Source organism: Fundicoccus sp. Sow4_H7, from assembly GCF_052115865.1.
Classification (GTDB): domain Bacteria; phylum Bacillota; class Bacilli; order Lactobacillales; family Aerococcaceae; genus Fundicoccus_A.
Map to the genome: position 1 here is coordinate 1 of NZ_JBQKME010000013.1, position 57,671 is coordinate 57,671.

Annotated in this window: 53 protein-coding genes, 2 tRNA genes and 1 riboswitch (1 of these 56 running past the window's edge); of the genes, 39 read left to right on the forward strand and 16 right to left on the reverse strand. The window is 37.1% G+C overall.

Going from position 1 to position 57,671, the window contains the following annotated elements; all coding sequences use genetic code 11:
* Positions 1-37: 37 nt before the first annotated feature.
* Positions 38-110, forward strand: a tRNA-Asn gene (locus ACTQ54_RS10635).
* 20 nt (positions 111-130) lie between these two features.
* Positions 131-203, forward strand: a tRNA-Thr gene (locus ACTQ54_RS10640).
* Positions 204-443: 240 nt separating this feature from the next.
* Here ACTQ54_RS10640 and ACTQ54_RS10645 read toward each other — a convergent pair.
* Together ACTQ54_RS10645 and ACTQ54_RS10650 are read right to left on the reverse strand one after the other, a co-directional pair.
* On the reverse strand, positions 444-722 hold the full coding sequence (locus tag ACTQ54_RS10645; protein ID WP_441756717.1) for a type II toxin-antitoxin system HicB family antitoxin: 279 nt from the start codon (positions 720-722) through the stop codon (positions 444-446).
* Between the two features lie 37 nt (positions 723-759).
* A complete protein-coding gene (locus tag ACTQ54_RS10650; protein ID WP_441756832.1) occupies positions 760-879 on the reverse strand; it encodes a type II toxin-antitoxin system HicA family toxin in 120 nt (39 codons plus the stop codon).
* Positions 880-1,147: 268 nt separating this feature from the next.
* Between ACTQ54_RS10650 and ACTQ54_RS10655 the strand changes: the two genes are divergently transcribed.
* Positions 1,148-2,194, forward strand: coding sequence for an LLM class flavin-dependent oxidoreductase (locus ACTQ54_RS10655; protein ID WP_441756719.1), 1,047 nt, complete (start codon positions 1,148-1,150; stop codon positions 2,192-2,194).
* Position 2,195: 1 nt separating this feature from the next.
* Positions 2,196-2,876, forward strand: a complete 681-nt coding sequence (locus tag ACTQ54_RS10660; RefSeq protein ID WP_441756721.1) for an NADPH-dependent F420 reductase — start codon at positions 2,196-2,198, stop codon at positions 2,874-2,876.
* 49 nt (positions 2,877-2,925) lie between these two features.
* On the opposite strand, the gene ACTQ54_RS10665 is transcribed toward ACTQ54_RS10660, so the two are convergent.
* From ACTQ54_RS10665 to ACTQ54_RS10695, 7 genes are all read right to left on the reverse strand, one after another.
* The gene (locus ACTQ54_RS10665; RefSeq protein ID WP_441756723.1) at positions 2,926-3,603 is read right to left on the reverse strand and encodes a deoxynucleoside kinase; all 678 of its coding nucleotides are present in this window, start codon (positions 3,601-3,603) and stop codon (positions 2,926-2,928) included.
* Positions 3,604-3,799: 196 nt separating this feature from the next.
* Positions 3,800-4,615: a metallophosphoesterase gene (locus tag ACTQ54_RS10670; RefSeq protein WP_441756724.1), complete on the reverse strand. Its 816-nt coding sequence runs from the start codon at positions 4,613-4,615 to the stop codon at positions 3,800-3,802.
* Between the two features lie 28 nt (positions 4,616-4,643).
* Positions 4,644-5,444, reverse strand: a complete 801-nt coding sequence (locus ACTQ54_RS10675; protein ID WP_441756726.1) for an ATP-binding cassette domain-containing protein — start codon at positions 5,442-5,444, stop codon at positions 4,644-4,646.
* Positions 5,444-6,376, reverse strand: a complete 933-nt coding sequence (locus ACTQ54_RS10680; RefSeq protein ID WP_441756728.1) for an ABC transporter ATP-binding protein — start codon at positions 6,374-6,376, stop codon at positions 5,444-5,446. Before ACTQ54_RS10680 ends, ACTQ54_RS10675 begins: the two co-directional genes overlap by 1 nt.
* Positions 6,377-7,192, reverse strand: coding sequence for an ABC transporter permease (locus tag ACTQ54_RS10685; protein ID WP_441756730.1), 816 nt, complete (start codon positions 7,190-7,192; stop codon positions 6,377-6,379).
* A gap of 1 nt (position 7,193) precedes the next feature.
* A complete protein-coding gene (locus ACTQ54_RS10690; RefSeq protein ID WP_441756732.1) occupies positions 7,194-8,141 on the reverse strand; it encodes an ABC transporter permease in 948 nt (315 codons plus the stop codon).
* 41 nt (positions 8,142-8,182) lie between these two features.
* Positions 8,183-9,688: an ABC transporter substrate-binding protein gene (locus tag ACTQ54_RS10695; protein ID WP_441756734.1), complete on the reverse strand. Its 1,506-nt coding sequence runs from the start codon at positions 9,686-9,688 to the stop codon at positions 8,183-8,185.
* A gap of 347 nt (positions 9,689-10,035) precedes the next feature.
* Here ACTQ54_RS10695 and ACTQ54_RS10700 point away from each other — a divergent pair, with 347 nt between their 5' ends.
* Positions 10,036-11,355: an HdeD family acid-resistance protein gene (locus ACTQ54_RS10700; RefSeq protein ID WP_441756736.1), complete on the forward strand. Its 1,320-nt coding sequence runs from the start codon at positions 10,036-10,038 to the stop codon at positions 11,353-11,355.
* 166 nt (positions 11,356-11,521) lie between these two features.
* Here the strand turns inward: ACTQ54_RS10700 and ACTQ54_RS10705 are convergent, their stop codons facing one another.
* Positions 11,522-13,303, reverse strand: a complete 1,782-nt coding sequence (locus ACTQ54_RS10705) for an ABC transporter ATP-binding protein (protein ID WP_441756738.1) — start codon at positions 13,301-13,303, stop codon at positions 11,522-11,524.
* On the reverse strand, positions 13,304-15,040 hold the full coding sequence (locus ACTQ54_RS10710; protein WP_441756740.1) for an ABC transporter ATP-binding protein: 1,737 nt from the start codon (positions 15,038-15,040) through the stop codon (positions 13,304-13,306).
* Positions 15,041-15,254: 214 nt separating this feature from the next.
* Here ACTQ54_RS10710 and ACTQ54_RS10715 point away from each other — a divergent pair, with 214 nt between their 5' ends.
* The 8 genes from ACTQ54_RS10715 to ACTQ54_RS10750 all read left to right on the forward strand — a co-directional run bounded on the left by ACTQ54_RS10715 (position 15,255) and on the right by ACTQ54_RS10750 (position 21,814).
* A complete protein-coding gene (locus ACTQ54_RS10715; protein ID WP_441756742.1) occupies positions 15,255-16,091 on the forward strand; it encodes an AraC family transcriptional regulator in 837 nt (278 codons plus the stop codon).
* A 33-nt stretch (positions 16,092-16,124) separates the two neighbouring features.
* The gene (locus ACTQ54_RS10720; protein WP_441756744.1) at positions 16,125-16,865 is read left to right on the forward strand and encodes an NAD-dependent epimerase/dehydratase family protein; all 741 of its coding nucleotides are present in this window, start codon (positions 16,125-16,127) and stop codon (positions 16,863-16,865) included.
* Positions 16,866-17,109: 244 nt separating this feature from the next.
* The gene (locus ACTQ54_RS10725) at positions 17,110-17,865 is read left to right on the forward strand and encodes an NAD-dependent epimerase/dehydratase family protein (protein ID WP_441756746.1); all 756 of its coding nucleotides are present in this window, start codon (positions 17,110-17,112) and stop codon (positions 17,863-17,865) included.
* A gap of 18 nt (positions 17,866-17,883) precedes the next feature.
* Positions 17,884-18,807: a 1-phosphofructokinase family hexose kinase gene (locus ACTQ54_RS10730; RefSeq protein WP_441756748.1), complete on the forward strand. Its 924-nt coding sequence runs from the start codon at positions 17,884-17,886 to the stop codon at positions 18,805-18,807.
* 54 nt (positions 18,808-18,861) lie between these two features.
* A riboswitch (TPP riboswitch) is annotated at positions 18,862-18,963 on the forward strand.
* Positions 18,964-19,045: 82 nt separating this feature from the next.
* Positions 19,046-19,339, forward strand: a complete 294-nt coding sequence (locus ACTQ54_RS10735) for a thiamine-binding protein (protein WP_441756750.1) — start codon at positions 19,046-19,048, stop codon at positions 19,337-19,339.
* Positions 19,314-20,099, forward strand: a complete 786-nt coding sequence (locus ACTQ54_RS10740) for an ABC transporter permease (protein ID WP_441756751.1) — start codon at positions 19,314-19,316, stop codon at positions 20,097-20,099. The genes ACTQ54_RS10735 and ACTQ54_RS10740 overlap by 26 nt, the downstream gene beginning before the upstream one ends.
* A 1-nt stretch (position 20,100) precedes the next feature.
* The gene (locus tag ACTQ54_RS10745; protein WP_441756753.1) at positions 20,101-21,090 is read left to right on the forward strand and encodes an ABC transporter substrate-binding protein; all 990 of its coding nucleotides are present in this window, start codon (positions 20,101-20,103) and stop codon (positions 21,088-21,090) included.
* Between the two features lies 1 nt (position 21,091).
* Complete coding sequence (locus ACTQ54_RS10750; RefSeq protein ID WP_441756755.1) at positions 21,092-21,814, forward strand: ABC transporter ATP-binding protein; 723 nt, start codon at positions 21,092-21,094, stop codon at positions 21,812-21,814.
* Here ACTQ54_RS10750 and ACTQ54_RS10755 read toward each other — a convergent pair.
* Both ACTQ54_RS10755 and ACTQ54_RS10760 read right to left on the reverse strand, forming a co-directional pair.
* Positions 21,804-22,340, reverse strand: coding sequence for a biotin transporter BioY (locus ACTQ54_RS10755; RefSeq protein ID WP_441756757.1), 537 nt, complete (start codon positions 22,338-22,340; stop codon positions 21,804-21,806). The genes ACTQ54_RS10750 and ACTQ54_RS10755 overlap by 11 nt on opposite strands.
* The gene (locus ACTQ54_RS10760) at positions 22,330-23,340 is read right to left on the reverse strand and encodes a biotin--[acetyl-CoA-carboxylase] ligase (RefSeq protein WP_441756759.1); all 1,011 of its coding nucleotides are present in this window, start codon (positions 23,338-23,340) and stop codon (positions 22,330-22,332) included. Before ACTQ54_RS10760 ends, ACTQ54_RS10755 begins: the two co-directional genes overlap by 11 nt.
* 102 nt (positions 23,341-23,442) lie before the next feature.
* On the opposite strand from ACTQ54_RS10760, the gene ACTQ54_RS10765 reads away from it, so the two are divergent.
* Positions 23,443-24,948, forward strand: a complete 1,506-nt coding sequence (locus ACTQ54_RS10765) for an amidase (protein WP_441756761.1) — start codon at positions 23,443-23,445, stop codon at positions 24,946-24,948.
* Positions 24,949-25,034: 86 nt separating this feature from the next.
* On the opposite strand, the gene ACTQ54_RS10770 is transcribed toward ACTQ54_RS10765, so the two are convergent.
* The gene (locus ACTQ54_RS10770; RefSeq protein ID WP_441756763.1) at positions 25,035-26,141 is read right to left on the reverse strand and encodes a M24 family metallopeptidase; all 1,107 of its coding nucleotides are present in this window, start codon (positions 26,139-26,141) and stop codon (positions 25,035-25,037) included.
* Between the two features lie 165 nt (positions 26,142-26,306).
* On the opposite strand from ACTQ54_RS10770, the gene ACTQ54_RS10775 reads away from it, so the two are divergent.
* From ACTQ54_RS10775 to ACTQ54_RS10800, 6 genes are all read left to right on the forward strand, one after another.
* Positions 26,307-26,915 carry a TVP38/TMEM64 family protein gene (locus ACTQ54_RS10775; RefSeq protein WP_441756765.1) on the forward strand — a complete coding sequence of 203 codons (609 nt, stop codon included), beginning with the start codon at positions 26,307-26,309 and terminating at the stop codon, positions 26,913-26,915.
* Between the two features lie 12 nt (positions 26,916-26,927).
* Complete coding sequence (gene yidD / locus ACTQ54_RS10780; protein ID WP_441756766.1) at positions 26,928-27,173, forward strand: membrane protein insertion efficiency factor YidD; 246 nt, start codon at positions 26,928-26,930, stop codon at positions 27,171-27,173.
* Positions 27,174-27,241: 68 nt separating this feature from the next.
* Entirely contained in the window at positions 27,242-28,093 is an 852-nt protein-coding gene (gene cdaA, locus ACTQ54_RS10785; protein ID WP_441756768.1) for a diadenylate cyclase CdaA, read from the forward strand.
* Positions 28,090-29,208: a CdaR family protein gene (locus tag ACTQ54_RS10790; protein ID WP_441756769.1), complete on the forward strand. Its 1,119-nt coding sequence runs from the start codon at positions 28,090-28,092 to the stop codon at positions 29,206-29,208. Before cdaA ends, ACTQ54_RS10790 begins: the two co-directional genes overlap by 4 nt.
* Before the next feature lie 38 nt (positions 29,209-29,246).
* Positions 29,247-30,605 carry a phosphoglucosamine mutase gene (gene glmM / locus ACTQ54_RS10795; protein ID WP_441756771.1) on the forward strand — a complete coding sequence of 453 codons (1,359 nt, stop codon included), beginning with the start codon at positions 29,247-29,249 and terminating at the stop codon, positions 30,603-30,605.
* 85 nt (positions 30,606-30,690) lie between these two features.
* A complete protein-coding gene (locus ACTQ54_RS10800) occupies positions 30,691-31,587 on the forward strand; it encodes a methyltransferase domain-containing protein (RefSeq protein WP_441756773.1) in 897 nt (298 codons plus the stop codon).
* A 31-nt stretch (positions 31,588-31,618) separates the two neighbouring features.
* Here the strand turns inward: ACTQ54_RS10800 and ACTQ54_RS10805 are convergent, their stop codons facing one another.
* On the reverse strand, positions 31,619-32,437 hold the full coding sequence (locus ACTQ54_RS10805) for an AraC family transcriptional regulator (RefSeq protein WP_441756775.1): 819 nt from the start codon (positions 32,435-32,437) through the stop codon (positions 31,619-31,621).
* A gap of 336 nt (positions 32,438-32,773) precedes the next feature.
* On the opposite strand from ACTQ54_RS10805, the gene ACTQ54_RS10810 reads away from it, so the two are divergent.
* The 7 genes from ACTQ54_RS10810 to ACTQ54_RS10840 all read left to right on the forward strand — a co-directional run bounded on the left by ACTQ54_RS10810 (position 32,774) and on the right by ACTQ54_RS10840 (position 43,042).
* Positions 32,774-33,958 (forward strand): iron-containing alcohol dehydrogenase, encoded by a 1,185-nt coding sequence (locus tag ACTQ54_RS10810; RefSeq protein WP_441756777.1) that lies wholly within the window; start codon positions 32,774-32,776, stop codon positions 33,956-33,958.
* A gap of 124 nt (positions 33,959-34,082) precedes the next feature.
* Complete coding sequence (locus tag ACTQ54_RS10815) at positions 34,083-34,754, forward strand: hypothetical protein (protein ID WP_441756779.1); 672 nt, start codon at positions 34,083-34,085, stop codon at positions 34,752-34,754.
* 131 nt (positions 34,755-34,885) lie between these two features.
* Complete coding sequence (locus tag ACTQ54_RS10820; protein WP_441756781.1) at positions 34,886-36,634, forward strand: HAD family hydrolase; 1,749 nt, start codon at positions 34,886-34,888, stop codon at positions 36,632-36,634.
* Positions 36,635-36,780: 146 nt separating this feature from the next.
* Positions 36,781-37,161 (forward strand): ArsR/SmtB family transcription factor, encoded by a 381-nt coding sequence (locus ACTQ54_RS10825; RefSeq protein WP_441756783.1) that lies wholly within the window; start codon positions 36,781-36,783, stop codon positions 37,159-37,161.
* 229 nt (positions 37,162-37,390) lie between these two features.
* A complete protein-coding gene (gene tkt / locus ACTQ54_RS10830; protein ID WP_441756784.1) occupies positions 37,391-39,394 on the forward strand; it encodes a transketolase in 2,004 nt (667 codons plus the stop codon).
* Between the two features lie 142 nt (positions 39,395-39,536).
* On the forward strand, positions 39,537-41,102 hold the full coding sequence (gene cls, locus ACTQ54_RS10835; protein WP_441756786.1) for a cardiolipin synthase: 1,566 nt from the start codon (positions 39,537-39,539) through the stop codon (positions 41,100-41,102).
* Between the two features lie 644 nt (positions 41,103-41,746).
* Entirely contained in the window at positions 41,747-43,042 is a 1,296-nt protein-coding gene (locus ACTQ54_RS10840; protein WP_441756788.1) for an RNA polymerase factor sigma-54, read from the forward strand.
* Between the two features lie 65 nt (positions 43,043-43,107).
* Here ACTQ54_RS10840 and ACTQ54_RS10845 read toward each other — a convergent pair whose 3' ends face one another.
* Positions 43,108-43,848: a hypothetical protein gene (locus ACTQ54_RS10845; RefSeq protein WP_441756790.1), complete on the reverse strand. Its 741-nt coding sequence runs from the start codon at positions 43,846-43,848 to the stop codon at positions 43,108-43,110.
* Positions 43,849-44,039: 191 nt separating this feature from the next.
* Between ACTQ54_RS10845 and ACTQ54_RS10850 the strand changes: the two genes are divergently transcribed.
* The 12 genes from ACTQ54_RS10850 to ACTQ54_RS10905 all read left to right on the forward strand — a co-directional run.
* Positions 44,040-44,507 carry a MarR family transcriptional regulator gene (locus tag ACTQ54_RS10850; RefSeq protein ID WP_441756792.1) on the forward strand — a complete coding sequence of 156 codons (468 nt, stop codon included), beginning with the start codon at positions 44,040-44,042 and terminating at the stop codon, positions 44,505-44,507.
* The gene (locus ACTQ54_RS10855; protein WP_441756794.1) at positions 44,504-46,690 is read left to right on the forward strand and encodes an ABC transporter ATP-binding protein; all 2,187 of its coding nucleotides are present in this window, start codon (positions 44,504-44,506) and stop codon (positions 46,688-46,690) included. Before ACTQ54_RS10850 ends, ACTQ54_RS10855 begins: the two co-directional genes overlap by 4 nt.
* Positions 46,691-46,814: 124 nt before the next feature.
* Positions 46,815-48,569, forward strand: coding sequence for an ABC transporter ATP-binding protein (locus tag ACTQ54_RS10860; RefSeq protein WP_441756834.1), 1,755 nt, complete (start codon positions 46,815-46,817; stop codon positions 48,567-48,569).
* Positions 48,570-48,708: 139 nt separating this feature from the next.
* Positions 48,709-49,362, forward strand: coding sequence for a SanA/YdcF family protein (locus tag ACTQ54_RS10865; protein WP_441756796.1), 654 nt, complete (start codon positions 48,709-48,711; stop codon positions 49,360-49,362).
* 430 nt (positions 49,363-49,792) lie between these two features.
* Positions 49,793-50,782, forward strand: coding sequence for an ABC transporter substrate binding protein (locus tag ACTQ54_RS10870; RefSeq protein ID WP_441756798.1), 990 nt, complete (start codon positions 49,793-49,795; stop codon positions 50,780-50,782).
* A 12-nt stretch (positions 50,783-50,794) separates the two neighbouring features.
* Entirely contained in the window at positions 50,795-51,760 is a 966-nt protein-coding gene (locus ACTQ54_RS10875; RefSeq protein WP_441756800.1) for an ABC transporter substrate-binding protein, read from the forward strand.
* 34 nt (positions 51,761-51,794) lie between these two features.
* Positions 51,795-52,706, forward strand: a complete 912-nt coding sequence (locus ACTQ54_RS10880; RefSeq protein ID WP_441756802.1) for an ABC transporter permease — start codon at positions 51,795-51,797, stop codon at positions 52,704-52,706.
* A gap of 1 nt (position 52,707) precedes the next feature.
* Positions 52,708-53,505 (forward strand): ABC transporter ATP-binding protein, encoded by a 798-nt coding sequence (locus ACTQ54_RS10885; protein ID WP_441756804.1) that lies wholly within the window; start codon positions 52,708-52,710, stop codon positions 53,503-53,505.
* Between the two features lie 210 nt (positions 53,506-53,715).
* Entirely contained in the window at positions 53,716-54,408 is a 693-nt protein-coding gene (locus ACTQ54_RS10890) for a zinc metallopeptidase (protein WP_441756805.1), read from the forward strand.
* A 19-nt stretch (positions 54,409-54,427) separates the two neighbouring features.
* Positions 54,428-55,627 (forward strand): YcjF family protein, encoded by a 1,200-nt coding sequence (locus tag ACTQ54_RS10895; protein WP_441756807.1) that lies wholly within the window; start codon positions 54,428-54,430, stop codon positions 55,625-55,627.
* A gap of 784 nt (positions 55,628-56,411) precedes the next feature.
* Positions 56,412-57,335, forward strand: a complete 924-nt coding sequence (locus ACTQ54_RS10900; protein ID WP_441756809.1) for a metal ABC transporter solute-binding protein, Zn/Mn family — start codon at positions 56,412-56,414, stop codon at positions 57,333-57,335.
* 65 nt (positions 57,336-57,400) lie between these two features.
* Positions 57,401-57,671 carry the 5' portion of a metal ABC transporter ATP-binding protein gene (locus ACTQ54_RS10905; protein ID WP_441756836.1) on the forward strand. 422 nt of this gene lie beyond the right edge of the window, so the window shows 271 of its 693 coding nt (coding positions 1-271); its start codon is at positions 57,401-57,403; the stop codon falls past the right edge of the window.

The following is a 57,671-nucleotide window of genomic DNA, read 5'->3' on the forward strand; positions in this document are numbered from 1 at the left end:
AGAGTAGGTCATTGCCACGCCGTGTGTTTCATGTTATTCCGCAATAGCTCAGCTGGCAGAGCGCATGACTGTTAATCATGATGTCGTAGGTTCGAGCCCTACTTGCGGAGTTTTTTTTATTTACAGGAATGCCGTTTTAGCTCAGTAGGTAGAGCGCTTCCATGGTAAGGAAGAGGTCGTCGGTTCGATTCCGACAAATGGCTTAATCAAATACCGAGATAAATGGCTATATATCAGCGTTTGTAGCATCTTATGAAGATGTTGCAGACGCTTTTTATTTTGGCTCTAAAATAAATAAGGTTGATGAAACACTTCTCGTCATCAACCTCATTTATTATAAAATCTTTTTTATTCTCCAATTTTTTCAATTAAAGATTCTTGTAATACTTTAGAGTAATTGATGTTTATCGCTAATGCTTGTTCATTTAACCAAACTGGTATAGTTAAAGTCTTTTTACAGATTTTGTTCGTTTAGTTAAATCAACTTCAGTTTCGATAAGAATGGGTGATGCATCAGAATAATCAAGATCTGAAATTTGACGAGCACTAGGTACTCTTTCACCATTTTCAAGTAAATCTAGAATATATCCTTCAATAGCTTCACGAGAATTAATTAATAACTCCTCTAACGTATCTGCTTGAGTAGAACATCCAGGTAAATCAGGGAATTCAATCCAATATCCATCTTCTTCATGTAACAATCCTGGAAAAATATATAACATAATGAGACCTCCTTTTATTTGCAGAAAGAGGAGAGGCTTATTCCAGCTCCGTTCTCTTTAGAATGGCATTTAACAGTCCAACTTTTATTTCTTTGCCTTGAACAGGAATAACTTCACGTTGATTGCCTTTTTTCAAAATATGATGACTGCTATTGATTCTTGATAATTCTCAACCGTTTTTAAGTAACAGTTTAGGTAAATCCTTATCTTTCGTGCCATCCCCCTTTCTGCAAGTAAATCACAGTACGTATATACGTGCAATTTGAAAAGTTGGCTAAAATTTGAATGATACTTATTAAAAATTTACCATAACAAAATTTAGTCTCGAAATCGAAATATTTATCTTGCTTTATATTCAAGTAAGGTTTAGAATGAAAAGTGGAGAAAACAAACGACATAGATAACAAAAAGGAAGTGGACATTTTATGACAGAAAAACAAGATGTTTTATTTGGATTAAATACATTTGGCGATATCGCAACAGATAACAACGGCAAGTTACTTACAGATGCTGAATCTATTCGATTAGTGGTAGATGAAGCAGTTTTAGCAGACAAATTAGGTATTGATGTGATTGGGATTGGTGAACACCACCGTGAAGAATATGCGATTTCATCCCCTGAAACTGTCTTAGCAGGTATCGCAACCAGAACAGAACAAATTACTTTAGCGACTGCTGTTACGGTATTAAGTTCAGATGATCCCGTTCGTGTTTACCAACGATTTGCAACCGTTGATGCTTTATCTAATGGGCGCGCACAAGTCATGCTAGGTCGTGGTTCGTTTACAGAATCCTTCCCTTTATTTGGTTATGATTTACAAAACTACGAAGAATTGTTCGATGAAAAAATAGAAATGTTTTCAAAAATCTTAGAAGAAAAACCATTAGAATGGCAAGGGCAATTCACGCAATCCCTCTACAAAGAAAATATCTATCCTAAAACAGAAAGTGGAAGATTAGATACCTGGGTAGGTGTAGGTGGATCACCGGAATCCATTGTCCGTACTGCACACTATGGCTTTAAATTAATGCTTGCGATTATCGGTGGCGATCCGATTCGCTTTAGATCTTATATTGATTTATATAAACGTGTTGCAGAACAATTAGGCAAACCAATTTATCCAGTTGGTATGCACTCACACGGATTAATTGCGGATACTGATGGGGAAGCGATTGATTTAGCTTGGAAACACATCAAGACTTCATTTGATAAGATTGGTCGTTCGCGTGGTTGGACACCAATGACGAAACAACAATTTGAACATGAAGTTGAAACAGGATCTTATTATGTCGGATCAGCAGAAACAGTCGCAAAGAAAATTGCATCTACTATTGACCGCTTAGGTGTTGCACGTTTTGACTTAGTTTACGGAGCAGGCCAACAAAGTGCCGATGTGCGTCGTAAAATCATCGAATTATATGGACAAGAAGTGATTCCACAAGTAAAAGAAATCTTATCAAAGGGGAAATAAAATGACGAAATTAGGCATTTTAGGTGCAGGTAAAGTTGGAATTGTCTTGGCTCAACTAGCTGTCAAAGCTGGTTACGATGTCATCATTTCTGGTTCAGGCCCAGCTTCAAAAATTGCGCTAACCGTTGAAGTCCTAGCCCCCGGTGCAATTGCCTCTGATTCAAAGACTGTTGCCCAAGAAGCAGATATTATTATCCTAGCCCTTCCTTTAAGTAAATATCCCAGCATTGATCCCAGCACACTTAAAGGTAAAATCGTGATTGATGCGATGAACTATTGGTGGGAAGTTGATGGAGTTCGTGAAGATTTCTCAAATCCCCTACAAGCTACCAGTGAAATCATTCAAGAATATCTTAAAGGCAGTATCGTTGTAAAAGCCTTTAATCATATGGGTTACCATGATATTTATGATGAAAGTCGTATCGATCAAGACGAAGATAGAAAAGCCATTGCCGTAGCTGGAGATAACAAAGAAGCTGTGGATATCGCGATGGACATTGTCACCAAATTTGGCTTTGATGCTTTATTTATTGGTAGCCTGGCAGACAGTATTAAACTAGAACCAGGCAGTAATGCATTCGGTGCGAATGTCACCAAGGATGAACTTCAATATATTATGGATCACTTCCATGAAAGTGAACTCGGCCAAAAAGTTCTCGAAGCCCATCAAGCAAATAAATAACTTAAAACCCCGTAACAATTCCATTAATCGAAATCGTTACGGGGTTATTTTATTTACTTTGACTCGCTATTTGTTCAATACGCAAATCAGCCAATTTAGCTTTTACCATCTCAATGACTGATTCGGCATCTTCAGGATTATTCACCACATCATAGCGATCAATATCAATGGTCAAGACTTGTGAAGCTGAATAATAATTTTCTACCCAGTCATCGTAGCTAAACCATAAAGTATAGTAGTAATTCATTAATTTAGGATCTTGCTCAAAATCACGACCACGCATTCCAATACGATGGATGATGGTCTCGAAAGATCCGGTCAAATAAACCATTAAATCAGGGCTCTTTTTAGGTAATTCATCCAGTTCTTCCATCATATTATTGAGTAATTTTTCATAAATATGGAACTCAGTATCCGAAATATTCCCTAAATCATTATTCACCTTACAAAAATACCAGTCTTCGTAAATCGAGCGGTCAAGAACATTATCTTGATTAATTAGCGCATCCTTAATGTTTGAAAAACGACTACTTAAAAATTCTAATTGCAACAGAAATGGATAACGTTTGGCTGCTTGTTCTTCAGCTGAAGCCGTGTAAAATAGTGGAAGAATATGGTTATCGTCCACATTTTCATAAAATACCTCACTTTCTAACGCTTCCGCAATAATCTTCGCAACACTCGTTTTTCCAGCACCAATCATGCCACCAATAACAATAATTGTCATCTACCCCTCTCCTAATCCAATATCTATTCAACACAATATGTAGTGTTATGAATTATAACACACCACAACATATTGTTCAATACAAATAAATATCACTGGTTGTTAAAACGCAACTTATAGATTGTAGCATAAATATTTACTTTAATACATAAAAAATACATCCGATTTATAATCAGATGTATTGAATAAATATCTCTTATTCTAATTCAAGTACGAATAGTGACGCTTGGAGTTCTTTTTGAAAATCATCAGAACGCCATTCTCTTTGATAACCTAAACAGTTACAAATATAAGTGATACCGTCACGCTCAACTGTTCCACGGTAATGCACATGGCCCATTGAGCTATATTTAATAGGGTAGTCACGGTGTATGTCATCAAAGTCATCTGTAGCAATAAATGCGTTAAAAAAGTCAAATGGTTCATGTGGCATTGGAACGGTGAAGTCCGGGATGGTTACCATATGTGTGACTAACACGACATCACGGTCACCAACTTTTTCTAAATCTTTTTTAACGAGATCAGCAAAATGCTTCGATAGTTCGCGGTCGGTCATTCCCCAGCGCGCATTGAGTTTATCTTGCCAAGTTCTTTCACCATAAATGCCTTTATCCAATTCTTCTTCAGTAAACTGCTGACCATGAATGGCATGGTTATACCAAGCGGAATGTCCCACTAGGGCATATTTATCAGATAGGATGACAGGGGATTCTAATAAAGATTGTGAGTGATCAACATAGTTTTGGTACACTTTCATGCTATCTTTATGGACGAGGTTTTTCTCCCAATAATCATGGTTGCCTGGCACGAAATAGACAGGGACGTTTAATTGTGCTTGTAGTTCTTCAACGAAAGGAAAGGTTGTTTTATGGCTGTTTGAAATATCTCCACCAATTACAAGTGTATCGAGAGAATTTTCTGTTACTAACTGCTTGATGTTTCCAAAAAAATCTTCTTTGGTTAAGTTTTCATATGTATCATAATGTATATCAGAGATTAGCCCTAATTTCATGATTCATCTCCTCTTTAAAATGGTTAGTTTAATTATTTAAATAGATCGGTGGGATGGCATTAAATAATTTTTGGGTGTAAGTTTCGCGTTCATGGCGTTTTTCATCAGCGGCATCAAAGACTTCGACTAATTTACCGTGGTGCATGACTGCGATGCGGTCACAGAAATATTCGATAACGTTTAAGTCATGGGAAATGAATAAGTACGTTAAGGAATATTTGGCTTTTAAGTCGTTCAGTAAATTTAATATGGCTGCTTGAATCGAAACATCTAAAGATGACACCCCTTCATCAATAATTAAAAATTTAGGTTTTAAAATAATGGTACTTGCGATGGCTATCCGCTGTCTTTGGCCACCACTTAATTCATGTGGATAGCGGGAGTAATATGTTTCGTCCAACTCTACATCGTGGAGTGCTTGAATAACAAGTTCTTTTCGTTCTGCTTTTGTTCCAATTTTATGGATGGTCAATGGTTCCATAATACTCCAGCCGATTGTTTTCTTAGGATCCAAGGTACTGTAAGGGTCTTGGAAAACCATTTGTAGATTTTGATAGACTTGCCGTCTTTCGCGAGGATTCATTTTAAGTAAACCTTGACCTTCAAAAAGAATTTCGCCTTCTTCAGGGTTAACGAGTCCCATAATGGAATTGGCCACCGTTGATTTACCTGAACCAGACTCCCCTACGAGACCAAAGCTTTCACCGCTTAGAATGGCAAGGGATAAGTCATCGATTGCTTTTGTTGTAGAAGCTGATTTTGGTTTAAATAAAGCCCCGCTTTGGCTAAAGGTTTTAGATAAGTTATTTATTTCAAGCATGACTGCCATTAAGACCAACTCCTAACTTCGGGAAACATGGCTTTAACTTCTTGTTTGTTATCTTCGGTAAGTTTAATGTAAGGCCATTTTCCTTTTTCTCTTTCATCAATCGAAGGGACTCTAAAGGGGATGCTATATAACTTTTTGCCCTTATTGATCAGGCTTGGGATGGCGTTTAATAGACCTTTTGTATAGGCATGTTGAGGGTTCTCGATGACTTGTTGTGTAGGGCCTGTTTCAACTACGCGGCCCGCATACATGACATAAACCCGGTCTGTCATATTGGCTATCACGCCCCAGTCATGGGAAATCAACATCAGGGCATTCCCTTTTTGCCTTGTCAGTTGACTCAGAATTTCAAGAATTTGTTTTTGAATGGTGGTATCTAAAGCCGTTGTAGGTTCATCGGCAATAATTAATCCAGGATTAGCAATAATTGCCATACAAATGACCACACGCTGGCGCATTCCACCAGATAATTCATGTGGGTAAGAATGATAAACCCGTTCAGGATTGACAAAACCGACTTGTTTAAATAAATCAAATACCATTGCTTGTCTTTTTTCAGCAGACAATTTTTTATGGATGACTAGCACTTCTTCGACTTGGCGGCCTATTTTTAATAAAGGGTTGAGCGATGAAAGAGGGTCTTGGAAAATCATAGAGATTTCATTTCCACGGATTTTTTGCATCATTTCGGTGTTTTTAAAGTCGATGGCTTTCCCATTGTATTCCATCGCTTTGTAGCTGCTGTGGGCATTTCTAGGTAAAATACCTAAAATTGTTTTAGCGGTTAAACTTTTCCCACTACCAGATTCGCCAACGATTCCAACGACTTCGTTTTTGTTAATGTGGAGCGACAATTGCTCAACAGCAGGGTAAACATGGCCTTGTATGAGAAAATCAACATTTAAATCTTCAATGTTTAACACACGTTCCATCTAATCACTCCTTTTGTCTTGCATTTTACGAATACCGTCGCCTAGTAAGTTAAAACCAAAAACGAGTAAGGTAATACAAATACCGACTGTCATAATATACCAAGGTGCTTGAATCATATGCGGTCTGGCTTCACTTAACATGCGACCCCAAGATGGATCAGGTGGCTGTACCCCTAGTCCTAAATAACTTAAGCCTGCTTCTGATAATACAACTGTTGAAAAAGACAGTGAAGTCATGACGATAATTTGGGTGGTAATGTTAGGCAGGATATGATGCCAAATAATATGCCAGTGGCTGGCACCTTTTATTTTACTCGATTTAACAAAGTCGAACTCCTTAACCTGTAAGAAGCCTCCACGAACAATACGTGCAAAGCTTGGAATCCGTGGAACGCCTAAAGCTAAAATGGTATTGAAAAGACTGGGTTGGAAAATGGATACCAGCATAATGGCAAATAAAATCCCTGGAATGGCTAACATGGCATCCATTAAACGCATTAAAACTTCATCCAGCCAACCGCCACAGTAACCTGCTAAGGCACCTACAACCAATCCGCCCAATAGTCCAATTCCTACCGCACTAATGCCTACTTGAAAAACGGTTTGAGTAGCTTGCATCAACCGTGAAAAAATATCGCGGCCAAAATTATCTGTTCCAAACCAGTATTTACTTGATGGCGCATGGAAGCGGTCGGCTGTAATCATGTCATTAGGGTTGTAGGGTGTGTAAAAGAAACTGATGATCATCGTTATTAATAAAATAGCGACAATTGTCCCACCAATAATTAAGTTGTAATTTCGCCGTTTACGTTCCATTCTATCTACCTCCCGTCTTAATGCGAGGATCAATTACTTGGTAAAGAATATCCACGACAAAATTGGCTAAAATAATAATCACAGAAATAAATAACACTAAGGATTGGATAAGTGGAAAATCCCGTGTTTGTACAGATGAATTTAGCAACGAACCTATCCCAGGTAGGGCAAACACATTCTCAATGATGATACTCCCACCGAGTGTATCAGCAACCATTAGTCCAAAAATGGTAATAACGGGTAAGGATGCATTTTTTAGAACGTGGCGGTACATGATGCGATTATCATCGGCGCCTTTTACAAGGGCAGTTGTTACATAATCGCGATTCATTTGATCAGCTACCGAATTAGATAAATAACGAATAATAACAGCGATATTGGATATGGCAATCGAGATAGATGGGAGGACCATTGACCGTAAATGATCAAAGACACCATCAGATAAACTTTTATAGCCAAAAGTAGGCAGCCAACCTAAGTTGACCGAAAAAAATAAAATTAAGACAAAGGCTAACCAGAATGATGGAATAGATATCCCAAGTTGACTTATTGTATTCGCAATGGTGGATACAGCAGTCCCTTCATAGCGTGAAATAAATATCCCAATTGGAATTGCGATAACGATGGTTATGAGCAATGAATAAATGGTTAGGGATAAAGTAACAGGAAGCCGGTCGGCAATAATATGCGCAACCGGCTCTCTGTATCGATATGAAGTTCCTAAATCACCTTGGAAAATACCACCGATCCAGTTAAAGTATCTTGTGTGTAAAGGTTCATTTAAACCTAATTGCTCTTCAAGTACTCTAATTTGTTGAATATCGGCATCTGGACCTAATATAGCTTGTGCTGGATTACCTGGTAAAATGTTAAAAATTAAAAAGATAATCAAAGAGACAAGCAACAAGGTAAACAGAGTCGATAACAACTTATAAATGAATCGACGCATGGCGTTTTCCTCTCTATTTAATGACTAAGTGACAGACTAAATTATTCTACAATTCGTAAATCTTCTAAGTTAAATTTTTGAGCTGGGAATAAACCAAGACCTTCTAAATCAGCTTGCATCGCTGTAATGCGATTTGGATCAAATAAGAAGACAGAAGCAGCATCGTCAACTAAGATTGTTTGAGCTTCTTTATAGTAATTTGCATTGGCTTTTTCATCTAATTCTTGAATAGCACTATCAATGGCATTGTTGTAGTCTTTGTTGTTGTAGTTTACGAAGTTACGGTTATAACCTTCTCTAAAGCGGATTAACACATCATATGGATCGATTTTACCTGTTAAACCAATTAATGTCGCTTCATGATCAAAGTTTGTATAAACTTCCTCTAACCAAGTACTCCATTCAACCGGTTGGATTTCCATTGTGATACCCACTTGTGCTAATTGATTAGCTAACACTTGAGCTGTATCAATATAGAATTGTTCATGACTTGGCGCTTTCATTGTGAATGTTAAGTTTTCTTGTCCAGCTTCTGCTAATAATTCTTTAGCACGTTCTGGGTTATAAGCATAGACTTCTTGTAAACCTTCTTGGTAGTAATAGTCCATAGCTGGTGAGAACATGGAACCTAATTCAACAGCGTTACCTTGGAAAACAACATCGATTAATTCTTGTTTGTTAACAGCAAAGTTGATTGCTTGACGAACACGGACATCAGAGAAAGGTTCGTGGTTGTGGTTTAACCCAAAGATAACAACCATATTTTGAGGTCCTTCAACATAATTCATTGAATCGCCTAATTGAGCTTTACCTTCAATATTTGTTCCTGCAATATCAATTTCACCTGTTTGTAGAGCTAATGTAATTGTCGCAGGATCTTGCATTAATACCCATTCAACACCAGCAATTTCTGGAACTTTTCCATCTAAATAGTAGTCATCGTTACGTTCCATAACTAGGCTTTGACCTTGATTCCATTCAACAAATTTAAATGGACCTGCACCAATTGGAGCAGAAGCTTGATCAGTGTAGTCTGCAGGCATAACAGGCATTAAGGCACGTGCTAAAAAGCCTGAGTCAACTGATTCTAGGGTAATTTCTACTGTATAGTCATCAAGGGCAGTGATGCTTTCAACAACTTCCCATTTAGAGCTTGTTGCTTCTTCGCCATTAAGTCCTGCTAATGGGCTATAAGACCAAACAACGTCATTGGCAGTTACAGGATCGCCATTATGGAAAGTAGCGTCTTGTACAAGATGAAATGTATAAGTTAGACTATCTTCAGAAATTTCCCAACTTTCAGCAAGGTTAGGAATAATTTCACCTGCTTCATCATAGTCAATTAATCCATCATGCATATTGTCTAACATTGAGCCTGTATCAGTACCTGAAGAAAGATGCGGGTCTAAACTATCAATTTCAGACACCATTGCAATACGAACAACACGATCAGATTGAGCATGAACGGTAGTTCCAGCTGGAACGCTAGCTAATAACAGAGCAGCACTTGCTAAAGTAGCATAAACTTTAGTTAATGATTTTAACATAAACAAACTCCTTAAATAAATTTATACTGTTATCTTAACATTGTTTTGTAAATTTCCGATATGATTCTTGTAAATATTAGGTAAATAAATTATTGTCAAAGAGCTGTATCAAGTGAATTTAGCACCGCTTAATGGAATGGCTAGTGGTCTAATTTACATTAATGATATTTATTAGAGGAAGAAATAAAGTGGTTGTTGGAAATGGTGAAAGTTCTTTTTGCCAAGCCCTCTTTTTATATGTATAATACCACAATTCGATGGTGGTTTTAATGTTTATTGCCTAATTTAGTTTAGATTCGATTAGTTGAGATAAGGTATGTTAGACTTAGTTGAAAAGGGGGCAGATGATGAAAGAATCACGTCGTAATTGGACATTGATTGTGATAGGGTGTTTGTTTATTTTTTCAGGTTTGGCATTATTTTTATTTCCACTGACATTTTTCTACTCTTTTGTAGGTTTGGTTGCTTTTATCATTAAGGCATCCGCTGGTTCACGTATTTTTAAAGCAATAACGAGTCAAGACGATTTTCGAACGACGCGTGATAAAACATTGATGATAATGGTTGGGCTGTTGCAAGTCATTTTTGCAGCTTGGATGTTCATTTATCGCGATACAACGATTGACTGGTTATTAACATTAGTAGGTTATTATCAAGTTATTATGGGACTCATCAGTTTGATTTCATATGCCTTGCTTGTTCGTGATCAAGCCAAGCGTCGTTTTCACCGTTTAATCTATGGTCTAGCACATTTGATTTTTGCGATGTTTAGTTTTACGGCAGATGAAAATGGAAGGAATATAACGATTATTTTGGGCGTTTATTCGATATTTATTGGATTAACTTACTTGAATGATGGGCGGGGTGTGTTTTTACCAGCAGAAACGGAAAATAGGTTGAAGCGTAAAATTCGTTTCCCACTCCCGATTATTTTTAATGCTTTGCTTCCGACGCAAGTCCTCAATCGGATTAATCATTTCATCGAAGGTGAGTTGGATATGGATGTTGAATTGGAACAGCATGCACAAATTAAATTGGACCATTTACATGAGCCGTATACGCTGATGCAAATTCTAATTCATACGGGGAGTAATGCTTTTGATGTGATTGGTCATATGAATATTGTTTACCAAGATAAGGTCTATTCATATGGAAATCATGATATTGATTCGCGCTTTTTGTTTGATGCGATTGGTGATGGGGTTTTGGTCACTGTGGATAAAGAGGCTTATATTGATTTTTCAATTAAAAATGGTGATAATCTCGTCATTGAATATGATGTTTTATTGAACCAAGATCAAGCCGAAGCGCTAGAAGAAAAGTTGGCAGAAATGACTTCCGTGTTAGAGCCTTGGGAACCTACGACAAAAGAGCAATTAGCGAGCTATGGTGGTAAATTAATGCGTGCTATTCCTGAAGCACAATTTTATAAATTTACTGAAGGTAAGTTTAAAACATATTTTGTCTTTGGTACAAATTGTGTCATGTTATCTGATGAAATTATTGGTACCAGTGGATTAGACTTATTTCTGTTGGTCGGTATCCTAACACCGGGAACTTATTATGACTATATCGAAAAAGAAATTAATAAAGCGAACAGTATTATTATTAGCCGTAAGGTTCATCATAGCCGTCTACAAAGCTATTTGGAAGAACATCTAAATTAATCAAAATTTTATAGACAAAAAAATCCGACCGTTTAAAGGATGGTGTAAAGAACGGACTAGCTCGAGTAGCCAGACGCGTCGTGAGACAAGGCTCACGACGGTTCCACTATCCTTATAAACGGTCGGATTTTCGACATGCTCTACCACTCTGTTCAAGAAGAGTGATTTAATCAACAAATAATAAATCATATTGTGATTGGTACAAGCGGTAATATAGACCGCGTTGCTGCATTAATTCTTCATGGCTACCTCTTTCTTGAACGGTTTGGTTAGCAATGTAGAATATTTGATCACTATTTTTAATGGTAGATAAGCGGTGGGCAATAATAAAGGATGTACGGCCTTTCAACAAGCGTTGTAAACCTTCCTGTAATAATTCTTCGGTCTTCGTATCAATACTTGAAGTGGCTTCATCTAAAATTAAAATAGCTGGGTCAGCCAGTAACGTTCTTGCAAAGGCTAGTAGCTGTCTTTGTCCAGAAGATAGGGTACTTCCACGTTCTTCAACGACCGTATGATAACCATCTTTTAGTCCCATAATAAATTCATGGGCATGAACCGTTTTGGCTGCTTCAATGACTTCTTCTTCTGTCGCATCAAGGCGTCCATAGCGAATATTGTCTAGAATTGTTCCTGAGAAGACAAAGGTATCTTGAAGCATGACACCCATTTTTTCGCGTAAGGAAGAAATGGTCACTTCACTAATATCATAGCCGTCTACATAAATCGTTCCTTCATTAATGTCGTAAAAGCGACTTAATAAGTTAATAATGGTTGTTTTACCTGCCCCTGTCGGCCCAACTAAAGCAATTGTTTGGCCTGCTGGAATGTCAAAACTCACATCACGGAGGATATCTTTTCCTTCTTCGTAACGGAAGGTAACATGATCAAATTTGACATTTCCTTCGATTGGAGGAAGCTCAATGGCCCCTGGTTTGTCTTGGATTTCAGGAACGATATCTAAGGTTTCAAAGATTCGTTCTAGGTAAGCTGTCGCCGTAATTAAGTTATTGTAAAAGTTACCAATATTGATAATCGGATTCCAAAAGTTGTTGATATAGGTAATGAAGGCAATCAATGTCCCTGTCGAAACTTCCACTCCAATTTGTCTAATACCAACAAAATAGACGATACAGGTCGACATCACGGCAATATTTTGAACAGACGGCCACAAGGCAAATTGAATCTTAACAGCTCGCATAAAGGCATCATAGTTTTCTTGTGACTGCTCTTCAAAAATCTCAAAACGTTCATGTTCACGCGCAAAAGATTGTGTGATTCTTATACCAGCGATACTTTCATGGATATAAGCATTCAAATTTGATTGCTTGTTACTTAGGTTTTGATAGGCTTTACGCTGATGTTTTTTAATAATCATAACAATCGCAAATAAAACTGGCAGTAGAATTAAGCTATAAAGCGTTAATCTAAAGTCGAGAGCGATCATAAAGGCTAAGGTAATGATAATGTTGAAAATATCAGAAATTAAGTTCACCACACCATTACTCAATAAATCACTTAAGGTATTAATGTAGTTAACGACCCTTGTTAGGATTTTACCGTGTGGTCTGTTATCAAAATATGAAAAAGGTAAGCTTTGAATATGAGAGAAGATATCATAACGCATATCCACTAGGACATCTTGACCAATTTTAGTAATGGCATATAAACGATAATATAAACCGACACAGGCAACAATAATAGCAACGGTAAACATGGTTGAGTAACGTAAGAGGACTCCAATATCTGCTTGTGGAATAGCCGTATCAATGACAACTTTTGTAAAATAAGGTCCTAACATCAAGGCGATGTTAGAAATTAAGATGGAAATCAATACTTTAAGAATGGTGCCTCTATAAGGAATCAAATACTTTCCGACACGTTTATAGTCTTCGGGTCGAAACTCTTCTTCTAGAGTCTCATCTTCATTATATAGATTACGAGCCATTTATTTCACTCCTTCCAAGCCGAGTTGTCTTTGGTAGACATCATAGTAATGGCCTTGTTTAGCAACTAATTCATTATGGGTTCCCTGTTCAATAATCCGACCCTTATCTAAAACTAAAATTAAATCAGCATCGCGAACTGAAGAGATACGGTGGGCAATAATAAAGGTTGTTTTCCGTTGTGTCATCCGGCTTAATTCCGTTTGAATTTTAGCTTCTGTTTCCATATCAACGGCAGAGGTCGTATCGTCCAAGATGAGGATCGATGGGTTTTTAGTCAGCGCACGCGCTAAACTGATCCGTTGTTTTTGTCCCCCTGACAAGCCAACGCCCCGTTCACCAACAATGGTGTCGTAACCTAATGGCATTTGTGAAATGAATGAATCGGCATCTGCAATTTTTGCCATATTACGAATATATTCACCATCAGCAAATGGGTTTCCAAAGGCAATATTGTCAGTAATCGTATTTGAAAAGAGAAAGACATCTTGCATAACCATAGCGATATTTTCTCTAAGTTGACGGACAGGGTAGTTTTTGATGTTCTTCCCATCAATCAGTACTTCACCTTCAGTTGGATCATAGTAGCGTCCAATAAGATTAACTAAGGTTGATTTACCCGCTCCTGTTTCACCGATAATACCAACAGTCATGCCACTAGAAATTCTAAAATCAATGTCCGTTAGGATATTGGTGTTAGGATCATCTGAGAAGTGGAATGAAACATTTCTAAACTCGATATCACCATTCAGTTTTAAGCTGTCTTCATCAATATCAATTGGGATTTGTGGTTTGCGTTGTAATAATTGACGAATTTTGTGTACAGATGCTTGAAAACGTTGGTAGTCATTGACAAGCCAACCGATCATCCTCATTGGATTATTTAACATCCATAAGTAACCATTGAAAGCAACCAATTCTCCCAGTGTCATTTGTTGGCGGATAACCAAAAAACCACCAAATAATAATGTAATAACACTTAAAATACTAGCTAAAAATTCTAAAGCAGGAAGGTATTTTTGAGACACTCGCGCCAAATCTAGATTACTTTGACGATAATTTAAGTTATACGTAGTAAACTTTTCTTTTTCGAACTCTTCACGGGTAAAAGCTTTAACAACCCGGTTACCACCGATATTTTCTTCTACCATTGAATTGAGGCGGGAGAAACTTTCACGGATTTCATAAAACTTCGGATGGCTTTCGTTGGACAGTTTCATGGCTAAATAGAAAATCAGCGGTGTAACTGCAACGAGTGCTAACATTAATTGCCAATTGATAAAGGTCATAATAATGACAGCTGTTAAAAACCAAATGAAAGACTCTAAAATATTATAGCTTGTCCATGAAACAAAGTGACGAACGGCTTCTGTATCACCAGTCATCCGTGCCATAATATCTCCAACACGCGTATGATTAAAATAATCGAAATCGAGTTCATTTAATTTTCTGTACATATCTTTTCGCAGTTGATGCAGTGTGCGTTGACCAACCATATCGAACATGACTTGGTAACTGTAGCGGATGACAGTTCGAACTAAAGTCAATCCAATCATCGTAGCAAGAATTGGAACAAGTAAATCAACTTGTTGGTTATTAATAACTTGGTCAATTAAAATACTACTTAGATATGGATTAATAATTACCATGATAGAGTTCATTAACAGCAAAAACAGGGCGAAGGCAATCCAACCCTTATGTTTTTTTGTGTAATTCCAAACCCAAGAAAAATGATTCATATGCGACTCCTTTACTGACTTTATTTACTTTGTAAGCTTACAAGATTTAAATCAGTTTAAAATGGATAAAACAACTTAAAAAAATGTGTTATTTCAGCATTTTTTATGATAATATCAGTCTTTTTCTGAAAAAAATATTTTTTTTAGTCATTTATTTGATACGATTTTATGCCTTAATTGTAGTATAATAAGAAAAGACTTAGGAGGTGACTGAATGAACTATTTTAACAGTCAAACATTTAATATCGATATACTCTATGCCTTTGATTCATGGAATGAAGAAGGAAATCATAACAGTTTACACCACCATGATTTTTTTGAGATCACTTTGATGTTAGAAGGCGAGGCAGAATATTTTATTGAAGGGGTAGAACAAACCGTTTACCCTGGGATGGCACTTTTGTTCAATCCTGGACAAAAGCATTCTGAAAAACAAAAAGTAGGTACCCACTCACATCAGCTCCATATAGGGATTACGAATTTTTCAACAAACCTCCAGCAAAGAAATCATATGCCTAACCAACAAGTGATTATTCACTTAACTACTTACTATCAACAAGTTTATGATCGGGCTTGGAGCATTATTCGTGAGCTGAATGAGCAAAAGCCAGACTACCAACTTTATTTAAAAGCTCTAACCATGGAGTTAATGATTTTACTAACGCGACAAATTACTGAAAATAATCAAGTAAACGCCAGTAATTTAACTAAAACAGAACAAAAGCAAAACTTTTTAGTGGAACTTGCGATTGCTTATATGAAGAAAAACTACCAAGATGAACTGACGTTAGAAAATATTGCTCGTGAACTTCTTGTTAGCCCGACTTATTTGTCTAAAATATTTAAAGAAAAAACGTCCATGAGTGTGATCAGTTATCTAATCAGCATTCGCTTAGCCAATGCCGCTGAACGTTTAGCCATTGAAAATAGTTCCATCAAAGATATTGCCCGAGACGTCGGTTATCAAGACGTCTACCACTTTTCAAAACAATTCAAAAAACATTACGGCGTGGCACCTTCTAAATACAAAAATACCCTCGATAATAAATAACGCTGATTAATTCAATGCATGGAGGTACTGACAGTGAAAAAGATTTTGATCACAGGAGCAGCAGGGAGTATTGGGCAAGCATTGGTCAAACACTTAATGACAAGATATGAATTATTAGCTGTTGATCAATCTTTTGAAGCAGTAGACGATAGTATTTTTCAAACAACTGATACGAAGGTTTTGGATTTAAATCAAGCCAGCACTTGGGAAGGATTATTAGATGAAGTTGACTTTGTTATTCATCTAGCTGCCAACCGTAGTCCTCAAGCAGCTTTTGATGATTTAATTCAGCCTAATTATTTTATGCCCTATTATTTATTTGAAGCAGCAAGAAAAGCTAACAAACTTCAACGGATCATTTACGCCAGTTCAAGTCATGCAGCAGCGAATTATCCAGTTAATAAGCAAATTAAAGTGAGCGATGAACCGCGCCCAACGAGTTACTATGGTGTTTCAAAATTATTTATGGAAGATTTAGCGAATTATTTTGCTTACCACTATCAAATAGAGTCCATTGGCATACGTATTGGTAGCTATAAGGAAGAAAATCAAGTAAGACCATTAAAGAGTAATCAGTTTTCAAAAATGCTGGATTATCGCGATTTTAATCATCTAATCGATTGTTGTTTAACAGCTGACTTATCTCAACCAGCGATTGTTATCAATGGGGTTTCAAATAATGCGATAACTAGATTAGACTTAGAGTCAGCCCGTCAATTAGTGGATTACCAACCAACTTATGATGCTTTTGACCCCTATGGAATGTCTAAGTAGATAAAGTCCACAAAAATGTGTAAAAATCATGAAAGGACGAGGCTGAAGTTTTAAACTCGTCGCAGCAATAACGCCACTTTTGGTATTCGTTGAGGAAACGATTGGTTAATTCATGCCTACGACGACTCAATCAATTTACGCAGTCTCTAGGGCTGACTCCCTAAGCAGAACTAAGTGCTTTAAATTGATATTTATTATATTATTGAATAATAGATAATGACACTTTATTGATGGAGGGAATTAAATGAAGAGAATTTTAATAACGGGTGCAGCTGGAACGATTGGCCGGGCTTTAGTGCAGCATTTAAAATCAAGTTATGAACTGCTAGCTGTGGATCAAGGTTTTGAAGGTGTAGAGGCTGGGCTTTATCAAGGAATTGAGACGCGAGCCTTAGATTTGGATGAAGAAAATAGCTGGAATGGTCTCTTAGATGGTATTGATGTTGTGATTCACTTAGCGGGTGAGCCAAGTCCGGAAGCAACATTTGAGGCATTGATCCAACCGAATTATTATATCCCTTATTATTTATTTGAGGCAGCGACGCAAGCTAAAAGCCTACAAAGAATTATTTATGCCAGTTCGATTCATAGTACGGGCAATTACCCTGTGGATATGCAAATCAAAGTAGGTGATGAACCACGACCGACTAGCTATTATGGTATTTCAAAGTTGTTTATGGAACATTTGGCTAATTATTATGCTTACAACCATCAAGTAGAATCTATCGGTATCCGGATTGGCAATTATATTGCTGAAAATGAAAGCGTTGAATTTACGGGACAGGTTGCTCAACTTGCTGAGATTCTTCATTATCAAGATTTTAATCACTTAATTGATTGTTGCTTGGAAGCAGACTTGCTTCAGCCGACAATTGTCATTAATGGGGTTTCCAACCATGCAATGCCGCGCTTAGATTTAGAATCTGCTCGTCAATTAGTTGGCTATCAACCGACTTATGATGCGTTTGAAGCGTATTTGAATACCAAAAAAAGTAAGTAGCACTTTAGGAGGGAAGGAATGTTTTATACTATCAGCTTAAAACCAACATTGGATTTAATTTTAGAAACAGAATCGATCCAATTTGGACAAGAGAATAAAGTTGACCGCCATCGTTATGATTTTAGTGGTGAAGGCATCAGCGTGTCTCGTATATTGAATAAAATGAACCAACGAAGTATTGCGACAGGTTTCTTAGGAGGTTTTACCGGGCAATATATTGTTGATCAATTGAATGAAGAAGGCATCGAGAATTTCTTTATTCTTCATGAACGTCCAACATCCATCAGCGTTGATGTTCAAACAGCGGATGGATTGACGACATACAAATCACCCGAATTTGAACTGAGTGAAGAAGCTATTCAAGAATTATTGGAATACCTAAGTGGCCATGTTACGGCCGATGACATGGTAATTATTAGTGGTGAATGTGTCCAAAATCAAATGGATAACGTGTGTCAAAAAATAACGGAACTATGTCAATATAATCATGCTGAAATTATCTTAGATATTCGTCCGATTTCGATGATGGACTACTTAGCCTATCATCCATTCTTAATGACGCCTACCATGAATGATCTTAGAGAATATTTTGATGCAGAAGTTGAGTCCATTGAAGAAATCGTTCAAAGTGCTAAGAAATTACAAGAACGTGGTGCCAGAAATATTCTTATTTCACACCAGTTACATGAAGCGATTTTACTAACGGAAGAAGGAAAGGTATTTATTAGTCAAGCAGCTATTGTTGAAGGAATGAGTGAGTTAGGGGTACGGGATTCCTTGTTAGCTGGTTTTGCTAAGGCATATGTCGAAAGTAAAGACTTGTCGACAAGCCTACAATTTGCTACAGCTGCGGCTTTAGCAACTTCTTTATCGGTCGACATTGCTGACCTAGCGAAAATTGAATCGTTTGTCGCTCAGATTTCTCTGTATGAATGGGAATAAATATCTGTTTTTTTAATTGTATTTGTAATTTTTTTCAAAGTTTGCTAAGATGTATCTACGCACAAGGGGTGCCAATCATTGGCTGAGATGGGTAAAACCGAACTCTTTAAACCTGATTAAGTTAGGACTTACGTAGGGATGTGGGGAGATATTTTTATCATACAATCGAGTTAAAAGCTCGTTTGACCTGCTTTTTTTGCGTACGCTTTGTGCGAAATAAAAGGGAGGTTATTTTTTTATGCCAAAAGCGAGTATTGCGCTTCAAATTTTGCCGTTATATACAGAAGAAAAAATCAGTTTGGATGCGGTCGATCGGGTGATTGAATTTCTTCGTAAAGAAGCAGCTCATGCGGTTGTCGGACCGTTTGAAACAACGATTGAAGGAGATTTTCACGATTTAATGTCTCTTTTAACACAAGCAATCGAAATAGCTGGCGAAGAAGGGGCTGCTATTTTTGCTAACGCTAAAATTCGTTACCATAAAGAAAGGCAGATGTTAAGCTCAGATGATAAAACAAAAAAATATCATTAATCGTCATGCACCGCTCATTCTAGGTGTAGGTTTGATATTGTTGTGGGAATTAGCGGCTTATTTTGGTTGGTTACCACGTTTCATTATCCCGAGTCCTTCATTAATTTTTCAATCTCTCATTGAAGATTGGAAAAACTTATTGTTTCATAGCAAGATTACATTGATACAGGCGTTTGTAGGTTTAAGTATTGGCATTGTTTTAGCCTTTTTCTTAGCGATATTCATGGATTTATTCGAATGGTTACAAAGAGCCTTATATCCTTTACTGATTATCACACAAACCATTCCGACAGTCGCTATTGCTCCCATACTCGTTTTATGGTTGGGCTACGATATGACCCCCAAAATAGTTTTAATTGTTATCACCACCTTATTTCCGATTGTTATTTCAATTTTAAACGGCTTTGCCAACAGTGATCAAGAAGCCATTCAATTGCTGCAGTTAATGGGAGCAAATAAGGTTCAGATCCTAAGCCATGTCAAGTTACCGGCAAGCATGCCTTACTTTTTTTCTGGTTTAAAGGTCAGTGTTTCCTATGCTTTTGTTGGTTCGGTGGTAGCGGAATGGCTAGGTGGTTTTGAAGGCTTAGGGGTCTATATGATTCAAATGAAAAATGCTTTTCGCTATGACCGTATGTTTGCGGTAATTGTTGTGATTTCATCCATAAGTTTACTCTTTATGTGGGTAACACAACAGATTCAACGGCTATGTATTCCATGGCTTTATCATGATAAAAAAATAACGATTTGGAGTCGATAAAATGTTAAAAAATGTATTAAAATATCTTAGTGTTTTAGTTCTTGCTGGAGTGTTATTGTCTGTAGCAAACCCAGTTGTTGAAGCTCAAAATAAAATTGATTTCATTTTGGATTGGGTACCCAATACCAATCATACAGGCTTGTATGTTGCTTTAGATAAAGGTTATTTTGATGATGCGGGAGTTGAAGTGGACATTAAACGTCCCCCTCAAGGAAGTACAACTGAATTAATCGGACTTGGACAAGCTGCTTTTGGGATAAGTTTTCAAGATTCACTCGCCCATCGTTTAGCAGCTGGTTTGCCAGTGACAGCTGTTGCGACCATTTTAGAGCATAATACATCAGGGGTATTATCCAATAAGGATGCAGGAATAATAGACCCCTTACAAATGACTGGTCATTCTTATGGGACATGGAACGATCCGATTGAATTAGCAATGCTAAATTATATCATTGAGAGTGAAGGGGGGGACTTTGAAGAAGTCCAATTAGTTCCTAATCAAGCCGACAATTCAGTGATTGGTTTAGCTAATAATATGTTTGATTCTGCTTGGGTTTACTATGCATGGGACGGCATTATGGCAGACCACCAAGGCGTGGAAACAAACTTCTGGTATTTTAAAGACTACGCTAGTGAGCTTGATTTCTACTCCCCGGTGATTATTGCTAATAATGATTATTTAGCAGAAAATCCAGACGAAGCCCGTGCGGTCATTCAGGCGATTAAAAAAGGTTACCAATATGCCATGGAAAATTCAGAAGAAGCGGCTAACATTTTAATGAAATACGCACCAGAATTAAGCGAACAGGCTGACATGGTGAAAGAATCACAAGAATGGATCAGTGACCATTATGCGTCAGATATCGACAATTGGGGCTACATCGAGGAAGAACGTTGGAATGATTTTTATCATTGGTTATTTGACAATGAATTAATTGAAGCAGACATTACTTTAGAACCACGCTTCACTAATGAATTTTTAGGGGAATAAAGTGTTAACAATTAATGCGTTAAATCATAACTACAATAAATATCCCGTTTTAAAAGACATTACTTTAAGTGCTGAGTCAGGTCAAACTGTTGCTATTTTGGGAACAAGCGGGGTTGGAAAAACGACCTTATTTAATCTGATTGCAGGAATCTTACCAATACAAAGCGGAACAATTGAAATTGAAGGTAGTCAAAAACTTAAGGAAAAAGTGGCTTATATGTTACAAAAAGACATGCTACTTGCCCATAAATCCATTATTGAAAATGTTATGCTACCGATGCTCATTCAAGGTCAAAGCAAAAAAGAAGCGCGCAAAAAAGCGCGCGCTTTACTCGAACAATTTGATTTAGATGAGTGGGCGGACTATTATCCGAAAGCCCTGAGTGGCGGGATGCGGCAACGAATTGCCTTCATTCGTACCACAGCTTTTGATCGAGATTGGTTATTATTAGATGAAGCTTTTAGTGCATTAGACGCCATTACCAGGCGTCTAATGCATCATTGGTTTATGGATTATAGAAAGCAAATCCAAGCTTCAACATTACTCATTACGCATGATGTGGACGAAGCTATTATTTTAAGCGATAAAATTTATGTTTTGAAAGGTCAGCCTGGAGAAATTGTTGCGGAATTTCATATTAATATCCACAAAGATAATTTTGAAGAACTGATCTTTTTACCTGAATTTTTAGATTATAAAAAACAATTGCTCGCTATTTTATAAGCTTAATCAAGCGTCGACTAGCATAAGCCGCTATAACGATTTTTATAAAATCACCAAGAATAAAAGGCGCGAACCCAATGGCGATCGCTTCATTGATTGATAAGGAAGTTCCAGCCATTATTTTGAGCATCCATACCATATAAGGAATCCCAATTAAATAAATAATAATATTGGCAGCTAAACCTAACAATATGAGTGATAGGATAGAACGCAATTGGTAGCTTTGTCGTGTATAACTGACGAGTAAACTTACTAAGGGGAAGGACAAAACAAAGCCAAATGTAGGCATGACAATGGATGCGATACCTCCCGTTCCGCCAGCAAAAACAGGTATTCCAATTAAACCAATTAATAGATACAAAAGACTGCTCCCAACAGCGATATTTATTGGGGAGATAAAGGCGATTAATAAAATGGCAAAGGTTTGTAGGCTGAAGGGAACAGGACCGATTGGAATGGTTATCCATGAACAAACGATTAAGAGGGCAGTCATTAAAGGGATGCGGCTGATGGCTTTAACGGTCATGGGGCGTATCCTTTTTTGCGAACTGCTGGCTTGAAAGTGAAATTTCGTTGCTGATGAGTGCTCTTTTTTGGCCGTTTTGTTCAACTATTAGGTGACCTAGGTCATTAACTGAACGGATAATGGCTGAGGACATTGTTTGATCGCGTTCTTGAAAATAGACGGTTTGGTTGATTCCTAAGAGATGTTGGTTATAAATTCCTAAAAAGTTTTTTTGATCTAAGTTCAAATGAAAGGCATAGAAGTTTCTTAAATAATCGGCTAACAATTGGTTTTTATTAAAGTTTAAAGGAAGTTGTTCGCCGAATATGGTACCAGCTACTTTTTGTATATCTGTAATGGCAGTTTGAAAGCTCCCGGCTAAATTAAGGCCAATTCCGATAATAATATATGCGACTTCACCATTTTCTAGATGTGTTGAAGCCTCGGACAAGATACCCGCAACTTTTTTACCTTTATAAAAAATATCATTGACCCATTTGATCCCGATTGCTTCGTCGACATATGGCTCTAAAGTTTGAACTAAGGCTGCAGCCGCTGCTAAGGTATATAAAGGGATTAATGGTTTATTGGCTGGATCAGGCTTGAAGGCAAGGCTAAAATATAAACCATCTTTTAATTCAGAATAAAAAGATTTCCCTACTCTGCCACGACCTTGATTTTGTTTTTTAGCAATGATGAGCTGATTTTGTTGGGTTTTGATAATATTTTCTTTGGCGACATCATTTGTGGAAGACAGCTCTTCAAAAACTTGGACAGACAAATCGGGTAAAAAAGGCTCAATCCGTGCTTGAATTTGACTAGCATGGAGGGAAGGAACTGACTGGGTTAGTAGATAGCCCTTTTTATGCTGTGTTTCAATTTGATAACCTAAAGTCCGTAGTTGTTCAATAATTTTCCAGACCGCATTGCGCGAAATACCTAATTTGTCAGCGATATATTGTCCAGATATCGGTTCATTAGGATGTTGATATAAAATCGATAAAATATGAGCTTCATTCATAGCGAATCTCCTTGCATTCAGAATGTATAGAGGGTAACATAAAGAGAAACATTGGTCAACTAAACAATTGAATTGGTTGACGCAAAATAAGGAGTGAATTGGATGTTTACCGAAGATGCTTTATTTTATGCTAAACAAATAAAAGCCAAAGAAGTGACTGCTGAGTCGCTCGTAGAAAAAGCGCTAAATCGCATTGAGGAAGTGAACCCTATCTTGAATGCGGTCACGGTCGTGCATGAAGAGGAAGCCATAGCAACAGCTAGGCAATATGATCAGTATTTTTCACATTTAACGGAATTACAAATTACGGAACTCCCAGCGTTTTTTGGTGTTCCCATTTTGTTAAAAGACTTAGGACAAAGTCATAAGGGGCATGTTTCAGCGGGTGGCTCAAAATTATTAAAAGAGGCTGTGGCTTCAGATAATGATCATTTTGTTCAATCGGTTGTGGATGCAGGTTTTATTATTGTTGGAAGAACCAACGTCCCTGAATTAGGTTACAAAAATATTAGTGATTCAAAGATGTTTGGAGCAGTTAATAATCCGCTGGATTTAAAACGCAATGCGGGTGGGTCAAGTGGTGGAGCTGCAGCAGCGATAAAAGCTGGGATGGTTCCTATTGCAACAGCAAGCGATGGTGGAGGTTCGATTCGAATTCCAGCAAGTTTTACTGGATTAGTAGGTTTAAAACCTTCAAGAGGAAGAATTCCTGTCGGTCCTGGTGGTTATCGCGGTTGGCAAGGCGCTTCAGTTAATTTTGCCTTAAGTAAATCTGTTAGGGACAGCTTTGAGTTGTTTAAAGCCATACATACGATGCAGTTAACTAGCCCATTTCATTTGCCTAAAATGCCTGAAACAGAGCTAGTTCCTTTAGACCGACCTCTAAAAATTGCCTTTTCGACTCGCGTCCCTAACTTAAGTCCACTTGATCCACAAGCCAAAGCCTTGGTTGATCAGACGGTAGACTATTTAAAAGAATTAGGACATGAGCTCGTTCCGATTGGTTTTGAATATGATGGAATTGAAGCCATTCAATCCTACTATAAGGTGAATGGGGTAGAAACCGTTGTAATGATGGAAGAAATCGAAGCTGCCCTTGGGCGGCCAGTGACGAAAGAAGATGTTGAATTGATGACTTGGGCTATTTATCGTTCAGGCGTTAGAGTGTTAGCAACTGATTATTCGAAAATTTTAGCCTTATGGGATCAATTACGTATTGATTTAGAAACTTTCTTCATCGATAATGATTTTGATCTATGGTTAACCCCTACTAATAATGGGGTGGCACCTCACCACCATCAATTAGATGTTACGGATGAAACGGCTAGAGACCTTGGTAATATAGATGATTTTTCTGCCGATGACCAGCAAAATCTCATTATGGAGATGTTTCATTCGAGTTTAAGTTTAACACCTTTCACCCAACTTCAAAACTTATCCGGCCACCCTGCGATTAGTTTGCCAATTAAAACAAAAGAAGCACAACTACCGATTGGTGCTCAATTTACAGCCAAAATCGGCCAAGAATACCTCCTGTTCCAACTAGGACAACAAATGGAAGATGCTGGATATCTAGATGGCAAGGCAATTGACATAACAAAATCATAACAACAAAATCCGCTATAAACAGTGTTTATAGCGGATTAATATTTTGAAAACTTATATGACGAAAACCATCAAAAGTAAGCGGTTATTTATTCAGCTTTATTAACATCTAAGATTATTGCTTCTTTTGTCACATGGTTTAATACTTTGCAACCATCTGCCGTTGCAATTACCAAATCTTCAATTCGAATTCCTAATTCACCGGGTAAATAAATACCTGGTTCGATTGAGAAGACATGGCCTTCTTCAATCAATTGATGGTTACTGGCACTTACATCCCCTGCTTCATGCACATCGCGACCGATAAAATGCCCTAAGCGGTGGGTAAAATACTCGCCATAACCTGCCTTTGTAATGATATCTCTTGCAATACCATCGATTTCAGAAAATGGGATGCCTGGTTTAATGGCAGCAATGGCTTCTTCGTTGGCTTGTTTGACAATATTGTAAATTTCCAATGCTTTATCAGAGGGTTGACCATAAAAGACCGTTCGAGTCATATCTGAAGCATAGCCTTTGTAGCTACTCCCAATATCAATGACAACAGAATCTCCGTAAACGGGCATTGTTCCGTCTGTTTCATGATGCGGGTCTGCTCCGTTTGCCCCGAATGCGACAATCGGTTCAAAAGAAAAACTATTACCACTCAGGGATAAATAAATATCTTCAAGATGACCTTTGAGTTCTTTTTCAGATAAACCTTTTGCAATGAGAGCTATGAGTTGTTCCATTGCTTGATCATTTAAGGCAGATGCTTGCGCCATTAATTCTTGCTCTTGTGCTGATTTAATCGCACGCATATCATCGACTAAATGAGATTGATTGACTGCTTGGATGCTGTTGTCAATGGCTAGTAAATCTAGTAAGAAATGACTTGGCCATAATTTATCGATGCTGGTTGGACCGACAGCTAATGATTGAGCGATTTTATTTAAAATTGGGTCGCCATCATTGTAGTTAATGACTTCAATGACGTCTTGTAAGTCTTGGTCTAATTCTGCTGTTGGAAACAGTCGATTAAGATATAGTTGATGCGTATTTTTATCAGCAAAGATGATGAGTAAAAGTAGGCGTTCACCCGGCTGGGTGTGATAAGCTGTGAAATAATCAATACTTGATGGATCGCTAATCACTTGATTAGCAATGCCTGCTTCTCGCATTTTTTCTTGTAGTTGTTGGATTCTCGTAAAATTCATAAGCGCACTCCTCAGTAAAATTTTATTTATTTAATTGTTAGTGTCTCTATTATAGTATAAAATGAAATCAGTTAGTAATCAGGAGTTTGGATTAGGTCTTTCGCCTCATGTTTATAAAAGTGGCTATCGTTATGATTGAGTAAAACTACCCAAAGGAGATTAATTATGTGGGATATTTCACTGGAAAGAAAACGACAGATTATCCGTTTGACAACAATAATTGGGATAATTATAACGATTTCAGGTTCGATTTACATTGCTCAATCATCTTATTTTAAACCTGGTGGAGGCTTTTATGATTTATTGACTCATCTAGGGTTTTGGGCACCTATTATCTTTATTGTCGTTCAAATTAGTCAAATTATTTATCCGATTATCCCATTTGGCTTAACCAATGTAATTGGTGATTTGGTGTTTGGGCATGCTTGGGGTTTTGTTTTTAATTGCATTGGCATGTTGGTCGGCTCAAGTATTAACTTTTACCTTGGTCGACGCTTTGGAGCAAGCTTCGTTAAAGCATTTATTTCTGATGAGCAATATGATAATTATATAAGTAAAATGAATGAAGGAACAGGCTTTGTTAAACTTTTAAAGATTGGCTTTATTTTACCTGTTTTTCCTGACGATATTTTTTGTATGATTTCAGGTATGTCAAATATGAACTTTAAAGATTTTTTTATATTAGTAGTCAAGTATCGACCTGTTTCTTTATTTGTATTTACCTTTTTAAGTTCCAATATTATTCAGTTTTTTGCTAATCTAATCTTTAATTAAAGAGGTTTTTAAATGAAATATATTTTAATTCAAATGGTAAGATTTTATCAAAAAGCAATCTCACCATTATTTCCCCCTAGCTGTCGCTATTCTCCTACTTGTTCGACTTATATGCTGACGGCTCTAGAGCGACATGGAGCTTTGAAAGGTTTCATCATGGGATTTGCCCGTATTATACGTTGTAATCCGTTTGTAGATGGTGGACATGATCCTGTACCTGATTATTTTACATTAAGACGTTCTACGTCGGAATTATGAGATAGGTAAACTGTTTATTGACATAATATGATATAATAATCCAGGAAACAGAAAGGATGGTGTGTAAGATGAATTGGTTAACACAATTTCTAAATAATCGACCAGTGATTCAATTAATAGATATAGCCATTGTTTGGTATATCATCTATAAATTGCTAATGTATGCTCGCGGAACACGAGCGATTAACGTTCTTAAAGGTGTCGCCATCATCATCTTAGCGAAGTTTGCCAGCTCTGTTTTACAATTGCAAACCATCGATTGGTTACTAGACCAAGTTATTTCCTGGGGTGTTGTAGGAACGATGATTGTCTTTCAACCCGAGTTGCGTAAGGCACTTGAAAGCCTTGGCCGGAATTTATTTCGCAATCGGCGGACGCCGGATAATCCTAGTCAAGATCTGATTGATGACTTGATCGTTTCGGCTAATTATATGTCGAAAAGGAAAATTGGTGCGTTAATTTCAATTGAAGGTCACGATCGCTTAGATGAATATATCCAAACCGGCATTAAAATGGATTCGGAAATTTCTAGCCAGCTATTAATTAATATATTTATTCCGAATACGCCTTTACACGATGGGGCTGTTATTATTTCAGACTATCGGATAGCGGTCGCAGCAGGTTATTTACCCTTATCTGAAAGTGATCAAATACCTAAAGAACTTGGAACTAGGCACAGGGCGGCCATTGGTTTAAGTGAAGTATCTGACGCTTTAACCTTGATTGTCTCTGAAGAAACAGGAGCAATTAGTATTGTTAAAAAAAACAAGCTACACCGGGATTTATCGCAAGTAGAACTTGAAACGCTGTTAACAGAAAACTTATTTGATGAAGAAGAGGAAGTTAAAGAATCAGGACTCATCGCAACAATTCGGAGTTTTTTTAATACAAATTTTATACAGAGGAGGGATGATAAATGAAAAAGCCATCCTTTGATAATGTTTGGGTTGTTAGGGCGGTTTCTTTATTATTCGCGGTCTTCTTGAATATTTTTGTCACCAATAGTAATGCGCAACCCTTCCTAAGCGCGGGTAACCAGCAATTTGCTAGTGTTGATTCTAGCGAAACAATCTCAAATGTGCCGGTTTTCTTAGGTCAGCATGATGACGATTTGTATATTAGTGGTCTGCCAGATACGGTTAATATTCGCTTAACAGGCCCACGCAACTTAATTAGTCAATTAACTATTGATAATTTTCGAGTTGAAACAGAGAGTTTAATGGATTTACCTACTGGTACCCAGGCTATTCGTTTAGTCGCAGCTGGTCTACCTGAAGATATTCACTATGAAATATCACCGTCACAAGTGATTGTTCGGATCTCACGCAAAGCAACCATTACGGTGCCGGTCGAATATGAAATTATGGACGGTGCTATTGCCAATGGTTATGAGGTAACCCAAGTCACCATGAACCCCAGTGAGGTTGAATTAACGGGTGATAGTAGTAAAATAGAAAAAGTCGATCGGGCGCTTGTTCGAATCGTATCGGAAGAAGCTATAACGGAGTCATTCTCAGCTATTTTAAGGCTTCAAATCCTAGATGAAAATGATAATTTGTTAGATATAAATACCTCTACAGCTGAAATTCAAGTAGCTGTTACGGTAGAATCGCAGAGTGTAAGTGTCCCCCTACGGATTAACCCACAAGGTGAGGACTTAGAAAAATATAGTTATGAATATAGTTTTGTTGATACGTCACACGTTGATGTTTATGCCAGCCCTGATATCGCTAGCAATATGGATTGGGTAGGTGTTGGAGTGGATGTGACAGGGTTAACAGAGACGGCTGTCATAAGTGGCATGCTTTCAATTCCTGAAAACATAGAGTTTATCAGTCAAAATGAAGTCGCTGTGTTGGTTGAAGTTTATCCTGTCGATAGACAGCGAATCTCACCTGTTCAATCATTTACACCTATGGAGTCAGAATCAACTGATTCGCATAGCTTGGATGCCAGTAACATAGACGAAACAACGGAAACATTAAGTGAAGATATGAGTGAAACAGAAGCATCCTCAGAAGAGCCATCAGAGTAAGATGGACGTAATTTAATCAAAGTTAGGAGACATAGAAAATGAGCAAATATTTTGGTACAGACGGTGTAAGAGGTGTTGCCAATGAAGAACTTACCCCTGAGTTAGCATTTAAATTAGGTAGATTTGGTGGGCATGTTTTACAACAACATGCTCCTGAAATAGAACATCCCCGTGTTTTGGTAGCAAGAGATACGCGTATTTCGGGATATTTATTGGAAAATGCTTTAATTGCTGGTTTACTGTCTGTTGGTATAGAAGTTATGCAATTAGGTGTCATTTCAACACCGGCTGTTGCCTATTTGACACGTACGCAAGGGGCTGTAGCGGGAGTGATGATCAGCGCTTCGCATAATCCAGCCGAAGATAATGGCATTAAATTTTTTGGAGCGGATGGATTTAAGTTATCCGATGACCAAGAATTAGAAATTGAAGCCCTATTGGATCAAGAAGAAGATGACTTACCACGTCCAAGCGCGGATGGCTTAGGCGTTGTGGATGAATTTCCTGAAGGTCTCATTAAATATATCCAATTTTTACAATCAACAATCCCATCAGATTTAGCTGGCATTTCAGTATGTATTGATGCGGCCAATGGTGCAACAGCTCCAATTGTTAATCAGTTATTCGCTGACTTGGAGACAGACTTTTACACCATGGGTGACCGCCCGAATGGGATTAATATCAATGATGGCGTAGGGTCTACCCATCCAGAAAAGCTACAAGCGTTTGTGCTAGAAAAGAAAGCTATGGTAGGTCTTGCCTTTGATGGAGACGGGGACCGACTGATTGCTTGTGATGAGAATGGTCATATTGTCGACGGTGATAAAATTATGTTTATCATTGGAAAATACTTGAAAGATAAAGGACGTCTTGCCAACAACACCATTGTTTCAACAGTGATGAGTAATATTGGTTTCCATAAAGCAGTTGAAAACGCTGGGATGACGGCCTTAAAAACGAATGTCGGCGACCGTTATGTCGTTGAGGAAATGCGTAATGGAGGCTATACCTTAGGTGGTGAGCAATCAGGGCATATCGTTATGTTAGATTACAACACAACAGGCGATGGCTTACTAACAGCCATTCATCTCTTGAATGTGATGAATGAAACTAACAAGCCTTTATCTGAACTTGCCGCTGAAGTTCAAATTTTCCCACAAAAATTAGTTAATATTCGCGTGCATGATAAATATACAGTTATGGATGTTCCAGCTGTCAAAGCGATTATTGAAGATGTAGAATCAGAAATGAATGGTGACGGCCGTATTTTAGTTCGTCCAAGTGGTACAGAGCCATTGTTACGTGTAATGGCAGAAGCATCGACAGATGAAAAAGTTGATCAATATGTTAATAAAATTGCTGATATTATCCGCCAAGAACGTGGCTTAGATAACTAAGTGAATTCATTTACCCATAATAGGTAGTTAGCTCAATTTGTTAATTACCTTTATGGGTTTTTTAACTTATATGAAGGAGTCCAATATGTCAGAAAGTCCGAACAAAAAAACGAAACTAGCGCTTAGCTTAGACTGGTTAGATGATCATCCGAATATTTTCCAATGTATCCATTGCCATGCAGCTTTAAAACGAGTCGGATCGAGCTTAGTCTGTGACAATCGTCATCAATTTGATGGGACGAAAAAAGGCTACTTTTATCTGTCCAAGCAAGCCACGCAACAAACCGACTACGATAAGATACTTTTTGAACACCGCCGCTACATCATTAGCCAATCGTCTTTTTATACACCTTTAATCCAAACCCTCACCAACCTTTTAAATAAATATCTCTGCCCCAATAGCGTGGTTCTTGACGCCGGCAGTGGTGAAGGGAGTTATTTACATTTACTTAATCATGCACTTGGGCTAGCAACGACTTTAATCGGTGTTGATTTAGCCAAGGAAGGTGTCCAATTAGCAACCAGCTATAATGGTGAACTCTTATCCTTAGTGGCAGACTTAGCTAATTTACCGATCCAAGACAAAAAAGTGGATGTTATCTTATCTATTTTATCACCGGCTAACTATTCGGAGTTTAAACGTGTTTTAAAGGAGGAGGGGCTTGTTATAAAAATAATTCCCGAAAGCAATTATTTAATCGAAATACGGCAAGCGCTTGTGCAATTAGGTTTTGATATTCAAGAAAAGCACGACAACCAAGCGGTAGTTGAGAAATTCCAAGAGGCTTTTCCTGATTTCCAGTCCCAATTAATCGACGAAAAAATCGCCTTGTCCCATGATGCGCTGAATCATTTACTACTAATGACTCCTTTGACATGGCATTTAAAGCAAGAAGAACGCGAAAATCTTATTGCTATCTTACCCAAACAGATCCATCTGCATTTAGTTATTTTAATTGGACATAAAAAAACTGCTAAATAACCAGTAAAGGCTACTTAGCAGTTAAAGTTGTTTAAACAGTTGCATGGTCTGCAGAATACTTCTTGCGATAACTTGAAGGCGTCATATGATTGCTTTCTTTAAATGTTTTCGAGAAGTGTGAAGGTGAATGAAAACCAACAATGTCAGAAATTTTAGAAATTGTAACATTGGATTGCGACAGTAATTTCTCAGCTTCTTCTAAACGCACATGAATGAGGTAATCAATTGGTGATAAACCTGTTTGCTGTTTGAATAGACGGATGAGATAGTATTTATTAATGTCGACCAAGTCTGAAAGTTCATCCAGCGTGATTTTTTTAGAAAAGTTTTCACGAATATAAGTCTGAATGATTTCAATTTCATTATGCTTAACTTGTGTTGTTGAATCTTTGATTGATAGCTCATTGTTACGCAATACATGAACCATAACGCACTCTAATAATTTCTTTAAGATAATTTCAGATCCACGGAAAGGATTATCCATTTCCATCAACGCCAAATCTAAATAGTGTTTGATAGATTGACTTTTGTCACCTACAATAAATAATTGCTCTTGTGAATTTGCCTCTAAAGAAGAAGTGAATAATACACCACTTAACGTAACTTTAATCCATTCAATTTTTCTAATGGGTGATAAGTCTAATTGGTAGTTAGGATTTAAAATAATTAAATCACGTTTCTTAATTTCGCCTTCTTCATGATTGTGGCGATAACTAGCTGAACCCTTATGTATATATATAATTACGAGTTCATCTTCGGATAAAAGAGATAAATCTTGTCCTAAAGTAATATTTTCTTGAACGATTGATTTAAGCTTTATTGACGCTGAATTTACGTTAGATATATACAAATTTTCAACTCCTTTCAGTTTACAGTAATACTATATTACAATAAATTATCTTTAATGAAAAGCATAATTATCAAATTTTATTAATTATTAATAAAATTTGAAATTAACAAATAAATTATTTTTTATTAATGATGAAAGCCTAACACAAATAGTATTCCATTAAAAGTTTATGGAATTTATTGCTTTGTATTTATATTAATTCTAATCAAGAGATAATAATTAAAACTAATAGAAATAGGAAGATATTAGTTAAATATAGAGTAAAAAGAATCAATAAAATTGCATATAAAATAAAAAATATGTTTTTATATCAATAAAATATAAGGAGCAAAGAAGATGAAAAATTTTATCTATGATATTCCCACAAAACTCTATTTTGGTCGCGATCAAATCGAAAAGCTACCAGACCTTATTAATCGTTTTGGTAAGAAGGTTTTATTAACTTATGGTGGCGGAAGCATTAAAAAAAATGGTTTGTACGATAAAGTTAAAGATTTACTAAAGAATTGTGAGATTTTTGAATTAAGCGGCATTGAACCAAATCCACGAATCGAATCCGTTAGAAAAGGAGCAGAATTATGTAAAGAACATCAAATTGATGTTATTTTAGCTGTTGGTGGTGGGTCAACAATCGATGCTTCCAAAATGATAGCAGCTGCTGCTAAATATGATGGTGACGCTTGGGATTTAGTTAAAAACCGTGACCTTATTAAAGATGTTTTACCACTTATCGATATATTGACCTTATCTGCTACTGGGACTGAAATGAACACCAGCTCGGTTATCACAAATTTTAAAACGAAGGAAAAAATTGGGACAAGTGCTTATAGCCTCTATCCCTATGCTTCCATTTGCGATCCGACTTATACATTCAGTGTGAATCCATACCAAACAGCTGCTGGAACAGCTGATATTATGTCACATACATTTGAAATCTACTTTAGTCATGAAGAAGAGGTATTTATTCAAGACCGCCTTGCGGAAGGGATTTTAAGTGCTTGTATTCATTATTTACCGATTGCATTAGAAGACCCTCATAACTATGATGCGCGTGCCAATTTAATGTGGGCGTCGACCTTAGCTTTAAATGGTTTAACCAGTTTTGGTAAAGGTGGGCCATGGACCTGTCATCCGATTGAACATGTCTTGTCCGCTTATTATGACATTACTCATGCGGTTGGTCTAGCTATTTTAACACCACGTTGGATGGATTTTGCCGTTAATGAAAAAACCGTTGAACGTTTTGCCATGTATGCTGAAAATGTTTGGGGAATTCCAAAAGGCGATGATTTATTTGCGTCTGCTCGTTTAGCCATCGATAAAACTTATCAATTTTTCTTAGATGTAGGTTTGCCAATGACTTTGGGTGAAGTTGGCATTGAAACAGATGAATATTTTGAAGAAATGGCGATGCAAGCTGCACCCCGCTTAGAAAATTCTTACGTACCTTTAACCAAAGATGATGTCGTAAATATTTTATATGCTTGTCGCCAACCGAGAAAAATGTCCACTTCCTTATAATAAATATCGCAATTATTTCACCGATTGTTAAGCAAAGTTATAATTCTAATACAAAATGATGACATGAAAACATTTTGAACCTACATATGCTAGAATTGATTTAAATAGGCAGAGGAGGGGGATTATGAAAAAATATTGTTTAAAAGCTAAGCTAGCTTTTGTTATTGTGCTTTTACTAGGCTTTACTTTGCCAATTCATTATCAAACACCTGTTTTTGCTCAAAGTCAATCAAGTAGTAGTCAATCCCCAGAAAGTAGCGATCGTGACATATACGAGGAAACTTACCCAAAAGATGAAGAAGAGTCCAGTAGTGCTATCACACCTGAACCACCAGGTTCTTTTGAATCTGAAGAAAGTGAGTCGATTGCTGACAGTCAAGTAGATGAAACGTCAGAATCAGAAGAAAGCATCAGTGAGTCTGTAGAAACAATAGAGTCAGAGTCCGGCTCAAGTGAATCTTCAATTGAAGAAACAAGTCAGACACCGCCTATTCAATCAGAGTCTACTGTGGGGAGTCGCCCAAGACAGTCTAATCGACCTAATCCAACAGAAACAAGACCAGTAGAGCAAACTTCCAATACAAACTTTACTTTAATGTTCACCTTATTAGCCAATCGCTTATATAACAATCAAATGTCAATGGGGTCATGGATGTTTAGACTCGTGAACTCAGATATGATTGATTTACTAGAAGAAAGCTTTGCAGATGTTCTCCCATTCAATTTGATGTCCATTAAATATCGTTCGGCGCTTATCTCCAGTGTGTTTTTTATTACAAGTTTATATCACAGATAATACGAACGCTTAATTATAGTGTTAAGAACATTTGTTCATGGCTATAGTTAGGCGTTTATGTTTTTACTTAAGAGCTGTGTGGTAGAATGATGAAAGGCAAAAGCCTTTAATAAATATAAAGTGAGGAAGTTATGATAAAAGGAATCATTTTTGATAAAGACGGTACATTGGTTGAATTAGGTGATAGTTGGGATCAACCCACCATTGAAGTGGTTGATCTATTACTTAGCCAATCAGAATTAAGTCTTGAAGAGCAGAAAGATTTTAAATTATCCATGGGTGTTACGGATACACATATCCTGAGCAATTCAACCGTTGCTGCAGGAAGTATAGAAGATCAAGCTAAGGTCTTCCAAAAAGTTTTGCCTTTACCGCTAGCTGAAATTATCCAGACGATTGAAAATTATTTCTACCAATTCTTTTTAACGAATCAAGAACCAATCCCGGTGATTGATGGGGTTTTTGATTGTTTAAAAACATTAAAAGAACAAAATTATTTTTTGGGGATTGTCACCAATGATAATCAAAGGTTAACAGAGATCATGTTAGAACGGTCTGGCCTTATGCCTTACTTCGATTTTATTGGCAGTGCCGATCAATATGGTAGTAAGCCTAACTCAATCGCTTTTGACATCATAGAAAAAGAACATGGGCTTAAGCTTAACGAACTTGTTTATGTGGGAGATTCAGCAGTAGACATGGCATATGGCAGTCAAACGCAAGCAGCCATCGGCTTAGCGTTAGATGAGGCTCATTTAGAACATTTAGAGAAAGCAGATTATATTATTCGCTCATTTGATGAACTTGATCCTTTGCTTTCAAAACTAAATGATCATATATCGAAAAAAAAAAAAGAGGTTCCTATGAAAAAGAAGACAATTGTATCTTATGCAGTATTAGCGAGTATGTTTTTTCAAGCTATATCCGTCACTACTTTCGCTCAAGAGAGCGATGCATCCAGTTCGGTCACTGACAGTGAAGTTATTAGTGATGAAACAGAAGAAGCAGCGACGGATTTATTTGCCCTTAATAAAATTGAGTTGGTTGAGGGGAATCCCGTTAGTTTAATTGATGCTCTATATGCTCAACCGTCTTATGTGACGAGTGGTGTGAATTATTTAGATGCTATTAATGATGAGACCTTCGCGGTCCGTTCTTTGAGATATGTTCGTGATGGCGAATCTTATTATCTGATGTTAAGTGCTCCTGAAACGATTAATTCCACTATACTCATTGAGACTGATGAAGGTAAATTTAAAGAGTCCTATATTCCTAGTGATGATTTAATGGCTTCCATGGCAGAAGGCTTAAACAATTACCCTGATTTGTATGCTGGGACAGCCGTTGAAGAATTTTATCAATATGCACAAATGAATAGTGATAGCATCAGTGGACTATTAATTAATAATGACTACGCGACTGACACACATCAATTAATTTTTAACGAAGTTCAAGCAATCGATGCCTACTTGTTATCTCATTTAAAGCAATTCTTTGAGGCCGAAGGTAATGATTTTACGGTGGTCGATTCTGAAATTGGGGATATTTATTATTATGAAGTGACTGATGATAATCACGAGAACTTTCAAACAGTGATGCTAGAAGGCCAAGATGATGAGAGTTCAGAAGAGGTTCAAGCTTTACAAACGTTCTTCAGCCAAGAATTTACAGGTTCAATTGCGATTTCTATGGAAACAGGCTCTATTTCTTTGAGCATGTTGAATGACGAAGGGGCTCAAGCGATTGAATACAATATCCGCTTAGATCAAGTGGCTGTTGCCAGGGCAGAAGATGAACAAGTGATAACTGCAGATGAATTTAACGAGATGATTGGTATTGAGCTGTTTGCTCCTTTAGAAACATCTAATTCTGATGAATAAATACCGTAAGTAAGTTTAGCTGTAAATAAAGTGAGATAGTTTCTGTCTTTTTTCTGCAATGTTTGGTATACTTTATTATAAGAGTGGTTTGAATGTCTAGATTCCTAATAAATAATATCAAAGAAAGATAGAAGGAGACGGTATTGATGAATGAATATGAATGTCTAAATGATGAGCAGATTGAAGAGCAGCGTGATGAAGTTGATTTGATGTTAGATAACAGTTTAATCGAAGAAAAAGCAAATATCTTCAAGGTTCTAGGTGACTTAAACCGTGTTAAGATTGTCGAATTATTGATGAACTATGATCGCCTTTGCGTCTATGAGATTTCTCAGTTTATAGGTGCTTCGGTAGCCACTACCTCTCACCATTTAATTACACTACGAAAAAATGACATTATTACTTCTGAAAAAATTGGAAAACATGTTATTTATTCATTGCAAAATGAAAAAATATCTATTTTATTCGAAACGGCTAATGGCTTAAAGTTAAAATGTGACAAGAGCAATCAATTAGCGAATGCTTAATGAGAATATGAATAAAGGTCCAAACATGCATTTGTTTCGGACTTTTTTTTATCAAAGAAATCAGTGATATTTATTTAAATGATTTTTAATAAATAAAAATGGATTATTTTACTAGAAAACTTGAAAAGAATGCACGCCTCAATTACAATTAGCGATGTATACTGTTTCATGTTTAGTCGGTTATGCTTCTTATAAGTTTGTTTGAATCAAAAATTATTGGAGGGTTTTTATGTTTACCGAAAAAGATACCATTGCAGTGAATACACTTAGAACATTAAGTGTAGACCAAGTAGAAAAAGCGAATTCCGGGCACCCAGGTTTACCAATGGGGGCAGCACCTATGGCTTATGCTCTATGGGCAGGGCATTTAAATGTGACAGCTGCTAAAGCAGACTGGATTAACCGTGACCGTTTTGTTTTATCAGCTGGTCATGGGTCAGCATTATTATACAGCTTACTTCATACGGCTGGCTTTAACGTGACCACGGATGATTTAAAAGATTTCCGTCAGTTAAACAGCAAAACACCGGGACACCCAGAAGTTAATTACACGGAAGGTGTTGAGGCTACAACAGGGCCATTAGGGCAAGGGGTAGCTCAAGCAGTTGGTATGGCTTTGGCTGAAACCCATACAGCAGCTATTTATAATACCGATGATCATAAAGTTATCGACCACTATACATACGCTCTTGTTAGTGATGGCGATTTGATGGAAGGTATTGCTTATGAGGCAACGTCATTTGCTGGTAAGCAAAAATTGGGTAAATTGATTTTCTTATACGATAGTAATGATATTTCCTTAGATGGTGATTTAAACAAAGCGTTTGTAGAAAATATTCAAAAACGTTTTGAAGCCATCGATTGGCAATATTTACGTGTAGAAGATGGCAATGATTTAAATGCGCTGAATGAAGCCATTGAAGCTGCTAAAGCCAACACAGACCAACCCACTTTAATTGAAGTGAAAACTGTCATTGGTTTTGGTTCAGAAAATGAAGGGACTCATAAAGTCCATGGTAGTCCGTTAGCTAAAGATGATTGGGCCAATGTAAAAGTTAAATATGGCTGGGAGCACGAAGCTTTTACTATTCCTGAAGAAGCTAAAAGCTTATTCGAGGAAAAAGTAATCACTCGCGGTAAAGAATCTTACGATGCTTGGGAGGCTTTATTTGCTGACTATCAAAAAGCAAATCCTGAGTTAGCTGATACGATGCTAAAAGCTTTTGCAGGTGAGCTACCTGAAAATTATGACAGAGAATTAGAATTCCAAAGCGCAGATACTAAAGCCGCAGCAACGCGTGCTTCAAGTGGAAAAGCTATTCAAGCATTAGCTAAAGCAGTTCCACAATTATGGGGTGGGGCGGCAGACTTATCAAGTTCTAACAAAACCATGAACGAATCAGCGGACGACTTTGAGCCGACTAACCGTTCAGGGCGTAATATCTGGTTTGGAGTTAGAGAGTTTGCTATGGCTGGTATTTTAAATGGTGTCATGTTACATGGAGGAACTAAGATTTACGGTGGAACCTTCTTTATCTTTACGGACTATTTAAAAGCAGCCGTTAGACTTGCTGCCTTATCACAATTACCAGTGACTTATGTGATGACGCATGACTCTGTAGCAGTTGGAGAAGATGGACCTACACATGAGCCAATCGAACAACTAGCTGGTTTTAGAGCCGTTCCTAACTTAAACTTAATCCGTCCAGCAGACGTTAACGAAACATTTGTTGCATGGAAGATTGCACTTGAGTCTAAAGAACGTCCAACCATGTTAGTCTTATCTCGTCAAGATGTACCAGTTCTTGAAGGTACACAAACATTAGCTGAAGAAGGTGTCCGTAAAGGTGCTTACATTGTTTCAGCTGCTTCAAACGATCAACTTGACGGTATTTTAATTGCGACAGGTTCTGAAGTAGCCTTAGCTGTTGAAGCTCAAGCAGCTTTAAAAGAAGAAGGTATTGAAGTTTCAGTTGTATCAATGCCAGCTCAAAATATTTTTGATGAGCAATCGGCAGAATATAAAGAAAGTGTCCTACCATCAGCGGTTCGCAACCGTATGTCAATTGAAATGGGCGCCACTTTTGGTTGGGGCAAATATGTTGGATTAGATGGCCTTACATTAGGTATTGACCGCTTTGGTGCTTCTGGTAAAGGAGAAGAAGTCGTTGAATTCTTCGGCTTTACAGTAGATAACATCGTTTCTGAATATAAAAAAGCGTTTAATAAATAACGCTATACTAAAGACAGGTCGCTTGCCGATCTGTTTTTTTTACATGGAGATTTCGCTTGTAGCAAAGACTTTAAATAGCTATAATCAAATTAATATAGAAAAATTCAAAAAGCGAATATACAAAGAACGGGAGGTAGTGTTTTTGCTTAAAAAAATAATAAATAACTCGACCTATGCTAGGATTTTTATCTATCTTCTGTTAATTCTCATCCAAATTGCTTGGTGGTATTTTATTTTTACAAATATCATTACACATTCTGCTTGGTTGAATGCTGTATTAACTCTTTTTTCGATTTTAATGATATTATATTTAGTCAATAAAAACGAAAGTGCTGCTTATCGAATCAGTTGGATCATTGTGATATCCTTGATGCCCATTTTCGGTGGCTTACTTTATGCTGCTATGGGGAACAAAAGACCTCAAAAACGAATGTCTCGATTATTGAATAATCAATCTAAATTACATTTACATGAGATGGAGACTGTTCCTTCGGCTAAATCATTATTATCAGCCAAAGATCAGCGTCTAGCTTCTTTGAGCCAATACATTGATGATTATGGGGATAGTCCTGTTTATACGAATACTGCTGTAAAATATTTCCCATCGGGAGAAGACATGATGTCGACACTGCTCCATGATTTGGAACAAGCCAAAGAACATATATTTATTGAGTTTTTTATCATTGAAGATGGCTTAATGATGCAGCAAATATTTGATATATTGAAAAAGAAAGCAAAAGAAGGGGTGGATGTTCGTCTCATTTATGACGACTTTGGTTGTTTGTTACGATTACCCTCTGATTTTAATAAGCAAATGGAAGCTGAAGGGATTAAGACCTTAAAGTTTAATCCGGTTATGCCGATTTTATCTCTTGTTTATAATACGCGTGACCATCGTAAAATGATCATTATAGACCGACAAGTCGGCTATACAGGCGGCTTAAATATTGCCGATGAGTACATTAACCATGTTGAACGCTTTGGTTATTGGAAAGATAATATGATTCGGATGGAAGGACCTGCTACTTGGAATTTAACGGTTCTTTTCCTAAATATGTGGAATGCTTTTTATCCAACGGATGACTCCTATCATCATTTTAAACCGATTGAGAAAATGGATGAGACTTTTGAATTAATGGCACAATCCAAAGAAGCGGATAGCTTAGGCTATGTTCAATCCTTTGGTGATTCACCTTTAGATGATGAAGTACTCGGTGAAAGTGTTTATCGAGATATGTTAAATACTGCAAAAGACTATGTTTATATTTATACACCTTATCTGGTAGTGTCGTATGAATTACAAATAGCTTTAACCTTGGCTGCCAAAAGAGGGGTGGATGTTCGTTTAATGACACCTGGTATACCTGATAAACCCATTGTCTATCGGATGACACGCTCATACTACCGGCCTTTAATTGAAGGCGGCGTTAAAATATACGAATATACGCCAGGCTTTTTACATGCCAAGACATTTATTGTCGATGATAAAATGGTTAACATTGGAACCATCAATCTGGATTATCGATCTCTTTACCTTCATTTTGAAACAAGTACGATGTTGTATTATCATCCAGTGATTAAAGATATAAAAGCAGACTTTTTAAACGCTCAAGCTGTTTCTAAGCAAGTTCAGTTTTCTGATTTCAAAACGAATTCTCTCGGTGCTTTCTGGGATGCTATTTTAGGTTTGATTGCGCCTTTTGTGTAAAAATAATAGACGACGAGTACCCAAAGTGTCCTTCGTTTTATTAACGAGTACCCAAAGTGTGCCTCGTTTTCTTAACGAGTGCCCAAAGTGGTCCTCGTTTTTTTAACGAGTACCCAAAGTGTCCCTCGTTTTTTTAACGAGTACCTAAAGTGTGCCTCGTTTTTTTAACGAGTACCTAAAGTGGTCCTCGTTTTTTTAACGAGTACCTAAAGTGGTCCTCGTTTTTTTAACGAGTACCCAAAGTGGTCCTCGTTTTTCTGACGAGTACCCAAAGTGGTCCTCGTTTTTTCGGCGAGTACCCAAAGTGGTCCTCGTTTTTCTGACGAGTACCCAAAGTGGTCCTCGTTTTTCTGACGAGTACCCAAAGTGGTCCTCGTTTTTTTAACGAGTACCCAAAGAGGTCCTCGTTTATTTGACGAGTACCCAAAGAGGTCCTCGTTTATTTGTCGAGTTTAAAACATTAGCCTCGTTTTATCGACGACAACCAAAAGGGCACATTACTCATCGTCTAAAATTTTCATTTTATGTCAGATGATACATAAATTTGGCAGGAAAAGCTAAACTGATTCGGCGTTACTGTGGACGAAAAAGCATGTTTTGCTTATAATAGTATAGGTATGGGAATTTAGTAAGGAGGTCAGAACATGACAACTTCAAATCAAGAACATAATATAATACTTGAAGATAATGATATAAAAATTTTTAAAGGTTTAACACAACTAGAAATTGCTATCAATGAGCAATTACTTGATATTTTAGATTTAAATGCAGAACAATTAACCTATTATTTAGAAGACGCCATCTTGGAAAATCCTTTTATTGATTTAGACTATGCAGTTGAATCTTTTTTAGGTAAAAATGCCCAATTTATTCCAGAACAAAAAGTAACGGGTATTGAGTCTCAATTACCGACATCACCGCAGAGTCTTGCTGTCTTCTTATTTGAGCAAATCATGATGTTTCGTCAGACAGAGATTCGCGATATGATGGTACGCCTGGTTGATTATTTAGATGATAATGGATTTTTACCTTATACCTATCAAGAATTGACTAAAGAAATCGAAGGAACATCAGAAATGGTTGTGCTCGATGCCATGACTTTAATCAAAACATTAGAACCTGCAGGTGTCGGTGCCTATGACCTACAAGAAAGTTTAATGATTCAAACAGAGCGAGATTTGCATGCTCCGAATGTAGCCTATTATTTATTAGAAGAATTTTATAATGAAATAATGGAAAAAGATTATGTGGAAATCCAACAAAAAACGGCCATTACAATCGATGAAATTAAGCAGTCAGTGAATTATTATCACACTTTAAGACCTGTGCCAGCAACACTATTTGATCGTCAAGCTAAAATTAATTTGATCCCTGATGTGACTTTATCGGTTAAAAATGATCAACTTGCTTTAAGATATAACCGTCAATATTACCCTAAAATCAATTTTAACCAAAAATATTATGAAGAAATGCAAAGGGAACAAGACCTTACCTTGCAACAATATATCGAACCGAAAAAAGAAGCCTATAATGAGCTGACGAAAAATTTGCGTAAACGTGAACAGCTCATTTTAGAAGTGGTTCAAGCCATTATTATTGCACAAAGTGATTTCTTCTTTAATGATGTAACAGAGAAAAAACCTTTACTAATCAGAGATCTAGCTGAGACGACTCGTTTGTCCGAGCCAATTATTAAGCTAATTGTCACTAATAAAAACATTCAATTTAAAAAATCGGTGATGCCTTTAACGGACTTTATTAATGTAGCGAGTCACGAAGGACGTGGAGGTTTAACTGCTAAGAAAATTAAGGAAATCATCCATAATTTCTTAAAAGAAGCACCTAAATCCATGACTGACCAAGAAGTTGTGGAAGAATTGGCTAAGCAAAAAGTTATTATTTCAGAACGTTTGATTAGTAACTATAGAAGCCAACTTTAAAAACGATGAAAATACCCGCATTTCGATACAAACATCAAAATGCGGGTTTTCTGTATGTCTAACCATTAATTCGAACTGTAAGTAAATAAAGGTTTGGTACTATTGGTTAAATGGTAAGGCGTTAGCTCTTGTGTGCTTTCATCATAATAAGAAATCATCACTAAGCGATTGCCTAACTCGGTTAAAGCAACAGTTAACAATTCAATGTCACTGTCATCATAAATATTATTGGCTTGAGTATAAGTCATAGGCACAATAATTCGAGCGACATAAACTGTATCATCAGCTAATTCCATTTGAATTTGATCAACACTGGCGTTAAGTTCGCTTAAGGAAGTATTGTTTGCGAGTGCTGTCTCGATAGCATCTAGGTTTTCTTCGTCAATTCTTGTTTGTACATTTTCTTTTTCTTGATTAGTGTATTGAGACGCATAGTAGTCATCAATTGCGCTCTTTAAGTCGGATTTGTTAACATCACTTGGAATCGTGGAAGCTGGGTATTCGGAATCCCCAACAATGGATTCATCAAATAGAGGACCTGATTCCTCTTCTGAACTTGTTTCTAGCACACTTTCACTCTCGCTCGCTTCTTCTTCTGAAGACGCAGATGATTCTGACTCCGATTCTTCTTTAATACTTGTTTCTTCACTTTCTTGTGTTTCAACCATCTCAGAGCTAGAAGAATCAATGACCTCCGTGGTTTGGTTGGACTGGCCATAAAAATATGTAAATAAATATATAAGGGCTGCGATTAATAAAACGATTAAAACAATCATCCCTTTTTGGTTAGAACCTGATCTTCGCATATAGAAATATTCCTTTCACATCATTAGTAGTTATAAGCATATCAAAATAAGGACAAATTACCATAACAAGAAAATGACAAATTTTTTTCATAAATTAAAAAGCTTCTACTTGCTCAAGCTGATAACAGTTTGTATAATTAACGTTGCTAACTATTTCGCCAGTAAAAAGACCTAAAAAAGAAGGTGAATCCTTGAAAGATGAAGCAATCGTTAAACAAATTCAAGAAAATAACCGCAATATATATCAACTCGGACTTAAATTTTTTGACGGAATTAAAACCATGCCTTTTAGTGAATACATCCTTTTATGTCAGTTAATTGAAAAGAAAAAAACCCCAACTCCTCTAAATATCACTCAATTAACCTATGAACTAGAGGTAACTAAGCCAGCAATTTCGAGGACCGTAAAGGCTTTAGTCGATAAAGAATATGTTATGCGGACGATTGATCCCAATGATCGTCGTGCAACTTATTTAGAGCTGACTTCAGAAGGTGAGGAACAATGCCATCACATTAGCACTCAATTACAGAAATTTATGTCTCTGGTATATGAAAATATTCAAGAGCAAGAGCTAGAAGACTACCTTAAGACGGGGAATAAAATATTTGCAGCCATGCAAGCAGTCTATCAAATGTCGATTGAAGGAGAGAAAGAATGAAAAAGTTATTTCGTCAGTTACAACCGCACTGGGGAACGGTCATCGTTATTATTGTTTTCCATATTTTGCATGCCTACACCATACTGCTGTTACCAGATTATACGTCTAGGCTGATTGATGTCGGGATTCAAAATGAAGGATTTACTGAAGCAGCACCTTTGGCGATGACATCAAAAAGTTATGACAGCTTGAAACAAATCATGCTACCAGAAGAACTCGATGTTTTAGAAGCCAATTACCAACAAGGATCGGATGGTATTTATTATTTAGAAGAATCAGCTTCGAATCAAACCGAACAGCTGGAGTTTATTGGTTCGCATTTAGAAATGCCTCTGGCTATTTATCAAATGAGTCAAGAAATGAGTACAGAAGATGCGAATGCCATGATGAGTCAAATGGATTTAAGTTCACTTAATTTAGAAGATATTCGAACTGAGATTTCTAAACAATTGGATTCATTAGGCGACGCTACTGTTCATAGTGCAGCGATGCAGGCAGTTGCTCGTCAACACCGAGAGACAAATATTGACACCAGCCCGTATCAGCAGGGATATTTATTTAGAGAAGGTAGTGTGATGGTGGTCGTTTCGGTATTGGCCATGCTTTTTGCATTGGGGGCACATTATTTTGCGGCTCGAATTGGAGCGGCGATCGGACACCGTTTGCGGGAAAGTATTTTTGAAAAAGTCCTTCGATTTTCGCAAAAAGAAGTGGATCGTTTTTCAGCAGCTTCTTTAATTACACGGAGTACCAACGATATACAGCAAATTCAACTGGTGATGACTTTATTTTTAAGGGTCATTTTATTCTCGCCAATTCTAGCTTTTGGTGGAATTTTCTACGTTATTCGTACAGGTGCTAATATGACTTGGATTGTTGCTTTAGCTGTTGGTCTTGTGATGGTTATGGTCGGGATTCTGTTGTTTTTAACGATGCCACGATTTAAGATGTTGCAGTCTTTTATTGACCAAGTGAACTTAATTGCGCGTGAAATTTTAACAGGTTTACAAGTTATTCGCGCTTTTGGACGTCAAAATTATGAAGCCAAACGATTTGATAAGGCTAACGTTCAGTTGCGGGATACTTATCTCTTTGTTGGACGGATGATGTCTTTAATGATGCCGTTGATGATGTTAATTATGAATGTTATTTCTGTCTTAATTGTATGGGTAGGTGGCCATCATATTGCTGATGGGAATATGCAAATCGGTGAGTTAACGGCTTATATTAATTATACGATGCAGATTATCTTTTCTTTCTTAATGTTTTCCATGATGGGGATGCAAGTTCCACGTTCGATTGTTGCCTCAGACCGTGTTTATGAAGTTCTTGATACAGATATTTCGATTGCGGATAAGAAAGATCCGATTATATTAGAAAATCCAAAAGGTCTGATTCGTTTTGAAGATGTCGCTTTTAAATATGAAGGTTCGGATGAAAATATTCTTGAAGGAATTCAATTTGAAGCCCAACCTGGGAAAACAACGGCGATCATCGGTAGTACGGGTAGCGGGAAATCAACTTTACTAAATCTCTTGTTACGTTTTTATGATGTAACTGAAGGAAAGATAACGATTGACGGAGTTGATATTCGCGACTTGAGTTTGGAACAATTACGTGACTTAATTGGGTATGTTCCGCAAAAAGGTGTCCTGTTTTCGGGGACGATTGAAAGCAATGTGACCTATGCTGATGCGAGTATTAGCCCGGATCAAATGCATGAAGCAGCTGAGATTGCGCATGCAACGGAATTTATTGATGAAAAACCGGATGGATATCAATCTGCGATTTCACAAGGTGGTACTAACGTCTCAGGTGGGCAAAAGCAACGCTTATCGATTGCAAGAGCCATTGTTAAACAACCGAAAATATTCTTATTCGATGATAGTTTTTCTGCCTTGGATTACCGAACGGATGCTTCTTTACGTAAAGCCTTAGGTGAGAAAACACAAGATGCAACGGTTATCATTGTTGCCCAACGGATTAGTACGGTTTTAAATGCTGATCAAATTATCGTGTTAGAAGAAGGACGTGTAGTTGGTAAAGGTGACCATTTATCCTTAATGGAAGACTCGCAAGTATACCGCGAAATTGCGACATCTCAATTATCGCAAGCTGAAATTGAACGTCAAAAAGAAAAAGGTCGTCAGATTAAGCTGGAAGGAGTGAACGGCATTGGCTAATAATAAAACGAACAATCAAGAATCTTTTGATCCTGAAGTAAATGAAGAAAACCAAGACAAAGCCGTTAAGCGCCCGGCTTCGCAAGGAACGGCACTAGCAGCTGCCGAAAAGCCAGATGATTTTATGGGCAGTATTAGTCGGATTTTCAAAGAAATTCTTAAGCAAAAATGGCTGATGCTGGTCGTATTCATTTCTTCCATCGTATCCGTCGTTTTAAGCACCATGGGTCCTCGTATTTTAGGACAGGCAACGACAGAATTATTTAATGGTGTGGTTGCCCAGCTTCAAGGAACGGGTTCAATTGATTTTACGCGTATTAGGGATATTCTACTGTTTGTCTTGTTCATTTATCTTTTAAGTGCTGTCTTTTCAGCCTTGCAAGGATTTATTATGACAAATGTGACAGAAAATGTGACCTATAGTTTAAGGAAGCGGCTGTTAGAAAAAATTGATAAAATGCCCATGAAATATTTTGAATCTCGCCCTTATGGTGAAGTACTTTCTCGTATTACCAACGATATTGATACCTTAGGTGGAGGTTTGAGTCAAAGTATTACACAAATTTTAACCTCTATCCTAACCATGATAGGGATTACTTACATGATGTTCAGTATAAATGTCACAATGGCCTTGATTGTAATGGTTGTTTTACCGGTGAGTATTTTTATGATTCGTTTTCTGATGCGTCGTTCACAAAAATTTTTCCAAACCCAGCAACGGTCATTAGGGATTATTAACGGGCAAATTGAAGAAGTTTTTGCCGGTCAAAATATCGTTAAAGCTTTCAACCAAGAAGGTTCAGCTCTGGAAAGCTTTATGAAGGAAAACGATGAACTTAAAGAATCAGCTTGGAAATCCCAATTTTTCTCTGGCATTATGTTTCCTTTAATGCGTTTAATCGGGAACTTAGGTTATGTAGCGGTTGTCATCAGTGGAGCCTATATGGCGATTATGGGACGGATTTCGGTCGGCGATATCCAAGCTTTTACGCAATACGTTGGTCGCTTTACCCAGCCAATTACTCAAATGGCTCAAACTGTGACCCTCATGCAGTCGATGGCAGCGGCGGGGGAACGTGTTTATGAATTTCTGGACGAAGCAGAAGAAGATCAACATTCAGGACAAACATTGGATGTTGATAAAGTCGAAGGAAATGTTGCCTTTGACCAAGTGAAATTTGGTTATAATCCTAACCAAGCAGTTATCCATCAATTTAGTGCTGAAATTAAACCCGGACAAAAAGTTGCCTTAGTTGGACCTACGGGAGCTGGGAAATCAACTGTCGTTAAACTATTAATGCGTTTTTACGATGTGAATAGTGGAAAAATCATGATTGATCATGTTGACAGCAGTCATTACAGTCGTGTGTCTTATCAACAAGCTATGGCGATGGTTTTACAAGATACTTGGCTCTTTAATGGTAGCCTCATGGAAAATATCCGTTATGGTCGCTTGGATGCAACCGATGAAGAAGTGATTGAAGCGGCTAAAGCGGCTCGCGTTCACCACTATATTACTTCGCTAGCAGGTGGTTATGATTTTGAACTAAACGAGGAAGCCTCCAATATTTCACAAGGACAAAAGCAATTGTTAACGATCGCACGTGCCATTTTAGCAAACCGTCCCATTCTTATTTTGGATGAAGCGACCAGCTCGGTGGATACACGGACTGAAATTCTCATCCAAGAAGCGATGGACCGCCTGATGGAAGGACGCACGAGCTTTATTATTGCCCACCGTTTATCAACCATCCGCAATGCTGATTTAATTTTATATATGGAACACGGCGATATTGTTGAACAAGGCAACCACCAAAGCCTAATGGATATGAATGGCCGCTATGCCGACCTATATAATAGCCAATTCGTTACCCAATAACCCTCCTAATAAATATCTCTGCTTTTAATTATTTTTAATAAAATTTGTTTTAACTTAATTTGTTTACCGATTATAGCCTTGTTATAATGGTTGATGTTGTATGTCTAATCAGAGATATTTATTCATAGGAGCGTTGAGAATGTATCGGATATTACAAATAATTTGGCGATTTTTAATCGGTATCATTAAACTAATCCTATTTGGCTTGGTTGTGTGTATTTCGCTCATTACGGTCATTAATTTTTTTGTGATTGGATCGACTTACGGCGATTTTTATACAGTTTCTGACTTAGCTACAACGGAAATGATGGTGGATGAAGTTCCGATTTTAGTTTTAGGAGCAGGCATTATTGATAATTCAAAACCATCTGGGATTCTAGCTAATCGTTTAGATATGGCGATTGAACTCCATCAATTAGCACCTAATAAAACAATTGTCGTTAGCGGTGACCATACGGATCAATATTATAATGAAGTTGCAGTAATGCAAGATTATTTAATTGAACATGGCGTCGATGAAAAGAAGATTCTTTTAGACCCGAAGGGTTATTCGACTTATGAGAGTATTGAGCAGTTACCACAAATAATGGATACAGAGCGTGTGATTATTTGTACACAAGGTTACCATTTATCCAGAGCCTTAATGATTGCTAAGGGATCGGGCTTAGAAGCTGTGGGCGTCCCGTGTGAAGAAGTGGGATCCGGACGCTTTAAACGTGAAGTCCGAGAAATATTTGCTCGCGTGAAAGATGTTATGGTCGTCTACTTTGGATATGAGCAACCTTTTATATAGACAAAAGCCTATTGCAAAGGTGTTTATGAAGATTTTTCTAATACTTCAAATTAAATTCTCATTTTAGCTTGACATATGTTAATTTGTTGAATAGAATAGACTCATCAAATAAAATAATTCTTAAAAGAGGGAACCGAAATGTGTACAATTGGTAAATTACAAGTTAAACGATACTTTTACAGCTATTTTAGATAGTGTTTGTGTCTTATTCCTAGATACAAACACCAAAACGAAAGTTTGTATCTATGAAGAGCTGTGTAATTAACCATGCCTGCATAGATGATAAAAATCTAATGCAGGATTTGTAAAAGTTACGCATATTTTGAAGCTTCTTTGCGTATATACAAGACCGATTTAGATTTTTATCTAAGTCGGTCTTTTTGTTTGATAAAGATAAAAATAATAACAAGCAAAAATAGGAGGAAGAAAAATGAAAGATATAGAACGATATTTGAAGAAGATTAAAGTGGCTTTACATGTTTTGCCTTTGTTAGCAGCATCAGTGCTGACTGCAGCTCCTGTTGTTAATGCTCAAGAAAAAGAAGCAATTTCCGTTGGGATTTTGCAGTATGTTGAACATGATTCCCTAGATGCTAACCGTGAAGGCTTTATCGCTGGATTGGAAGAAGAAGGATATGTTGAAGGTGAAAATTTAACCATTAATTATTTAAATGGTGCAGGAGATAACTCAAATTTACAATCAATGAGTGAGAACTTATTAAGTTCCAATGATTTTGTCTTTGGGATTGCGACACCAGCAGCCCAGTCGCTGGTCAATGGGGCTTCTGACACACCGATTTATTTCTCATCGGTAACCGACCCGATTGAAGCCGGCTTGGTTGATAGTTTAGATGAAAAAGAACAAAATGTAACCGGGACAATTGATGCAGCTCCAATTGCCGAACAAATCGAATTATTGCTAAAAACAAAAGATGATATTCAACGCGTAGGAATTTTATACAATTCCGGTGAAGCGAACTCAGTAAGTGAAGCCAACCGTGCCGAAGAAGTTATGATGGAAAAAGGGATTGAAGTCAGCCATCATACAGTAACTTCTACCAATGATATTAATCAAGTGATGAGTGCTTTAGTCGATGAAGTGGATGCTATTTTCTTAGTGACGGATAATACCATTGCAAGTGCCATGGCCTTAGTGGGTGATTTAGCAAAAGAAGCTCAATTAGCACTAGTAGGTGGTTCTAAAGAAATGATCTTAGAAAATGGTTTAGCCACTTATGGTTTGGATTACTTTGAATTAGGTAAACAAACAGCCAAAATGTTAGTGCGTCAAATCGATGAAGGACTTGATGCCAGTGCGATTCCTGTTGAATCAGCTGAAAACTTAGAATTAGTTGTCAATGAAGAAGTGGCTGAAATATTAGGTATTGAACCAAGCAGCCTTCAATTAGATACAGAATAGGAGAATTAATTTATGAAAAAATTAACAAATCGATTTAGTCTGATTATTGCATTGGTCTTATCACTGAGCTTATCTATTTTAAGTCCTCTAACAGCTCTGGCTCAAGACGAAGATACGGAACCTATCCGAATTGGCGTTTTGCAATTTGTAGAACACGAGGCCTTAGACGCTGTTCTGAAAGGATTTGAAGAGACATTGAATGCTTCTGACTTTGCTGATCGCATTGAGTGGGATATCCAAAATGGAAATGGCGATCAGGCAAATTTACAATCCATTAGTGAAAAGTTAGCTCGCGATAATGATATTTTGTTTGCGATTGCAACACCTGCTGCTCAGTCGCTAGCTGTTATTGAAACGGAAAAACCATTATTTATTGCAGCTGTAACCGATCCGGTTGAAGCAGGTTTAGTCGAATCATTAGACAAACCGAATACAAATGTGACGGGTACAAGTGATATGGCCCCTATTGCAGAACAAGTTGATTTCTTGATTCGTAATTTTCCTGATGTAGAAAATGTTGGTTTGATATATAATTCTAGTGAAGTCAATTCTGTCGTATTAGTTGAACTTGCAATTGAAGAGTTAGAAGCTCACGGTTTAACGACACACGCAGGAACGGTAACGAGTTCAAATGATATTGCACAAGTTATGAATTCATTAATTCCAGAAGTTGAAGCGATGTTTATGGTAACGGACAATACCATTGATAGCTCAATTGCTTTAGTGGGTGACATGGCTAAAGAAGCAGGCATTCCAACCATTGGTTCATCGGACTCAGTAGTAATGACAAATGGTTTAGCTACTTTATCCAACTCCTATGAAGATTACGGCATCCAAACGGCTAATATGGTTATCCGCATGCTAGAAGATGACTTAAATCCAGCAGAGATGCCTGTAGAATTAGCAGATAATCATCAAGTCATTGTAAACCCAGACTTTGCTGAGGCCTTAGGTATTGATCCAGAATCGATTAAATAATCCGATATAATAAAAAGAAAGAGGTATTTTCAAGATGTTAGACATTATCATTTCAAGTTTAGCCCAAGGTGTGGTCTGGGCTATTATGGCAATAGGGGTTTTTATTACATATCGCTTACTAAATATCGCTGATATGTCAGCTGAAGCTGTCTTCCCACTAGGAGGAGCAGTGAGTGCGATTATGATTACAAACGGAGCGAATCCTCTCGTTGCCACAGCCTTTGCAATCGTAGCTGGGGGGCTAGCTGGAATGGTAGCGGGCTTAATCCATACTAAAATGAAAATACCTCCTTTATTAACTGGGATTTTAGTTTTAACAGGCTTGTATACGGTCAATATGCATGTGATGGGTAGACCTAACATTGCCCTTATTGGTGCTAATACTATTTTTAAAGGCATGACCGATTATTTAGCGCTTGGAAGAAATATTCCCGTAATTATTATCGCATTAATCATTGTAGCGTTGATTATTTTAATCTTAAATGCTTTTTTGCATACAGAAATTGGTTTAGCCCTTCGTTCAACGGGTGATAACGAACAAATGAGTCAGGCGAATGGGATTAATACGGATCGTATGAAAATCTTAGGTTATATGATTGGAAATGGATTGATTGCATTGGCTGGATCTTTAGTTGCTCAAAAAGACGGTTTTGCTGATATTGGGATGGGAACAGGAACAATTGTTATCGGAATGTCCTCCTTAATTATTGCAGAGGTCATTATCCCTAATCAGCCATTGGGTATTCGTTTAAGTACGATTGTAATGGGAAGTTTTATTTATCGTATTATCATCGATTTAATTTTAAATCAAAAATACTTCAAAGTAGAACCTTACGATATTAAATTATTCTCTGCTGTTTTACTGGGTTTGGTTTTATTTCTACCAGAGATGAAAAAACAATTTGCTAAACGACGTCGCAATGGCCAACTGACAGGAGGTAAATAAGATGCAATTACAATTAAAAAATATCCATAAAACCTTCGAAGCAGGTACGGTGAATGAAAACCATGTTCTAAAAGGCATCGACTTAAGTCTAGAGGCAGGAGATGTTGTCACTTTAATTGGTGGAAATGGAGCCGGAAAATCTACCTTATTAAATACCATTTCCGGTGGACTTCAACCAGACGTTGGATCTGTTGAAATTAATGGGATTGATGTGACCAGTTGGTCAAATGACAAAAGAGCTGGCTTAGTCTCATATGTTTTCCAAGACCCTAAAATGGGGACAGCCTCTCGTTTGACCATTAAAGAAAACATGGCGATTGCTAATCGACGCGGTCACAAACGGTCATTGCGTTGGGGCGTGCAAAAAAATGATTTACCTATGATGCAAGCACAATTAGCCCGTTTAGGTTTAGGTTTAGAAAACCGTTTGACAATGGAAGTTGCCTACTTATCAGGTGGGCAACGGCAAGCATTAACCTTGTTGATGGCTACCTTATTACGTCCAGAATTGCTACTGTTAGATGAACACACCGCTGCATTAGACCCTAAAACCAGTGAAATGGTACTTGAGTTGACAGAGAAAATCATTACGGAAGAAAATTTAACCGCCTTAATGATTACCCACAATATGCAAGATGCCATTCGCTATGGGAATCGACTGATTATGTTACACCAAGGTAAAATTATTTTAGACGTCAAAGGCGAAGAGAAAAAGAATCTAACCGTCGTTGAATTAATCGAAATGTTCAAACAACAAAGTGGTTCAGAAATCACTTCGGATGCTATGTTGTTGGCATAGATATTTATTTTAAAATAGTAGTGAAGAAGTCATGCAGTTGGCGTCTTTACTACTGTTTTTTTTTGATTAAATATTTCCGTCTTAAGTCGGTTGTCACAAACAAAGTTTTAGGGAATAATTAATCTATCGTATTTTTTTGCTTAAAAATTAGCAATATATTGGAAAAAATTGTTATAATACGATTAGTTACAATTTATAGGAGGTCAATGTATGTACCCAATGTATGGATATTATGATTCAACCATATTTTTAGTTCTTATTGGTTCTGCCATTGTTATGTTTGCTCAGTATAAAGTTCAATCAACCTTTAACCGTTATAATCAGTTAGATTCTCGAAGTGGTATGACTGGGAAAGAGGTTGCGCGTCGTATTTTAGATACTGCTGGCTTACATGATGTGGTTGTTGAACAAGTTGCAGGCAATTTAACCGATCATTATGATCCGCGTAATAAAATTTTACGTTTATCACAAGCCACTTATAATGTTAGCTCAATTGCAGCCATTGCTGTGGCAGCCCATGAAACCGGCCATGCAATTCAAGACAAAGAAGGTTATGCCTTTTTAAGATTTAGATCCTTAATTGCGCCCGTTGTACAAATCGGATCATCATTAGCTGTTCCAATGATGTTGCTGGGATTATTATTGAATATTTTTTCCTTGGTTAATCTAGGAATTTTTGCATTTGGATTGGTATTAATTTTCCAAATCATTACCTTACCAGTTGAATTTAATGCAAGTAGTCGTGCGATTGCTATTATTGATAATCAGCAAATCATTACAGATGAAGAAAAACCAGCCGCTAAAAAAGTATTAAATGCAGCCGCATTTACTTATATTGCAGCGACCTTGAACTCAGCTCTAACGTTACTTCGCTTTATTTTAATGTCCCGTCGTCGAAACTAAATTGAAGGAGTGGCCATTAATGAAATTTTGGCACAAAAATAAGAAGAATTTCGTCACTAAGCAACGTGCAGATGATTTAATCGCAAAAACCGAGACGGTTGTTAGCGAAATGTCACCCATTAACATCTTAGTAGCAGGGAAAACCGGCAGTGGTAAAAGTACCCTAATAAATGCCTTGTTCCGTGAAAATATCGCTGAAACAGGCGTTGGCATGCCTATTACCCAAACCGTTCAAAAGCTCACAAAAGAAGGAATTCCTTTAACCTTATACGATACGAAAGGTCTTGAATTACAAGAAGAATCGCAACAGGCAGTCATCAAAGATTTATCAGAATTGATTTCACGACAAAAAAATCTTGGCGAAAAAGAAGCGATTCATGTTGTTTATTACTGTTTAAATGCTAATATGGCACGAATTGAACAGTATGAGCTGGATTTAATCAAAGCTTTAGGCCAACAATTACCCGTTATTTTAGTGTTAACACAAACCTTAGGTGAAGAAAATAAAACATTTGAAATTTACATTAATCAATTAGCTCAAGCAATTCCAGTCAAAGCTGTTATCGCCGTATTAGCGAAAGATTTTACACTACAAGGCAATCAAAGCATTAAAGCCTTTGGCTTGCAAGAGTTAATTGATAAAACAATTGAATTGATACCTAGTCAGCAATATCAGGCTTTTATCAATGCCCAACAAATAGATATTCAACGAAAAGTTGACCATGCTAAACGTTGGGCGAAAACATACGTTAAAACTGCCTTCGGGGTAGGCTTTTCGCCAATCCCTATTTCGGATGCGGCTTTGTTAGTTCCCATGCAAATTACGATGATGGCACACATCACCGCAATTTTTGGTTTATCCTTAGATAAAGCCCAAATTATTAGTGTTTTAGCAGGTATCGGTGGGACAGGCACGACTACGATGCTAGGAAAATATTTAGTAAGTTCAGCCTTTAAATTAATTCCAGGTATCGGAACAGTCTCAGGTGGTTTGATCAGTGGGACCACAGCCGCCATGTTAACCATCGCACTTGCTTATAGCTACGTTGAAGTTTTACAAAGAATATTAATCGCTGAAATGGAAGGCAAAGATTTACGTCTCAAGGAAATTCAATCCATGATGAATATGAATCTAAAAAATCAATTGGAAATACTCCAACAAGCCTTACCAGAAAATACCCCTCAACAAATCAAAAAATGGCTCGATCAATTCAAATAAATATCACTGAATCAATAAAACCCGTCTTAAACGCTAATTAACAACGTTTGGACGGGTTTATGTATTCTCCTAGATTGGATTTAAACATTGAGTAAATGAATGTTGTTTTGATAGATGGGCAGTGGCTAGATAACTAGAAAAATAAATGGGAAATCATTAAACGCGTTATAGGTAAATGCAAAAGGTATGATGCGTCCGTCAAACATGCACCGTCAGCCAGTAAATTTAATGAAAAAGAATTAAGTCCAAGAAATTGTGTAATTTAATCGAATTTTTATACGCATGAAGTAGCCAACTGTTTCATCAATGAATACCAAAAGTGTCCCTCGTTTTTCTGACGAGTACCCAAAGTGTCCCTCGTTTTTTCGACGAGTACCCAAAGTGTGCCTCGTTTTTTCGACGAGTACCCAAAGTGTGCCTCGTCTTCTCAACGAGTACCCAAAGTGTCCCTCGTTATCGACGAGTTTAAAACATTAGCCTCGTTCCCCCAAAAAGTATTCGTTATAATTGTTTGTTGTAACTTAAAAGTGAATTATTTTCAGTTGACATTAAGATCAGTGACCTGTGGCCATTAAACCAGGACCTACACTATTATTGTTACACAAATTTGTAGACTTCCTATGAGAAAGGACACTAAAAATATTTTCTACAAAGCTATCTCGTAACTTCCAATAATGTCTAATTTCGTTTCGTGAAAATAAGTGAAGTTTTTTCTTGACAATGAGAAATGGGGTCTGTAGTATGTAAATAGTAACCATTACTATTGTTGAAAGAAGGGAAATTAATGAAAAATAAAGTAGCACGCAGCTTACTGTCAGTTTTTCTTGTATTAGGCATTCTGTTCACAACAACAAGCCGTATAAAAGCTCAAGATAAATTAGAAGTGAAGACAACTTTTTATCCGGTTTATTTTTTAGCCCAGCAAATAGCAGGCGATTTAGCCAATGTAAGTATGTTACTGGATGCCAATCAAGATCCGCATAATTATGAAATTAGCGCGAGTGATGTAGCCGATGTGCAAAAAGCAGATTTATTTATTTATCAGGATGATGAAATGGAATTTTTCGTTCAGGATTTACTTGGGGTGGTTAATCCCGAAACAACCTATGTGCTAGAAGCAACAGCCGACTTAAGTCTATTGGCAGGTGCAGCTGAAGATGAAGACGACCACGATCACGACCACGACCACAGTCACGCCTATGATCCGCATACTTGGTTGGATCCATCGTTCTATGCGCAACAAGCTGAAAATGTCTTGAATGCTTTTGTTAGTTTAGATGAAGCGAATGCGGAAGTTTATCAACAAAACTATCAAGCGCTTATTGATGAACTGAATGCTTTAAATGAAGAATATAAAGCAGCTTTAGAAAATCGTAGTGATCGTCGCTTTGTGGTCCAACATGCAGCCTTTGGATATATTGCCCATGCTTATGATTTAGAACAAGTTTCCATTGCTGGTCTATCAACTAGTCAAGAACCCAGTGCGAAAGAAATCGCAACGATGCAAGATTTTGTTATTAAAAATAATGTAGAGATCATTTATGTTGATCCCTCAAGTAATAGTGCGATTGCAGAAACCGTTGCGCAAGCAAATAATGCCGAACTTCGTCCTTTACGTACCTTAGAAAGTGTATCCTCAGATGAGCTAGCACAAGGTGTTGATTACTTTGATGTCATGAGGGATAATTTGATTGAATTATCACGTTAAATCCCGTATAGTTTAAATGATTTAACTGGCTATCACTTAAGAAAAAACAGTAGAAGGTGAAAGAAATCGCAATTATTGAGGTTAAAGACTTGTCATTTTATTATGAACAAGAAAAAGTATTAAATAATATCAGTTTTAGTATCAATACAGGCGAGTTTGTTATTTTAACAGGTGAAAACGGAGCAGCCAAATCTACGCTGATAAAAAATATTATTGGCTTATTAAAGCCGGCCACGGGAGAAGTAAAGATTGCTAAAGAAAATCACTTAGGTGAACCTTTGTCTATCGGCTATGTTCAGCAAAATGTATCATCATTTAATGCAGGCTTCCCAAGTA

Excerpts from the sequence above, each read along its gene's own strand:
- ACTQ54_RS10770 (WP_441756763.1), bottom strand. The coding sequence starts at position 26,141 with ATGAATTTTACGAGAATCCAACAACTACAAGAAAAAATGCGAGAAGCA.
- ACTQ54_RS10645 (WP_441756717.1), bottom strand. The coding sequence starts at position 722 with ATGTTATATATTTTTCCAGGATTGTTACATGAAGAAGATGGATATTGG.
- ACTQ54_RS10820 (WP_441756781.1), top strand. The coding sequence starts at position 34,886 with ATGATAAAAGGAATCATTTTTGATAAAGACGGTACATTGGTTGAATTA.
- ACTQ54_RS10810 (WP_441756777.1), top strand. The coding sequence starts at position 32,774 with ATGAAAAATTTTATCTATGATATTCCCACAAAACTCTATTTTGGTCGC.
- ACTQ54_RS10860 (WP_441756834.1), top strand. The coding sequence starts at position 46,815 with ATGGGCAGTATTAGTCGGATTTTCAAAGAAATTCTTAAGCAAAAATGG.
- ACTQ54_RS10815 (WP_441756779.1), top strand. The coding sequence starts at position 34,083 with ATGAAAAAATATTGTTTAAAAGCTAAGCTAGCTTTTGTTATTGTGCTT.
- ACTQ54_RS10725 (WP_441756746.1), top strand. The coding sequence starts at position 17,110 with ATGAAGAGAATTTTAATAACGGGTGCAGCTGGAACGATTGGCCGGGCT.
- ACTQ54_RS10760 (WP_441756759.1), bottom strand. The coding sequence starts at position 23,340 with ATGAATGAAGCTCATATTTTATCGATTTTATATCAACATCCTAATGAA.
- ACTQ54_RS10680 (WP_441756728.1), bottom strand. The coding sequence starts at position 6,376 with ATGGAACGTGTGTTAAACATTGAAGATTTAAATGTTGATTTTCTCATA.
- ACTQ54_RS10765 (WP_441756761.1), top strand. The coding sequence starts at position 23,443 with ATGTTTACCGAAGATGCTTTATTTTATGCTAAACAAATAAAAGCCAAA.
- ACTQ54_RS10865 (WP_441756796.1), top strand. The coding sequence starts at position 48,709 with ATGTATCGGATATTACAAATAATTTGGCGATTTTTAATCGGTATCATT.
- ACTQ54_RS10735 (WP_441756750.1), top strand. The coding sequence starts at position 19,046 with ATGCCAAAAGCGAGTATTGCGCTTCAAATTTTGCCGTTATATACAGAA.
- ACTQ54_RS10745 (WP_441756753.1), top strand. The coding sequence starts at position 20,101 with ATGTTAAAAAATGTATTAAAATATCTTAGTGTTTTAGTTCTTGCTGGA.
- ACTQ54_RS10790 (WP_441756769.1), top strand. The coding sequence starts at position 28,090 with ATGAAAAAGCCATCCTTTGATAATGTTTGGGTTGTTAGGGCGGTTTCT.
- ACTQ54_RS10755 (WP_441756757.1), bottom strand. The coding sequence starts at position 22,340 with ATGACCGTTAAAGCCATCAGCCGCATCCCTTTAATGACTGCCCTCTTA.
- ACTQ54_RS10900 (WP_441756809.1), top strand. The coding sequence starts at position 56,412 with ATGAAAAATAAAGTAGCACGCAGCTTACTGTCAGTTTTTCTTGTATTA.
- ACTQ54_RS10730 (WP_441756748.1), top strand. The coding sequence starts at position 17,884 with ATGTTTTATACTATCAGCTTAAAACCAACATTGGATTTAATTTTAGAA.
- yidD (WP_441756766.1), top strand. The coding sequence starts at position 26,928 with ATGAAATATATTTTAATTCAAATGGTAAGATTTTATCAAAAAGCAATC.
- ACTQ54_RS10845 (WP_441756790.1), bottom strand. The coding sequence starts at position 43,848 with ATGCGAAGATCAGGTTCTAACCAAAAAGGGATGATTGTTTTAATCGTT.
- ACTQ54_RS10710 (WP_441756740.1), bottom strand. The coding sequence starts at position 15,040 with ATGAATCATTTTTCTTGGGTTTGGAATTACACAAAAAAACATAAGGGT.
- ACTQ54_RS10870 (WP_441756798.1), top strand. The coding sequence starts at position 49,793 with ATGAAAGATATAGAACGATATTTGAAGAAGATTAAAGTGGCTTTACAT.
- ACTQ54_RS10670 (WP_441756724.1), bottom strand. The coding sequence starts at position 4,615 with ATGAAATTAGGGCTAATCTCTGATATACATTATGATACATATGAAAAC.
- ACTQ54_RS10705 (WP_441756738.1), bottom strand. The coding sequence starts at position 13,303 with ATGGCTCGTAATCTATATAATGAAGATGAGACTCTAGAAGAAGAGTTT.
- ACTQ54_RS10685 (WP_441756730.1), bottom strand. The coding sequence starts at position 7,192 with ATGGAACGTAAACGGCGAAATTACAACTTAATTATTGGTGGGACAATT.
- ACTQ54_RS10665 (WP_441756723.1), bottom strand. The coding sequence starts at position 3,603 with ATGACAATTATTGTTATTGGTGGCATGATTGGTGCTGGAAAAACGAGT.
- ACTQ54_RS10775 (WP_441756765.1), top strand. The coding sequence starts at position 26,307 with ATGTGGGATATTTCACTGGAAAGAAAACGACAGATTATCCGTTTGACA.
- ACTQ54_RS10895 (WP_441756807.1), top strand. The coding sequence starts at position 54,428 with ATGAAATTTTGGCACAAAAATAAGAAGAATTTCGTCACTAAGCAACGT.
- ACTQ54_RS10655 (WP_441756719.1), top strand. The coding sequence starts at position 1,148 with ATGACAGAAAAACAAGATGTTTTATTTGGATTAAATACATTTGGCGAT.
- ACTQ54_RS10660 (WP_441756721.1), top strand. The coding sequence starts at position 2,196 with ATGACGAAATTAGGCATTTTAGGTGCAGGTAAAGTTGGAATTGTCTTG.
- ACTQ54_RS10825 (WP_441756783.1), top strand. The coding sequence starts at position 36,781 with ATGAATGAATATGAATGTCTAAATGATGAGCAGATTGAAGAGCAGCGT.
- ACTQ54_RS10740 (WP_441756751.1), top strand. The coding sequence starts at position 19,314 with ATGATAAAACAAAAAAATATCATTAATCGTCATGCACCGCTCATTCTA.
- ACTQ54_RS10695 (WP_441756734.1), bottom strand. The coding sequence starts at position 9,688 with ATGTTAAAATCATTAACTAAAGTTTATGCTACTTTAGCAAGTGCTGCT.
- ACTQ54_RS10715 (WP_441756742.1), top strand. The coding sequence starts at position 15,255 with ATGAACTATTTTAACAGTCAAACATTTAATATCGATATACTCTATGCC.
- cdaA (WP_441756768.1), top strand. The coding sequence starts at position 27,242 with ATGAATTGGTTAACACAATTTCTAAATAATCGACCAGTGATTCAATTA.
- tkt (WP_441756784.1), top strand. The coding sequence starts at position 37,391 with ATGTTTACCGAAAAAGATACCATTGCAGTGAATACACTTAGAACATTA.
- ACTQ54_RS10690 (WP_441756732.1), bottom strand. The coding sequence starts at position 8,141 with ATGCGTCGATTCATTTATAAGTTGTTATCGACTCTGTTTACCTTGTTG.
- ACTQ54_RS10675 (WP_441756726.1), bottom strand. The coding sequence starts at position 5,444 with ATGGCAGTCATGCTTGAAATAAATAACTTATCTAAAACCTTTAGCCAA.
- ACTQ54_RS10855 (WP_441756794.1), top strand. The coding sequence starts at position 44,504 with ATGAAAAAGTTATTTCGTCAGTTACAACCGCACTGGGGAACGGTCATC.
- ACTQ54_RS10890 (WP_441756805.1), top strand. The coding sequence starts at position 53,716 with ATGTACCCAATGTATGGATATTATGATTCAACCATATTTTTAGTTCTT.
- ACTQ54_RS10880 (WP_441756802.1), top strand. The coding sequence starts at position 51,795 with ATGTTAGACATTATCATTTCAAGTTTAGCCCAAGGTGTGGTCTGGGCT.
- ACTQ54_RS10840 (WP_441756788.1), top strand. The coding sequence starts at position 41,747 with ATGACAACTTCAAATCAAGAACATAATATAATACTTGAAGATAATGAT.
- ACTQ54_RS10700 (WP_441756736.1), top strand. The coding sequence starts at position 10,036 with ATGAAAGAATCACGTCGTAATTGGACATTGATTGTGATAGGGTGTTTG.
- ACTQ54_RS10885 (WP_441756804.1), top strand. The coding sequence starts at position 52,708 with ATGCAATTACAATTAAAAAATATCCATAAAACCTTCGAAGCAGGTACG.
- ACTQ54_RS10875 (WP_441756800.1), top strand. The coding sequence starts at position 50,795 with ATGAAAAAATTAACAAATCGATTTAGTCTGATTATTGCATTGGTCTTA.
- glmM (WP_441756771.1), top strand. The coding sequence starts at position 29,247 with ATGAGCAAATATTTTGGTACAGACGGTGTAAGAGGTGTTGCCAATGAA.
- ACTQ54_RS10800 (WP_441756773.1), top strand. The coding sequence starts at position 30,691 with ATGTCAGAAAGTCCGAACAAAAAAACGAAACTAGCGCTTAGCTTAGAC.